Source organism: Chryseobacillus diguaensis, from assembly GCF_049220665.1.
Lineage (GTDB): Bacteria > Bacillota > Bacilli > Bacillales > Bacillaceae > Metabacillus_B.
Map to the genome: position 1 here is coordinate 346,029 of NZ_JBMKNV010000004.1, position 57,671 is coordinate 403,699.

Annotated in this window: 59 protein-coding genes (2 of these 59 cut by a window edge); 4 read left to right on the forward strand and 55 right to left on the reverse strand. The window is 43.4% G+C overall.

Annotated features, from left to right (window positions below; genetic code table 11):
• The 11 genes from ACOT8F_RS08970 to ACOT8F_RS09020 all read right to left on the reverse strand — a co-directional run.
• Window positions 1-979 carry the 5' portion of an NADH-quinone oxidoreductase subunit M gene (locus tag ACOT8F_RS08970; RefSeq protein WP_421651353.1) on the reverse strand. It extends 527 nt beyond the left edge of the window, so only the first 979 of its 1,506 coding nucleotides appear in the window; its start codon is at window positions 977-979; its stop codon lies off the left edge, out of view.
• Window positions 980-2,818, reverse strand: coding sequence for an NADH-quinone oxidoreductase subunit L (nuoL, locus tag ACOT8F_RS08975; RefSeq protein WP_421651355.1), 1,839 nt, complete (start codon window positions 2,816-2,818; stop codon window positions 980-982).
• A gap of 77 nt (window positions 2,819-2,895) precedes the next feature.
• Complete coding sequence (gene nuoK, locus ACOT8F_RS08980; RefSeq protein WP_421651356.1) at window positions 2,896-3,210, reverse strand: NADH-quinone oxidoreductase subunit NuoK; 315 nt, start codon at window positions 3,208-3,210, stop codon at window positions 2,896-2,898.
• Window positions 3,207-3,716, reverse strand: coding sequence for an NADH-quinone oxidoreductase subunit J (locus tag ACOT8F_RS08985; RefSeq protein WP_421651357.1), 510 nt, complete (start codon window positions 3,714-3,716; stop codon window positions 3,207-3,209). Before ACOT8F_RS08985 ends, nuoK begins: the two co-directional genes overlap by 4 nt.
• A gap of 2 nt (window positions 3,717-3,718) precedes the next feature.
• The gene (gene nuoI / locus ACOT8F_RS08990) at window positions 3,719-4,138 is read right to left on the reverse strand and encodes an NADH-quinone oxidoreductase subunit NuoI (RefSeq protein WP_421651358.1); all 420 of its coding nucleotides are present in this window, start codon (window positions 4,136-4,138) and stop codon (window positions 3,719-3,721) included.
• Between the two features lie 39 nt (window positions 4,139-4,177).
• Window positions 4,178-5,182 carry an NADH-quinone oxidoreductase subunit NuoH gene (gene nuoH, locus ACOT8F_RS08995; RefSeq protein WP_421651359.1) on the reverse strand — a complete coding sequence of 335 codons (1,005 nt, stop codon included), beginning with the start codon at window positions 5,180-5,182 and terminating at the stop codon, window positions 4,178-4,180.
• Complete coding sequence (locus tag ACOT8F_RS09000; protein ID WP_421651361.1) at window positions 5,182-6,282, reverse strand: NADH-quinone oxidoreductase subunit D; 1,101 nt, start codon at window positions 6,280-6,282, stop codon at window positions 5,182-5,184. Before ACOT8F_RS09000 ends, nuoH begins: the two co-directional genes overlap by 1 nt.
• A 3-nt stretch (window positions 6,283-6,285) precedes the next feature.
• Window positions 6,286-7,443 carry an NADH-quinone oxidoreductase subunit C gene (locus ACOT8F_RS09005; protein ID WP_421651362.1) on the reverse strand — a complete coding sequence of 386 codons (1,158 nt, stop codon included), beginning with the start codon at window positions 7,441-7,443 and terminating at the stop codon, window positions 6,286-6,288.
• Window positions 7,443-7,955: a NuoB/complex I 20 kDa subunit family protein gene (locus ACOT8F_RS09010; RefSeq protein WP_421651363.1), complete on the reverse strand. Its 513-nt coding sequence runs from the start codon at window positions 7,953-7,955 to the stop codon at window positions 7,443-7,445. Before ACOT8F_RS09010 ends, ACOT8F_RS09005 begins: the two co-directional genes overlap by 1 nt.
• Complete coding sequence (locus tag ACOT8F_RS09015; protein ID WP_421651365.1) at window positions 7,946-8,320, reverse strand: NADH-quinone oxidoreductase subunit A; 375 nt, start codon at window positions 8,318-8,320, stop codon at window positions 7,946-7,948. The genes ACOT8F_RS09010 and ACOT8F_RS09015 overlap by 10 nt, the downstream gene beginning before the upstream one ends.
• Window positions 8,321-8,663: 343 nt before the next feature.
• Window positions 8,664-9,011, reverse strand: a complete 348-nt coding sequence (locus ACOT8F_RS09020; protein WP_421651366.1) for a hypothetical protein — start codon at window positions 9,009-9,011, stop codon at window positions 8,664-8,666.
• A 210-nt stretch (window positions 9,012-9,221) separates the two neighbouring features.
• Here ACOT8F_RS09020 and ACOT8F_RS09025 point away from each other — a divergent pair, with 210 nt between their 5' ends.
• Window positions 9,222-9,704, forward strand: a complete 483-nt coding sequence (locus ACOT8F_RS09025; RefSeq protein WP_421651367.1) for a hypothetical protein — start codon at window positions 9,222-9,224, stop codon at window positions 9,702-9,704.
• A 79-nt stretch (window positions 9,705-9,783) separates the two neighbouring features.
• Here ACOT8F_RS09025 and ACOT8F_RS09030 read toward each other — a convergent pair whose 3' ends face one another.
• From ACOT8F_RS09030 to prfA, 23 genes are all read right to left on the reverse strand, one after another.
• Window positions 9,784-10,188 carry a F0F1 ATP synthase subunit epsilon gene (locus ACOT8F_RS09030; RefSeq protein WP_421651368.1) on the reverse strand — a complete coding sequence of 135 codons (405 nt, stop codon included), beginning with the start codon at window positions 10,186-10,188 and terminating at the stop codon, window positions 9,784-9,786.
• Window positions 10,189-10,213: 25 nt separating this feature from the next.
• Window positions 10,214-11,632, reverse strand: coding sequence for a F0F1 ATP synthase subunit beta (atpD, locus tag ACOT8F_RS09035; RefSeq protein WP_421651369.1), 1,419 nt, complete (start codon window positions 11,630-11,632; stop codon window positions 10,214-10,216).
• Between the two features lie 53 nt (window positions 11,633-11,685).
• Window positions 11,686-12,543, reverse strand: a complete 858-nt coding sequence (atpG, locus tag ACOT8F_RS09040) for an ATP synthase F1 subunit gamma (RefSeq protein WP_421651371.1) — start codon at window positions 12,541-12,543, stop codon at window positions 11,686-11,688.
• 77 nt (window positions 12,544-12,620) lie between these two features.
• Entirely contained in the window at window positions 12,621-14,132 is a 1,512-nt protein-coding gene (atpA, locus tag ACOT8F_RS09045) for a F0F1 ATP synthase subunit alpha (protein WP_421651372.1), read from the reverse strand.
• Window positions 14,133-14,147: 15 nt separating this feature from the next.
• The gene (locus ACOT8F_RS09050; RefSeq protein ID WP_421651373.1) at window positions 14,148-14,693 is read right to left on the reverse strand and encodes a F0F1 ATP synthase subunit delta; all 546 of its coding nucleotides are present in this window, start codon (window positions 14,691-14,693) and stop codon (window positions 14,148-14,150) included.
• Entirely contained in the window at window positions 14,690-15,211 is a 522-nt protein-coding gene (gene atpF, locus ACOT8F_RS09055; protein ID WP_421651375.1) for a F0F1 ATP synthase subunit B, read from the reverse strand. Before atpF ends, ACOT8F_RS09050 begins: the two co-directional genes overlap by 4 nt.
• Before the next feature lie 222 nt (window positions 15,212-15,433).
• Entirely contained in the window at window positions 15,434-15,652 is a 219-nt protein-coding gene (gene atpE / locus ACOT8F_RS09060; protein WP_421651376.1) for a F0F1 ATP synthase subunit C, read from the reverse strand.
• Between the two features lie 69 nt (window positions 15,653-15,721).
• Complete coding sequence (gene atpB / locus ACOT8F_RS09065) at window positions 15,722-16,432, reverse strand: F0F1 ATP synthase subunit A (RefSeq protein WP_421651378.1); 711 nt, start codon at window positions 16,430-16,432, stop codon at window positions 15,722-15,724.
• 21 nt (window positions 16,433-16,453) lie between these two features.
• Window positions 16,454-16,822: an ATP synthase subunit I gene (locus ACOT8F_RS09070; RefSeq protein WP_421651379.1), complete on the reverse strand. Its 369-nt coding sequence runs from the start codon at window positions 16,820-16,822 to the stop codon at window positions 16,454-16,456.
• Between the two features lie 6 nt (window positions 16,823-16,828).
• Complete coding sequence (locus ACOT8F_RS09075; protein WP_421651381.1) at window positions 16,829-17,050, reverse strand: AtpZ/AtpI family protein; 222 nt, start codon at window positions 17,048-17,050, stop codon at window positions 16,829-16,831.
• Between the two features lie 201 nt (window positions 17,051-17,251).
• A complete protein-coding gene (locus ACOT8F_RS09080) occupies window positions 17,252-19,468 on the reverse strand; it encodes a S8 family serine peptidase (protein WP_421651382.1) in 2,217 nt (738 codons plus the stop codon).
• Between the two features lie 333 nt (window positions 19,469-19,801).
• Window positions 19,802-20,431, reverse strand: a complete 630-nt coding sequence (gene upp, locus ACOT8F_RS09085) for a uracil phosphoribosyltransferase (protein ID WP_421651383.1) — start codon at window positions 20,429-20,431, stop codon at window positions 19,802-19,804.
• A 218-nt stretch (window positions 20,432-20,649) separates the two neighbouring features.
• Complete coding sequence (gene glyA / locus ACOT8F_RS09090; RefSeq protein ID WP_421651384.1) at window positions 20,650-21,885, reverse strand: serine hydroxymethyltransferase; 1,236 nt, start codon at window positions 21,883-21,885, stop codon at window positions 20,650-20,652.
• A gap of 186 nt (window positions 21,886-22,071) precedes the next feature.
• A complete protein-coding gene (locus ACOT8F_RS09095; protein WP_421651386.1) occupies window positions 22,072-22,644 on the reverse strand; it encodes a TIGR01440 family protein in 573 nt (190 codons plus the stop codon).
• Window positions 22,645-22,656: 12 nt separating this feature from the next.
• Window positions 22,657-23,103, reverse strand: coding sequence for a ribose 5-phosphate isomerase B (gene rpiB, locus ACOT8F_RS09100; protein ID WP_421651387.1), 447 nt, complete (start codon window positions 23,101-23,103; stop codon window positions 22,657-22,659).
• Window positions 23,104-23,119: 16 nt separating this feature from the next.
• Window positions 23,120-23,578 carry a low molecular weight protein arginine phosphatase gene (locus ACOT8F_RS09105; protein ID WP_421651388.1) on the reverse strand — a complete coding sequence of 153 codons (459 nt, stop codon included), beginning with the start codon at window positions 23,576-23,578 and terminating at the stop codon, window positions 23,120-23,122.
• A gap of 366 nt (window positions 23,579-23,944) precedes the next feature.
• Window positions 23,945-24,505: a manganese efflux pump MntP gene (locus ACOT8F_RS09110; RefSeq protein WP_421651390.1), complete on the reverse strand. Its 561-nt coding sequence runs from the start codon at window positions 24,503-24,505 to the stop codon at window positions 23,945-23,947.
• Between the two features lie 72 nt (window positions 24,506-24,577).
• Window positions 24,578-25,621, reverse strand: a complete 1,044-nt coding sequence (locus ACOT8F_RS09115; RefSeq protein WP_421651391.1) for an L-threonylcarbamoyladenylate synthase — start codon at window positions 25,619-25,621, stop codon at window positions 24,578-24,580.
• A gap of 210 nt (window positions 25,622-25,831) precedes the next feature.
• Window positions 25,832-26,272: a hypothetical protein gene (locus ACOT8F_RS09120; protein ID WP_421651393.1), complete on the reverse strand. Its 441-nt coding sequence runs from the start codon at window positions 26,270-26,272 to the stop codon at window positions 25,832-25,834.
• A gap of 279 nt (window positions 26,273-26,551) precedes the next feature.
• Entirely contained in the window at window positions 26,552-27,220 is a 669-nt protein-coding gene (gene spoIIR / locus ACOT8F_RS09125) for a stage II sporulation protein R (protein WP_421651394.1), read from the reverse strand.
• A 192-nt stretch (window positions 27,221-27,412) separates the two neighbouring features.
• Window positions 27,413-27,538 (reverse strand): hypothetical protein, encoded by a 126-nt coding sequence (locus tag ACOT8F_RS09130; protein WP_421651395.1) that lies wholly within the window; start codon window positions 27,536-27,538, stop codon window positions 27,413-27,415.
• 135 nt (window positions 27,539-27,673) lie between these two features.
• The gene (gene prmC, locus ACOT8F_RS09135) at window positions 27,674-28,537 is read right to left on the reverse strand and encodes a peptide chain release factor N(5)-glutamine methyltransferase (RefSeq protein WP_421651396.1); all 864 of its coding nucleotides are present in this window, start codon (window positions 28,535-28,537) and stop codon (window positions 27,674-27,676) included.
• Window positions 28,538-28,539: 2 nt separating this feature from the next.
• Entirely contained in the window at window positions 28,540-29,610 is a 1,071-nt protein-coding gene (prfA, locus tag ACOT8F_RS09140; protein ID WP_421651397.1) for a peptide chain release factor 1, read from the reverse strand.
• A 91-nt stretch (window positions 29,611-29,701) separates the two neighbouring features.
• Between prfA and gloA2 the strand changes: the two genes are divergently transcribed.
• Together gloA2 and ACOT8F_RS09150 are read left to right on the forward strand one after the other, a co-directional pair.
• Entirely contained in the window at window positions 29,702-30,085 is a 384-nt protein-coding gene (gene gloA2, locus ACOT8F_RS09145; protein WP_421651398.1) for an SMU1112c/YaeR family gloxylase I-like metalloprotein, read from the forward strand.
• 117 nt (window positions 30,086-30,202) lie between these two features.
• Window positions 30,203-30,718 (forward strand): MerR family transcriptional regulator, encoded by a 516-nt coding sequence (locus tag ACOT8F_RS09150; protein WP_421651399.1) that lies wholly within the window; start codon window positions 30,203-30,205, stop codon window positions 30,716-30,718.
• Window positions 30,719-31,066: 348 nt separating this feature from the next.
• On the opposite strand, the gene ACOT8F_RS09155 is transcribed toward ACOT8F_RS09150, so the two are convergent.
• The 8 genes from ACOT8F_RS09155 to ACOT8F_RS09190 form a co-directional block, all read right to left on the reverse strand.
• On the reverse strand, window positions 31,067-31,699 hold the full coding sequence (locus ACOT8F_RS09155; RefSeq protein WP_421651400.1) for a thymidine kinase: 633 nt from the start codon (window positions 31,697-31,699) through the stop codon (window positions 31,067-31,069).
• A gap of 177 nt (window positions 31,700-31,876) precedes the next feature.
• The gene (gene rpmE / locus ACOT8F_RS09160; protein WP_231789336.1) at window positions 31,877-32,077 is read right to left on the reverse strand and encodes a 50S ribosomal protein L31; all 201 of its coding nucleotides are present in this window, start codon (window positions 32,075-32,077) and stop codon (window positions 31,877-31,879) included.
• A 194-nt stretch (window positions 32,078-32,271) separates the two neighbouring features.
• A complete protein-coding gene (gene rho / locus ACOT8F_RS09165; protein WP_421651402.1) occupies window positions 32,272-33,555 on the reverse strand; it encodes a transcription termination factor Rho in 1,284 nt (427 codons plus the stop codon).
• 298 nt (window positions 33,556-33,853) lie between these two features.
• Window positions 33,854-34,816: a class II fructose-bisphosphatase gene (glpX, locus tag ACOT8F_RS09170; RefSeq protein ID WP_421651404.1), complete on the reverse strand. Its 963-nt coding sequence runs from the start codon at window positions 34,814-34,816 to the stop codon at window positions 33,854-33,856.
• 165 nt (window positions 34,817-34,981) lie between these two features.
• Entirely contained in the window at window positions 34,982-36,271 is a 1,290-nt protein-coding gene (gene murA, locus ACOT8F_RS09175) for a UDP-N-acetylglucosamine 1-carboxyvinyltransferase (protein ID WP_421651405.1), read from the reverse strand.
• Window positions 36,272-36,619: 348 nt separating this feature from the next.
• Complete coding sequence (gene fsa, locus ACOT8F_RS09180) at window positions 36,620-37,261, reverse strand: fructose-6-phosphate aldolase (RefSeq protein ID WP_421651406.1); 642 nt, start codon at window positions 37,259-37,261, stop codon at window positions 36,620-36,622.
• Window positions 37,262-37,369: 108 nt separating this feature from the next.
• Entirely contained in the window at window positions 37,370-38,230 is an 861-nt protein-coding gene (locus ACOT8F_RS09185; RefSeq protein ID WP_421651407.1) for a class II fructose-bisphosphate aldolase, read from the reverse strand.
• Between the two features lie 185 nt (window positions 38,231-38,415).
• Complete coding sequence (locus ACOT8F_RS09190) at window positions 38,416-38,790, reverse strand: response regulator (protein ID WP_421651408.1); 375 nt, start codon at window positions 38,788-38,790, stop codon at window positions 38,416-38,418.
• 186 nt (window positions 38,791-38,976) lie between these two features.
• Here ACOT8F_RS09190 and ACOT8F_RS09195 point away from each other — a divergent pair, with 186 nt between their 5' ends.
• The gene (locus ACOT8F_RS09195) at window positions 38,977-39,522 is read left to right on the forward strand and encodes a DUF2529 domain-containing protein (protein WP_421651409.1); all 546 of its coding nucleotides are present in this window, start codon (window positions 38,977-38,979) and stop codon (window positions 39,520-39,522) included.
• Between the two features lie 1,188 nt (window positions 39,523-40,710).
• On the opposite strand, the gene pyrG is transcribed toward ACOT8F_RS09195, so the two are convergent.
• From pyrG to ACOT8F_RS09260, 13 genes are all read right to left on the reverse strand, one after another.
• A complete protein-coding gene (pyrG, locus tag ACOT8F_RS09200; protein WP_421651410.1) occupies window positions 40,711-42,318 on the reverse strand; it encodes a CTP synthase in 1,608 nt (535 codons plus the stop codon).
• A 417-nt stretch (window positions 42,319-42,735) separates the two neighbouring features.
• The gene (gene rpoE, locus ACOT8F_RS09205) at window positions 42,736-43,293 is read right to left on the reverse strand and encodes a DNA-directed RNA polymerase subunit delta (protein WP_421651411.1); all 558 of its coding nucleotides are present in this window, start codon (window positions 43,291-43,293) and stop codon (window positions 42,736-42,738) included.
• A 454-nt stretch (window positions 43,294-43,747) separates the two neighbouring features.
• Complete coding sequence (locus ACOT8F_RS09210) at window positions 43,748-44,845, reverse strand: toxic anion resistance protein (RefSeq protein ID WP_421651412.1); 1,098 nt, start codon at window positions 44,843-44,845, stop codon at window positions 43,748-43,750.
• Between the two features lie 30 nt (window positions 44,846-44,875).
• Window positions 44,876-46,480 (reverse strand): YceG family protein, encoded by a 1,605-nt coding sequence (locus ACOT8F_RS09215; protein ID WP_421651413.1) that lies wholly within the window; start codon window positions 46,478-46,480, stop codon window positions 44,876-44,878.
• Window positions 46,481-46,823: 343 nt separating this feature from the next.
• A complete protein-coding gene (locus ACOT8F_RS09220; protein WP_421651415.1) occupies window positions 46,824-47,636 on the reverse strand; it encodes an HAD family hydrolase in 813 nt (270 codons plus the stop codon).
• A 12-nt stretch (window positions 47,637-47,648) separates the two neighbouring features.
• A complete protein-coding gene (locus tag ACOT8F_RS09225) occupies window positions 47,649-48,770 on the reverse strand; it encodes a cysteine protease StiP family protein (RefSeq protein ID WP_421651417.1) in 1,122 nt (373 codons plus the stop codon).
• A gap of 23 nt (window positions 48,771-48,793) precedes the next feature.
• Window positions 48,794-50,152: a phosphoribosyltransferase family protein gene (locus ACOT8F_RS09230; RefSeq protein WP_421651418.1), complete on the reverse strand. Its 1,359-nt coding sequence runs from the start codon at window positions 50,150-50,152 to the stop codon at window positions 48,794-48,796.
• Window positions 50,091-51,308, reverse strand: a complete 1,218-nt coding sequence (locus ACOT8F_RS09235; RefSeq protein ID WP_421651420.1) for an HpcH/HpaI aldolase/citrate lyase family protein — start codon at window positions 51,306-51,308, stop codon at window positions 50,091-50,093. Before ACOT8F_RS09235 ends, ACOT8F_RS09230 begins: the two co-directional genes overlap by 62 nt.
• 91 nt (window positions 51,309-51,399) lie before the next feature.
• A complete protein-coding gene (locus tag ACOT8F_RS09240) occupies window positions 51,400-51,978 on the reverse strand; it encodes a TerD family protein (protein ID WP_421651421.1) in 579 nt (192 codons plus the stop codon).
• 107 nt (window positions 51,979-52,085) lie between these two features.
• Window positions 52,086-52,664 (reverse strand): TerD family protein, encoded by a 579-nt coding sequence (locus tag ACOT8F_RS09245; protein ID WP_421651422.1) that lies wholly within the window; start codon window positions 52,662-52,664, stop codon window positions 52,086-52,088.
• A 222-nt stretch (window positions 52,665-52,886) separates the two neighbouring features.
• Entirely contained in the window at window positions 52,887-53,492 is a 606-nt protein-coding gene (locus ACOT8F_RS09250) for a TerD family protein (RefSeq protein ID WP_421651423.1), read from the reverse strand.
• A gap of 348 nt (window positions 53,493-53,840) precedes the next feature.
• Window positions 53,841-57,092, reverse strand: a complete 3,252-nt coding sequence (icmF, locus tag ACOT8F_RS09255) for a fused isobutyryl-CoA mutase/GTPase IcmF (RefSeq protein ID WP_421651424.1) — start codon at window positions 57,090-57,092, stop codon at window positions 53,841-53,843.
• Between the two features lie 35 nt (window positions 57,093-57,127).
• Window positions 57,128-57,671: the 3' portion of a TetR/AcrR family transcriptional regulator gene (locus tag ACOT8F_RS09260; RefSeq protein ID WP_421651426.1), read on the reverse strand. 74 nt of this gene lie beyond the right edge of the window; only the last 544 of its 618 coding nucleotides appear in the window; its start codon lies beyond the right edge, outside the window; the stop codon is at window positions 57,128-57,130.

The window sequence follows — 57,671 nt, forward strand, 5'->3', positions numbered from 1 at the left end:
CAATTCCCATATGGGAGATACTGGAATAAGCGAGGATCCTCTTAAATTCATGCTGAATAAGAGCAAGAAATGCACCATACAGGAGATTTACAAGCCCCAGAATAATCAGCAAATAGCTGACTGAGTGAAAGGCTTCTGGAAATAAACCGAGCCCAAAGCGGATCATCCCATACGCTCCAATTTTCAAAAGAATGCCTGAATGCAGCATAACGATCGACGGCGGTGCTTCCACATGCACCTTCAGCATCCATGTATGGAACGGTACAATCGGAAGCTTAATGCCAAAAGCGAGCAAAAGAGCAAGCAGAAGGCCGAGCTGAAAGCCTTGTGACAGGGCACCATCTGACGTTTGAATCAAGGCTGCAAGCTTGCTGATATTCGAAGTGCCTGTCATAGCGAAAAGAAGGATGATGACAATCAGCAAAATCGCAGAACCAACGCCGTTATAAAGCAAATAATGAAATGCAGCCTTTTCTCTGTCCAAATAGCCCCACTTGCCGATCAAAAAGAACATAGGAATCAAGGTAACTTCAAAGAAGATAAAAAAGAGAATTAAATTTTGGGCAGCAAACACACCCAGCATGCCTATTTCAAGCAGCAGAAACAGAAGAAAGTAAGCTTTTACACTTTGTTTGATATGAACGGATGCCGCCGCTGCAAGCACTGCAAGGATAGCGGTCAGCAAAAGCATTGAAAGAGAAAACCCGTCTGCCCCAAGCTCATAGTCAATCGTAAAGAGCGTCTGACCGGTAATTTTGACTGCTCCAAGAGCAATCCAGCTGTACTTTTCGCTGAAGGATACAGGATCAATTCCTAGCATGTATTGAATGAACAGTACCCCAGCTAATACTAATGCAGGAAGTGTTGCGAGAAACCCTGTCAGCTTTATCGTATTTTCCTGAACCCTCGGAATAAACAAGAGCACAGCCATGCCAAGCAAAGGGGAAAAGATCAGTGCTGATAGAATAATAGAGTTCATTTAAAAATACCCCCCTGTGACTGCATAGATAACTAAAAGAATGGCGAGTCCGAGAAAGGCAGTTGCCGCGTAAGTCTGCACCTTGCCCGTCTGAACGCCCGCTCCCCATTTTCCAAGTGAACGGATAAAAGCGGCGACTCCGCTGATGATGCCTTCAACTAGGTAGCGGTCGATAAATTTAAGAAAGATAGCAATCCAGCTCACCACTCGCAAAATGGTGATGCTGTAAAGCTCATCTATATAGTACTTGTCGTACAGAACCCGGTGAATGCCTGGTATCCGGGAGCTGAGCCAATCTCTTGGGACAGTTTTTTTCACGTACATTGCATAAGCGAGCCAAATGCCAAGAAGAGAATCAGCGGCTGCGAGGATCATGATCCACCAAGGGCTATCATGCTGTACAGAATGACCTCCGCTCAGCCAATTTCCGAGAAAAGTCCCAAACCACGGTGTATTTATGTAGCCTGCGAATATGGCAAAAAACCCGAGAACAAGCATCGGAATCTTCATAAATAGGCCTGGCTCGGCTGCATCCTGTTTAGCTTCCCCTGTAAATACGAGAAAGAAAAGCCTGAACATATAGAACGCTGTAAAAAAAGCAGCGATAACGGCAATCCAGAAAAGTCCTGCGTTCCCGCTCGTCCAAGAGGCTGAAAGGATTTCGTCTTTAGAGAAAAATCCTGAGAACAAGGGAAAGCCGCTGATGGAAAGGGCACCGATCAAAAAGAGCGGACCCGTGATCCGAAGCTTTTTCCACAACCCGCCCATCTCATGAATATCCTGTGTGTGAACGGCATGAATCACACTTCCTGCCGCCAAAAACAGCAAGGCTTTGAAAAACGCATGTGTAACAAGATGGAAGACTCCTGCTTCATACCCTCCTGTGCCAAGTGCAAGCATCATATACCCAAGCTGGCTGACGGTAGAGTATGCCAAAACCCGCTTTATATCGTTTTGAACAAGCCCGATGCTGGCTGCAAAAATAGCGGTGAAGCCACCGATTACAGCAACAACTGTAAGAGCTGCCGGACTTGCTTCAAAAAGGGGATAAACGTCAGCTACCAGGTAAACGCCTGCTGCTACCATCGTTGCTGCATGGATGAGAGCTGAAACTGGCGTTGGACCCTCCATCGCATCCGGAAGCCACGTATGAAGCGGAAACTGGCCTGATTTCCCCATCGCACCTATGAAAATCAAAATGCCAATCAGCGTCAGCATGTCAGGCGGAATGCTCCCTATTTTTGAAAAGATTTCGTCAAATTCAAAGCTTCCTGTTTGCCAGAAAAGCAGGATCATCCCGATGAAGAGCCCTACATCCCCGATCCTCGTCATAATAAAGGCTTTCTTGGCAGCTTTTTTCGCCTCATTTTTGTAAAAATAAAAACCGATTAAGAGGAAGGAACCAAGCCCGACAAGCTCCCAAAATAGGTAGAGCTGAAGAAGATTCGGCGCCATCACGAGGCCAAGCATAGCGAACGTAAACAATCCCAAGTATGAAAAGAAAACCGGATACCGCTCGTCCCCTTGCATATATTCTTTTGAATACAGATGAACAAGCAGGCTGACAAGTGAAACAACAAAAAGCATCAAGGCATTCAGCGGATTGATTTCGAAGCCCGCTGATAGCTGATAGCTTCCGATCTCAAGCCAAGGCATTTCCGCTTTAAAGCCGCCGTGCATTAAACAGTCAATAAGCACCAGCAGGGAAATGAGAAAAGCAATGAGCGAAAATCCAATCGCGATAAGCGCGCTCTTCTCCCGCCACTTTCTCCCTAATAAAAGGAGCAAAAGAAAAGAGGCCAGCGGAAAGAGCGGTATGGTAAAAGCATATGGCATCATATCGAGTCCCCTTTTTCGAGGTTGCTGAAATTTTTATGGAGCTCATTTGCAAGGATTGCTGCTCTTCGAGAAGAGCCTTAATTTTTCATAGAATCATATTCATCAATATTGACTGACTTTTTGTTGCGATAGAGAGCAAACAGAATCGCAAGGCCTACTGCTGCTTCTGCGGCAGCAATGGTTATCGTGAACAGCGAGAAAACTTGTCCGGTGATGCTTGGGTGAAGCGTGTATTTGCTGAAAGCGACAAGGTTCAGGTTCACAGCATTCAGCATGAGTTCGATGCAGATCAGGACAATGACGGTGTTGCGTTTTGTCAAAGCTCCGTACAGACCAATACAGAATAAAAACAGTGCAAGCACGAGGTAGGCGGAAAGCGGGATCGAATTCATGCTTCATCCTCCTCTTCTTTTTTAGCCAGTACGATGGCACCGACTAAGGCTACTAAAAGCAATACTGATGTAAGTTCAAATGGGATGACGTGCTTCGTGAAAAGGGCAATTCCGATTTGTTCTGTATTTTTCTCATGAAGCGCAGCAGGTGTTTTTTGCCCAAAATCAAGCTGGTAAATCCCTTTGTATACGACAAATGCAAAAGCGATGATTCCGAGAAAAACGAGAAGCTTCTTTAGCCTGCCAGGACTTTTTTCGTTTTCGTCCTGATGATTTGTCAGCATAATTCCAAACAGCATAATGATTGTAACGGCTCCTGAATAAATTAAAATTTGAACCGCTGCGACGAATTCAGCTGAAAGCAAAACATAAAGCCCGGCAATGCTCACAAACGTAAAAATAAGCGAAACGACCATATGGACAACCTTTGTCACATTCAGCATGAGGATGCCTCCTGTGACAGCTACTAATGCGAGACCGATGAATGCTGCAAATTCTCCTGTCATTTTTACACCTTGTTTTCCTTCCGGATATTCGTATCGTTCTCATCAAGCCATTCCATATCCTTAAACAGCCGGTCTCTGCTGTATTCGGCGAGTTCAAAATGATTTGTCATTACAATGGCTTCTGTCGGGCACACCTCTGTGCAAAGATCGCAAAGAATGCAGATTTCAAAGTTAATATCATACGTATCAATAATTTTTCCTTTTTTAGCGGGATCGGGATGTTTTTTTCCAGTCAGATGAATGCAATCTGTCGGACAGATATTGGCGCACTGATTGCAGACAATGCATTTTTCCGGATAAAACTTCTGAATGCCCCGAAACCGGTCCGGCAGCGGAAGCGGTTCATTCGGATAATCATAGGTTACTTTTTTCTTGGAAAGGTTTTTCAGCGTATACGTTAGTCCTTTAGCCAAGCCTTTCATCTTCCTCACTCCTTTCGTGCTGATTGAAATCAACAATTACTAATGCATATAAAAACCTTTCACAAGTGCTGTTAAAAAGATATTCGCCAGGGCAATGGGCAATAGCACCTTCCAGCCAAACTCCATCAGCTGATCGGCTCTAAGGCGCGGAAACGTTACCCGGAACCAGATTAAGGTAAAAACAACCAGGCTGAATTTCAAAGCAAACCAGATGGCGCCCGGGATAAACCCAAGAAACGGAATGGGGTGCCAGCCGCCAAGAAATAGTACAGTTGTGAGAGCTGCCATGGCAAAAAAGTAAACATACTCAGAAAGCATAAAAAACGCCCAGCGAAAGCCGGAGTACTCAACGTGATAGCCTGCTACAAGCTCTGATTCCGCCTCTGGAAGGTCAAATGGAGTCCTGTTTAGTTCAGCGACAGAAGCAATCAGGAAAATGAGAAACCCGATCGGCTGAGCAAAAATAAACCAGACGCCCGTTTGTGCATCAACGATATCATTTAAATTAAGACTTCCCGAAAGTAAGACAACTCCGATCACCGACATGACGAGCGGTATTTCATAGGAAATCATTTGGGCCGCTGCCCGCATTCCGCCAAGAAGAGCGTATTTGTTATTCGAAGCCCAGCCTCCCGTAACAACCCCAATCGTTGTCAGGCCTGAAATGGCGATATAGTAGAGAAGGCCGACTCCAATGTCTGCAAATTGAAAAGCTTTCGTAAACGGTATGGCAGCGAGTACAAGGAAGGCTGGCGCAAATGCCATAACAGGCGCCAGGATGAAAAGAGGCTTATCCGCAAGCTTTGGAATGGTATCCTCCTTCAGCAAAAGCTTCAGAACATCTGCAACCGTCTGCAAAAGCCCCCACTTACCTCCAACCTGATTCGGTCCAATCCTTCCCTGCATAAAACCCATAACCTTTCGTTCAGCGAGAATGCCGTATGTGACAAATCCTAGAACGGCAAAAAGAAACAGCACAGCCAAGAGGAAAAAGAGAAGAAAATTGGTCAGGCTTGGCGTTTGATGAAGCAAATCCTGTATCATCAGCCATCCACCTCCCCAAGGACGATATCAATCGCGCCAAGAATCGTGATCAAGTTGGCCATGTTTTCGCCTTCCAGAAGCTTCGGCAGGATTTGAAGGTTGTAGAAAGATGGCCTTCTGAATTTCAGGCGGTACGGCTCTTTTTTTCCGTTAGAAGCAATGTAGCAGCCAATTTCTCCTCTAGGCGACTCAATCCTGACGTATGTTTCCCCTTTAGGCGGTTTGATGATTTTTGGCACCTTAGCCATAATAGGTCCTTCAGGAGGAAACTGCTCAACGGCCTGTTCAATAATGTTCAGCGACTGGACAATTTCCTCCATCCTGCACTCGTATCTCGCAAAAGCGTCCCCCGTTTCCCGAACCGGCACATCAAAGTCAAAGCGGTCATAAATGCAATACGGCTCATTTTTCCGAAGATCCCATTTCACCCCGGTGCACCTGAGATTTGCGCCGCTCAAGGAATACGCGATCGCATCCTCCTTTGTATAAATGCCAACGCCTTTGACGCGGTTCAAAAAGATTTCATTTCCTGAAACGAGGTCGTGATAGCCCTTCAGCTGCTCCCTCATATATGGGACAAACTCTCTGATTTTATCCAGCCAGCCCTCAGGTGCATCCCACTTTACCCCGCCGACCCGCATATAGTTGAAGGTAAGCCTCGCGCCAGAAAGCTCTGTCAAAAGGTTAATGATCATCTCCCTTTCCCGGAATGCGTAAAGAAAAGGACTGACAGCACCGATATCAAGCAAATACGTCCCCCACCAGACAAGATGGCTTGCCACCCGACCAAGCTCCATCGCAAGAATTCTTAAATACTCGGCCCGCTCCGGCACCTCGATGCCTGCCATTGTCTCAACTGCATGGCAAATGACATAATTGTTCGTCATAGCTGATAAGTAATCCATTCTGTCTGTATATGGAATAATCTGAGTGAACTGAAGATCCTCGGCAAGCTTTTCCGTCCCTCTGTGGAGGTAGCCGATGACAGGCTCTGCTTCCTTGATCATCTCCCCGTCGATTTTGATCACGAGCCGAAACACTCCGTGAGTACTCGGATGCTGGGGCCCTACATTCAGGAGCATCTCCTCTGTCCGAATCATGAACTACACCTCCACATCATACGGTTTATAATCCTTCCGGAGCGGATGGCCTACCCATTCATCGGGCAGCATAATCCTCTTCAAATTCGGATGCCCCGTAAACACTATCCCAAGCAAATCAAAAGCTTCCCGTTCCGGCCAATCAGCCCCCTTCCAGAGCGGAACTGCAGAAGGGATCTCAGGTGACTCCCGATCAATCTCTGTTTTAAGAGCTACTGAAAGACCATGCGGATACGAATACAGCTGCAGAAACAGCTCCATATGCTTCTCATAATCCGTCCCATGAAGCTCTGACAAATAATCAAACTTCAGCTCAGGATGATTTTTCAGCTGCTCTGCCACTTGAAAATAAGATTCTTTCCTTGCTACAACGGTCGGCATCTCTTTTGACAATCGATTAATAAAGGAATCTTTTAATGCATTTTCGCCAAGCTCCTTCGATAGAATCGAGACAATGTGATCGAGGTGCGGCTGATTTTTAGATGGTGTTTCTTCTTTAGGCGGTGTTTCATTTTTGGAAGCCAGTGCTTTTGCCTTCGCTGCAGCGGCAGCCTTTGCTTTTGCAGCTGCTATGGCTTTTGCTTTCTCTTTGGCCTGATCGTCTTGGAAGGTATTTTCTGTGTTTTCGAGAGTTTTGGCTTTCTCTTTTGCAAGAGCGGCTGCTTTTGCTTTTGCTGCGGCTGCTGCCTTTTGTTTTGCCAGGTCAGTAGAGGATTCTGCGGTGTCTGTGTTTTCTGCTTTTGCTTTTTGCTTTGCGAGAGCGGTTGCTTTTGCCTTTGCTGCTGCGGCAGCCTTTTGCTTTGCCAGATCAGCAGAGGATTCTATGGTGTCTGTGTTTTCTGCTTTTGCTTTTTGTTTCGCGAGTGCGGCCGCTTTTGCTTTTGCTGCTGCGGCTGCCTTTTGCTTTGCCAGGTCAGTGGCGGTTTCTGTGGTGTCGGTGCTTTCAGCTTTGGCTTTTTGCTTTGCGAGAGCGGCTGATTTCGCTTTTGCTGCTGCGGCTGCCTTTTGTTTCGCCAGGGAGTCTGCATTATTCGCTGAAGCTTCATATTGACTAGAGGCAGATTCTTTTGCCTTTTTTTCTTCCATCTGTTTCTGCGCGGCCTCTTTTGCCTTTTGAGCCGCTTCTTTTTTTTGTTCTTCGAGGCTCTTCACATCGCTCATTAAAGTACCTTCTTCCCGGTCCTTGCCTCGTAACGGATTTTTTCCTTAAGCTTATTAATACCGTAGATTAAGGCTGCAGGATTTGGAGGACATCCTGGGATATAAACGTCAACAGGGACTATTTGATCGACCCCTTTTACGACAGCGTAGGATTTAACATAAGGACCTCCTGCGGTGGCACAAGAGCCCATCGCAATAACCCATTTTGGTTCTGGCATCTGATCATACAGCCTTTTAAGAACAGGAGCCATTTTCTTTGTCACTGTTCCGGAAACGATCATCACATCTGACTGTCTTGGAGAGGTTCTGAAAAACGATCCAAAACGATCAAGATCATAATGGGAAGCGCCTACCCCCATCATTTCGATTGCACAGCAGGCAAGTCCAAATGTCAGCGGCCAAAGGGAGTTGCTTCTTGCCCAGGCTTTCAGCTGTTCAAGAGTGGATAGAAAGACATTGCGGCGAAGCTCCGCCATGTCTTCTTCAGGGATATTCATTACTCTTAAATCCATTTCAGCACCTTCTTCTTCCATGCGTATATGAGTCCTATCAAGAGCATGACGACGAAAATCAGCATTTCAACCAATGCGAAAATGCCAAGTTTTTCGTAGGCGACTGCCCATGGATACATAAAAACAGTCTCGACATCAAACACCACAAAAAGCAGGGCAAATATGTAATAACGGACATTAAACTGGATCCTGGAGTCATGAAAAGGTTCAATCCCGCTTTCATACGTTGTCTGCTTCGCTTCAGTCGGTGCACTTGGACGAAGCAATCGCCCCATTGTTAAGGCAACGGCAGGAAGCAAAAGACCCAGCAGCAAAAAGATAAACACAACCATGTAGTTGTTGAAGTACAAATTGAAAGAACCCATACTCCCCCTCCAGTAAATTTATTTTAATTTTCCAACTGATCATAATATTCTAATAATATAATCGCTATCATTATACCAAAATTAGCCTAATGGTGTCGATAAGCCTTCCTATGGCATGGACAAACTCTTTACTCTTTACATTTATATGGCCTAAAGGCTGTAAAAATGTGCGAAAAAATCATCTTTTTTCTGATATTGATATAAATTGGGGGCATGTACCAGAGCTTTGAGAGGCAATCTATCGAAATACTGGAGAAATCTATCCAAAAAATGAGAGAATCTATCCAAAATGCAAATCAATCTATCCAAAAGAAAAAACGCTCACCCTTGATAGGATGAACGGTTAAGAAGGCAGCCTTGCTGGAGCCGGCTGTCTTTTGTAAGGCTTTCTTAGCCCGTAAACTCTTTTTTTAGAGAGAATTTTATAGAGGTCGCGCTTAATTTCGAACGGGATGGTTTCAGTATGATAGATAATAAAATAAGATTCCTTCAAAGCTGTCCAGTAGCCAGGTTTGTTTGGCACCCACCATATTCCGGACAGATCTTTCAAAAAAGCTTGAGCACTCTCATGATCCGCATTGTCTCTTAATCGGCGGATATTCAGATTGATTTTAAAGATAAAAAGGATATGCATCACGGTGGCAAAAACTGCTGCCAGTCCAACAACGGCCCCTAGCCAAAATACTGTCAACCAACTCAGCTCCTTTTCGGGAGCAATCATCCAGCTCATTTCTCCCAGGTTAAAATCATTATCTTATTCTTTCATAATACCTAATATTTTCCTATTTTTCTACACTTTTCTTCAACTAGGAAACGAATGTCATTCACCAATTTTCACCAATTTCCACCAGTTTTCATGTTATACTGAGAATCGTAGTCTTTCATGCTGGGAGGTATCAAGATGGAAGAAAAATTTGATGTTGGTGAGGAATACGGCAGAAACTTGCCTCAGTTTCCCAATGAATTTTCAGCAATTGCCTTTTATTATGATTACCGGAATGAACAGCTGGATATGCTGATCGAAATTGCAAGCCACTATGAAGTGAAGCTTAATTTTGCACCAGATAGCCTGATTAACCTGGAATCTTTATACTTTCATTTGTTCCGTACGAACGGACTGTTTGAATTTCAGCTGACTCTGGACGAGTTTGAAAGCTGCATGTCTATCTATTTTGGCGAAGTTGTTGTACGCAGCCTTCAAAATACAGACTGGGTTGTTTCAAAATACCCTTATGACGAAGAAAAATACGTAATGGGCTTGCGCCGCGGCCGTTTTACCGATTATTTCAGCAATCTGTTTGATCACCATTATCTGGATTCAAAAGATGAGCTGGAAATGAGTATTTATCAGCGCTACTTGAGATTGAAGAAGCGTGCTGGGTAAAATTCTGGCAGCTCAGCATCTTCAACAAACTTAAATCATACACCCAAAAAAAGGACCCCATCGCCTGGGGTCCTTTTTATTAGAATTTATTTTCGCTTACGTCAATCCGGTTGATGGCACGGCGCAGAGCAATTTGTGCACGGTGGTAATCAACTTGATCAGCACTTTGATTCAGGCGGCGTTCTGCGCGTTCTTTTGCTGCGCGGGCGCGTTTTAAATCAATTTCTTCTGCTGTTTCAGCTGCTTGTGCCAAAATGGTTACGTTATCCTGCCGCACTTCTATAAAGCCTCCGCTGACCGCCACAAGCTCTGTGGCGCCATCCTTCTTCAGGCGAACGGCCCCGATTTCAAGGGGAGCCACCATCGGAACATGGCCTGGTAAAATGCCAAGCTCACCGCTCTGAGCTTTTACACTTACCATTTCAACTTGCGCCTCATAAACTGGGCCATCGGGAGTAACGACATTGACTGGTACTGTCTTCATACTTTACCCTCCTAAGGACCAGAGATTAGACTTCAACACCCATGCTTTTCGCATTTTCAATTACTTCTTCAATGCGTCCAACAAGGCGGAAGGCATCTTCCGGAAGATGGTCATACTTGCCATCAAGGATTTCCTTAAAGCCTTTTACCGTTTCCTTAACAGGTACGTAAGAACCTTTTTGTCCTGTAAACTGCTCAGCTACGTGGAAGTTTTGAGATAAGAAGAATTGGATGCGGCGTGCGCGCTGTACAACCAATTTATCTTCATCTGAAAGCTCATCCATACCCAGGATTGCAATGATATCCTGCAATTCTTTGTAACGCTGAAGTGTTTGCTGAACCTGGCGGGCAACATCATAATGCTCTTCTCCGACAATTTCAGGAGAAAGCGCACGTGAAGTTGAAGCCAATGGATCAACCGCTGGGTAGATACCCATTTCAGAAAGCTTACGCTCAAGGTTTGTTGTCGCATCCAAATGGGCAAACGTTGTAGCAGGAGCCGGATCCGTATAGTCATCGGCTGGTACATAGATCGCCTGGATAGATGTTACTGAACCTACATTTGTAGATGTAATACGTTCCTGAAGCTGACCCATTTCTGTTGCTAGTGTCGGCTGGTAACCAACGGCTGATGGCATACGGCCAAGAAGGGCTGATACTTCAGAACCTGCTTGTGTGAAGCGGAAGATATTATCCATGAAGAACAAAACGTCCTGAGACTGGTCATCACGGAAATACTCAGCCATTGTAAGACCTGTCAAAGCAACACGCATACGTGCGCCAGGCGGCTCATTCATTTGTCCGAATACCATGGCTGTTTTCTTGATAACACCAGAATCTGTCATTTCATAGTAAAGGTCATTACCTTCACGTGTACGCTCACCAACACCGGCAAATACGGAGATACCCCCGTGCTCTTGAGCGATGTTGTGGATCAATTCCTGGATTAAAACGGTTTTACCTACACCGGCACCACCGAAGAGACCGATCTTACCACCTTTAATATATGGAGCAAGAAGATCGACTACTTTAATTCCAGTTTCAAGAATTTCTACTTCAGTAGAAAGGTTTTCAAATGTTGGAGCCTGTCTGTGAATCGGATCACGGCGGACATCTCCTGTAAGAGGCTCATCAAGGTCAATGTTTTCACCAAGTACGTTGAAAACACGGCCAAGAGTGATATCGCCTACCGGTACAGAAATTGGAGCTCCTGTATCAAGCACCTCTGCACCACGAGTCAGACCATCAGTAGAGGCCATAGCGATCGTACGTACAGAGTCATCACCCAAATGAAGAGCAACCTCCAAAGTCAGCTCGATTGCTACATCCTGGTCTTTGCCGGGTGCTTGTTGAATTTTAAGAGCGTTGTAGATTGCAGGCAAGTGGCCGCTTTCGAATTTTACGTCTACGACCGGGCCCATTACTTGTATAACGCGTCCTTTCATCTTCGCTTTCCCTCCTTACTGGCTATTTCAAATATTCACGTATTTTATAAATGCTATTCCAAAGCCGCTGCTCCGCCGACGATCTCAGTAATTTCCTGAGTGATCGCAGCCTGGCGCGCACGGTTGTATGAAAGCGTAAGAGAGTCAATAAGCTCTTTCGCATTATCTGTTGCACTTTTCATTGCCGTCATCCTTGCAGCATGCTCGGATGCTTTACTGTCAAGAAGTGCTCCATAAATCAGGCTTTCTGCATATTGAGGCAGAAGGACCTTCAGGATTTCATCTTCATCCGGTTCGAATTCATAGGACACTATTTTGCTGCTGTGTGAAAGATCCGTTACCGGGAGAAGTTTTTTCTCTGTTACAACCTGCTCGATTGCACTCACATAATGGTTGTAGCAAAGGTAAAGTTCATCGATTTTCTCGTCCGCAAAAAGGTTTACCGCTTCAGAGGCAATGGCTTTAATGTCAGCGAAGGTCACATCATCTCCAACTTGCGTTACTTCAGAGATGACATGGCTGCCGCGCTTCATAAAAAAGTCGCGCCCCATTCTGCCGATTGCCACAATTGCGTAATCATCTTTAGATGAATGGCGTTTTTGAATGGCTTGGAAAACGGATCTCAGTACATTACTGTTAAATCCGCCCGCAAGTCCGCGGTCTGATGTGATGACAATGTAGCCTGTCTTTTTCACAGGTCTTGTTTCAAGCATCGGATGGCTGACTCCAGAGATTCCCTGTGCCACATTTGATACGACTTCCTGCATTTTCTCCATGTAAGGAACAAATGCTTTCGCATTATTCTCTGCACGGTTTAATTTGGCAGCCGACACCATTTGCATCGCTTTTGTTATTTGGCTAGTCTTTTTTGTTGAGGTGATTCTCGATTTTATATCGCGTAAAGATGCCAAAGATTCTCACCACCTTTTCTCTAAAATCCCGTTCTATTGACATGAAAAGGAAAGGGAGAAATCATCTCCCGTTCCAATTATTTTTCTGAAGTAACAAAGGTTTTCTTGAAGCTGCTGATTGCTGTGTTGAATGCATCCTCATCAGGAAGAGTACCTGTTGTGCGAATGTGATCCATTAAATCAGTATTGTTTTGCTCAAGATAAACTTGAAGATCTGATTCAAAGCGTCGGATATCAACAACTGGAATATCATCCAGGAAGCCGCGCGTCAAAGCATAGATAATCGCTACTTGTTTTTCCACTCTTAACGGTTTGTTCAAGTCCTGTTTCAATACTTCAACTGTACGGGCACCACGGTTCAGCTTAGCTTGTGTTGCTTTATCAAGATCTGATCCGAACTGGGCAAATGCCTCTAGCTCACGATAAGATGCAAGGTCAAGACGAAGCGTACCTGCTACCTTTCTCATCGCTTTAACTTGTGCGCTTCCTCCAACACGGGATACAGACAATCCGGCATTTATCGCAGGTCTTACACCTGAGAAGAACAGGTCGGATTGAAGGAAGATCTGACCATCAGTGATAGAGATAACGTTTGTCGGGATATAAGCTGAGATGTCTCCAGCCTGTGTTTCAACAAACGGAAGGGCTGTCAGTGAACCTGCACCCTTTGCATCGCTCAATTTCGCAGCGCGCTCAAGAAGACGGGAATGCAAGTAGAATACGTCACCTGGGTATGCTTCACGACCTGGAGGACGGCGAAGCAACAGGGAAAGTTCACGGTATGCAGCAGCCTGTTTAGTAAGATCATCATATACTACAAGCACATGCTTGCCGTTATACATAAAATGCTCACCCATTGTTACGCCTGCATAAGGTGCAAGGAACAATAGCGGTGCAGGCTGGGAAGCCGCAGCTGTTACAACGATTGTGTAATCCAATGCACCATGTTTGCGAAGTGTTTCTACAACGTTACGCACTGTAGATTCTTTTTGTCCGATTGCTACATAGATACAGATCATATCCTGATCTCTTTGGTTAAGAATTGTATCGATTGCAACAGATGTTTTACCTGTTTGGCGGTCACCGATAATCAATTCACGCTGTCCGCGTCCGATCGGTACAAGAGCGTCAATCGCTTTGATACCTGTTTGAAGCGGTTCATGAACAGATTTACGGTCCATTACGCCTGGTGCAGGGCTTTCAATAGGACGTGTTACAGTCGTTTCAATTGGGCCAAGTCCGTCAACTGGCTGCCCCAATGGATTTACTACGCGGCCGATCAATGCCTCACCAACCGGAACTTCCATGATGCGTCCTGTACGGCGTACTTCGTCACCTTCGCGAATTTCTCTGTATGGTCCTAAAATAATGATACCAACGTTGCTTTCCTCGAGGTTCTGAGCCATACCCATAACACCATTTGAAAATTCAACAAGCTCTCCAGCCATGACATTGTCGAGGCCATGAGCACGAGCGATACCATCACCAACCTGGATAACCGTACCAACATCGCTTACTTCAATGTCAGATTGATAGCTTTCAATCTGTTTTTTTATCAGCGCACTAATTTCTTCTGCTTTGATGCTCATGAATTTCACCCCTATCTACGTTCTTTTTACAAGTGTTCGTTCTATACGTTCAAGTTTACCGCTAATGCTTCCGTCATAAATCCGGTTGCCCATTCTGATTTTCACTCCGCCAACTAGGCTTTGGTCAATCACATTTTCCAATCGCAGTGCTTTTTTTCCAATCTTTTTAGCGAAAGCAACGGAAAGCTCATTGAGCTCTTCATTCGATAAAATTCGTACAGAGTAGACGATTCCATCTTCTGTTCCGCTTTTTTCGTTTGAAAGTCTTGTAAATTCATCTGCCATCTCATTAATCACATCAATGCGATTACGGTCAACGAGAAGGCTGAGCGTGTTTAAAACGGCTGGGTTCAGCAGTGACGCAAAACCGCTTTGCACGAGGCTCTTTTTCTCATTAACACTGATTTTCGGATGATTAAGCATTGCTATTAATTTTGGATTACTTCTGAAAACCTGTTTGACTACTTTCAGATCCTCTTCAAATGCTTGAAGGCTCTCTTGTTCCAATGCGATTTGAAAAAGTGCTGAAGCATAGCGCTTTGCTACGATTTCATTGCTCATCGCATATCTCCTACTTCATTTATGTAGTCATTGATCAGTTTTTCTTGTTCTTCTTCATTTAATTCTTTTTCAATAACTTTTGAAGCAATCAGCACAGACAAGGAAGCAACCTGTTCACGCAATGCAGAAACTGCTTGCTCTTTTTCCTGCTGAATTTCTTTTAATGCTGCTTCTTTCAGGCGTTCACCTTCAGCACGAGCAGTTTTGATGATATCTTCTTTTTGCTGATCGCCAAGCTTCTTGGCATTTTCAACAAGACCTTGTGCTTCAACACGTGCCTGTTTCAGCAATTCACGCTGTTCTTCTACAAGCTTCTGGGCTTCCAGATTCTTTGTTTCTGCAGCGCCGATTTCATTCGCTATATAAGTTTCACGCTGCTTCATGATATTCATCACTGGACCAAGCGCAAATTTTCTAAGCAGTGCCAAGAGGACCAGGAAAATGATAAGCTGGAAAACGATATCTCCAGTATTCCAATGTACTTCAGCCAATCCAAGTGCGAGATTTGTAGTTGACATAGCTCGATTTCACTCCCTTCAAAGGTTGCAATATGCGTTTAGGCTCTGTTTCATGAGTTATCCCCCGTTCTGGAGGATAAGATTCGAGCCATTTATTAATTAGAAAAGGAATTATTTAAGGACATAAAGGAAAGGCGAAGGTTCTTTCGAATGGTCTTCCGAATGATCTTCGCCATTTCTTCTTATGAGATGGATCCCTTTAATCGGGACATCTATAAAAGATTATTTACCAATAACCATGAATGCGATAACGACGGCGATAATCGGAAGTGCCTCAACCAACGCGATACCAACGAACATTGTTGTTTGAAGAGTTCCTCTAAGTTCCGGCTGACGAGCCATACCTTCAATTGTACGTCCTACGATAAGTCCGTTACCAATACCTGCTCCAACTGCCGCCAATCCTACTGCGATCGCAGCTGCAATAACACCTAACATCATAATAAAAGTCCTCCTTTAATGTATAAAAACTGTAAGATTTTTTGTTTCACTATGGTAATGAAGTATTAATTAATGGTCTGTGCTCACTTTGTGAGACATGTAAACCATTGTTAACATTGTGAAAATGAAAGCTTGAATGGTTCCGACAAAAATACTGAAGCCTTGCCATGCCATCATCGGAAGGATTGCTCCGATTGTTCCGCCAATTCCGCTAGTTGCAAGTCCCGCTAGAAGCTGTAGAAGAATCTCACCGGCAAAAATGTTACCATAAAGCCGCAGACCCAACGTAAGTGTGTTGGCAAATTCTTCGATGATCTTGATTGGGAGCAGGAACCAGAATGGCTTTACATAATCTTTTAAATAAGAACCGGTACCTTTCATTCGGATACCATAATAGTGACTTAGCACGACAACCATGACGGCAAGCGTCAGTGTAATCACTGGGTCAGCAGTCGGTGATTTCCACCACAATTCATGTCCAACTATTACGTTGAAAGGCAATCCTAGCATATTAGAAACAAAAATATACATCAAAAGGGTAATTCCTAGTGTTAAGAAGCGCCCTCCGGTGTGCCAGTCCATCGTATTGCTGATAATATTTCTGACAAAATCAATGACCCACTCAATGAAGTTTTGTCCGCCAGTCGGTTTCAGTGCAAGAGACCGTGTTGCGATCACTGCGATAAGGAAAACGATGACACTTGCAATGGTTATCATCATAATGTTTGCCAGGTTGAAATAAAGACCCAGAAATTCTCTTACAGGTGCTTCGTGATTCAACGATATTCACCTCTCTTCCAGCTATGAACGTAAATGAATAATGAAATAATCTATCATAATGACAACATATATTGTCATTAATCCAATAACCACAGATACAATGTTGAATTGCTCAGGAAATCTAATTCCAACAAGTACAGCTATCCCTGCAGACGCCATCCTTGACAGCGTTCCAAGCGAGCGAACTTTTTTGCCTTCATCAAATGCCCGGCCAAACTGCTTCTGCTTCCGTACCATTGTCCAAAGATTATATAAACCGAAGCCTGTCCCCAGAATAAGTCCAAGGAAAATGGATTTGTACCCAGTAAATCCATAGCCTAACACAAAGAGAGCAAGCAAAAAAAATATGTATTTTAGGTATCTTTGGAACATGAGGTGTAAGTCAGACATGAGATGCTAGTCTCCTAGGAAATAGTGGTGGACAAGCTTCAGCATTCCATATATGCCTGCAGAAAGTCCAAAAAGAAGGCCAATTATCAAAAACAGCGGTGCAGAATGAACATACCCGTCTATCCATCTGCCAGCAAAAATGCCTATCAGAACTGATCCAGCCAGCTGCGATAGTATTGCATACATAATTGCCATAGATTGTAATGGATGGCGCTGTTTTTGTCGCATTCGCAATCCTCGCGATTCTAGTGAAAAAAGGATTATAAAGGGGAATTTACGAGTAATTTCCATGATTTGAAAACCTTATCATTACCCTTGTTAAGCATACAATAGGCAATAGGTGATGTCAATGCGATTCAGGCTAAAAATTCACGCACAGCAACGCCTATCACAAATTGTTCACATTTTTTCCATTCATCCCATATTGACTTAAAACCTTACTTCCAATTCGACCTCCATAACGTTTTCCTGTTTTCCTTTTTTGGCAAATATTAGCGCTTTATATGACCCTTCTTGAATTTGAAGTTCCTTTTTATGAATCACTTTTTTAAATATCCCCCTTTGAAGATGCTTTGCCCAGTCAAGATAGCCTTTAAAGGTATAGGTGACAGGATCATATAAAGCAATTCCAGCTTCATCTGCTCCGCCCGGAAGGTACATTTCATATTGCAGTGAATTTCTCTCTGGTCCACGCTTAAAGTCGAATCCCATTACACGCGGGTAATCCGGTTCATTTATGACAAATAAGTAAGGTATTTTTCTTTCTTTTCCCTCTATATAAATACTGACCCAGCCCTGATGAATGCCTTCCTTCATCTTATATGGATAAAGTTCAAGCGAGACAGATGCTTCCCTTGCCTGATGAGGAGCAATTTTTAATTTATGAGGAAACTGCCATGTCACTCCTTTTTGTTTTTTCGGATATGAAAAGGTAACAGACTTCGTTTTCTTCGATAGGTTTTCGATCGTTAAAAGTGTCTTTTTCACTGTTCTCGGAGCTTTCGAAGAATAGCTAGAGAAGGTCATGGAACCAGGAATAATGAGTTCTTCAGCATTTATTGCTGCTGGTATGTCGATTCGCCCAGCTCCCTGCTCAATCGGTTCATAAAGACTGTTTCTTTCCTTATATAATGGCTTCGCTGTTGTCATTAACGATGCTTTCACCTGCATTGGACTCCATTCCGGATGTGCCTGTTTGATTAATGCTGCCGCTCCAGCGACATGCGGTGCAGCCATGCTCGTGCCCTGAAGAGAAAGATAGCCATCTGGGACTGTACTGTTAATGGCCATACCTGGTGCCACAAGATCGGGCTTAATCTGCCAGTTTACGGTCACAGGTCCCCTTGAACTGAAATCAGCCATTTTGTCCCTGCCTTCCTGAGAGATTATCTTAATTGGAAGAAGCTTTTTGATCTGTTTTTTCAGCCATTTACCTTCATCCCTTGAAATTGCTGCGACAGGGATTCCAATCTCTTTTTCCAGACTTCCTGAGAATTGCCCTTTTTCATTGTTATAAATAATAAGACCAGAGGCACCTGCTTTTTTAGCATTGGCAGCTTTTTTTGAAAAAGGAATTCCTCCTCTCTCGACTAAAGCGATCCTCCCCTTGGCTTGTGGCGAAAACTCTGATGGCTTTCCTTTTCCGGCTAAAACGAGATCCTGATTCTGCAGAGCCTTCCACCCAGCTGAGCATTCCATTGAATCGAGCTGAACTTTTCTTTCTAATCCTTTTACATGTAAAAAATAGATTTTCATCGGCGGCGAAGAAGCGCCAACAGCAATCGATTTACCGGAGGTTCCAGGAGATCCCACCGTCCATGGTTCAGGACCGGAGTTCCCGCTTGCCGTAACAGTTACAATTCCTTTTTCTGCTGCCTTATCAAGTGCCAGACTTGTCGGCCAATCCGGTCCGTTGATACTATTTCCAAGTGATAAATTTAAAATATCCACTTTATCTTCGATGGCTTTGTCAATCGCAGCAATGACCTGCTCAGAAGTTCCGCTTCCGCCTGGACCTAGTGCGCGATAGGCAATTATGTCCGCTTCAGGTGCGACTCCTTTCAGTTTCCCATTTGCTGCAATAATTCCTGCCACATGGGTTCCATGAAGGGTAGCGGTGCTATCCTCACCCTTTGTTTCCATCGGATCCTCGTCACCATCAACCAAATCGTAGCCACCCTTAAAATTCCCTTTTAAATCAGGATGACCGTAATCGATTCCTGTATCAATGATCCCAACCTTCACTCCTTTTCCCGTCAGGCGATTATGGTTTTTATCGTAAAAGCGCCTCGCTTCATCTCCTCCTATAAATGGAACACTTTTGTCTATTTCTGTTTGGTAAATTGTAACGGGTCCTGACTGGATAACTGCAGGATCGTTCAGCAGCTTTTCTGCACTTCGTCTTTTTCCTTCTATAGAAATACCTTTGAATACATTCGTGTACGTATGTTTGATTTTAATGTCAGGGTTCTTCCCAGCCTTTTTTAGAAAGCTCCCCCATTCCTGATCTCTTACTACAATCACCATTTTCATGATGTCTGAAAGTTTTTCTTTAGGAAGGGGCGGATGCTCCGGAAATTTTACAGCAGCTGCAGACGGCTGAAAGAGAAAAAAACAACTCAGTAGGATAAAAAACGTTCGTCGCATGTGATCACCTCAGAACGTATTATTCTCTAAACTAGATGGAATTATTTAGGGGGGATTCAGGAGTCTTGTTTGATTTTTAGGGTTTTGGACATTGCGTTACTTGGATAACGCTTGTAAAAACCTGTATTCGCTTATATGGAGAGGTCATATCGCCCCTCGATACGTGCTCAATGGATGAATTCCAAAAAACAAGGCTGACCTGAATTAGCAAGTCAGCCTTGTCCATTTTATTATTTGCTGTTTAAGCAATGATTGCTGATAAGTCGTATGGGTTTAGAACACTTATATAGACAAGCTTAGTGAAAAAAAACAAAGTTTAAGAAAAGAGCCTTATTATTTCGTACCGAACATTCTGTCGCCTGCATCTCCTAGACCAGGGACGATGTATCCTTTTTCATTCAGCTTTTCATCCATGGCTGCAATATATATATCAACGTCAGGATGAGCATTTTTCACTTCTTCAACGCCTTCTGGAGCTGCGATCAGGCACATGAACTTGATGTTTTTCGCGCCGCGGTTTTTCAGGCTGTTAATCGCCTCGACAGCGGAACCCCCTGTTGCAAGCATTGGGTCAACAACGATTAGTTCACGTTCTTCTACATCAGTTGGAAGCTTCACATAATACTCGACAGGCTTTAGCGTTTTAGGATCGCGGTAAAGACCGACATGTCCGACTTTAGCAGCTGGAATCAGCTTCAAAATTCCATCTACCATACCAAGTCCTGCACGAAGGATTGGAACGATTCCCAGTTTTTTGCCTGCTAGAATTTTTGATTTTGCTGTTGTTACAGGAGTTTCGACATCTACTTCCTCTAAAGGAAGCTCTCTTGTAATTTCAAAGGCCATTAATGAAGCCACTTCATCGACAAGCTCGCGGAATTCCTTTGTACCTGTGTTCTTATCACGAATGTATGTAAGTTTGTGCTGAATCAACGGGTGATCAAAAACATAGACTTTCCCCACTCGGCTCATCTCCTTTTTGTTTACACTTCCATAGATTTTACATAAAAAGCGCTGTCGTTTCAAGGCACAATCTATGGGAAATGCCGACAAATGATCAAATTAAAGAATGTTATCGGCATTTTTCACCTTTTCCCGGGGAATAACTCGAAAAAACGAAATTTGTTTCTCTTTGGCTCAATCACAAACAAAAGGATTGGCAAATGCCAACCCCTCCTGTCTTATTGATATAAAGGAAAACGCTCTGTTAAAGCTTCCACACGATTTTTCGCTTCCTCCAGCTTTTCAGCTGATTCGTGGTTTTTCAATGCTTCTGCAATGATAGAAGCAATATTGTCCATATCTTCCAAACCGAAGCCGCGTGTCGTAACAGCTGCTGTACCGATACGGATGCCGCTTGTAACAAATGGGCTTTCAGGGTCAAATGGAATGGTGTTTTTATTAACAGTAATGCCGATATCATCCAGCACTTTTTCAGCTATTTTGCCTGTCAGGTTTAGAGAACGAACATCAAGAAGGACAAGATGATTGTCTGTTCCGCCTGATACAAGCTTCAGTCCTTCTTTTTTCAATGATTCTGCAAGACGCTGGGCATTTTCGATGATGCGCTTAGAATAATCTTTGAAGTCTTCCTGAAGGGCTTCTCCAAAAGCGACTGCTTTTGCTGCAATCACATGCATAAGCGGTCCGCCTTGAATTCCAGGGAAAATTGATTTGTCGATTTTCTTCGCAAATTCTTCTTTGCACAAAATCATGCCGCCGCGAGGGCCCCGAAGCGTTTTGTGTGTTGTTGTTGTAACAAAATCAGCATAAGGGACTGGGTTAGGATGATGTCCTGTAGCGACAAGACCTGCGATATGAGCCATATCCACCATGAAGTAAGCTCCTACCTCATCAGCAATCTCGCGGAATTTTTTGAAGTCAATTGTCCGGGAATAAGCACTTGCTCCGGCTACAATCAGCTTCGGTTTATGTAAACGAGCTTTTTCTGCTACATCTTCGTAATTGATTAAGTTTGTATCCTTGTCCACTCCGTATTCAACGAACTGGTACTGAACACCTGAGAAATTAACAGGACTGCCGTGGGTTAAGTGGCCCCCATGAGAAAGATTCATACCAAGTACTGTGTCACCATGTTCAAGGATCGTGAAATAAACCGCCATGTTAGCTTGGGCACCGGAATGCGGCTGAACGTTTACGTGCTCAGCACCGAACAATTCCTTCGCTCTGTCACGGGCAATGTCTTCTACTATATCAACATATTCGCATCCGCCGTAGTAACGCTTGCCTGGATAGCCTTCTGCATATTTGTTTGTCAGAACAGACCCTTGTGCTTCCATTACAGCCTGGCTTACAAAGTTTTCAGAGGCAATCAATTCAATCTTTGTCCGCTGGCGTTTCAATTCCTTCTGAATGGCTTCAAATACAGCTTCATCTTGCTTTGGCAAAAATTCCATTCCATCTTCCCCCTTTAATCATGTATGGTTTAAACAACTCTTTTTACATTGTACACGAATCCTGCTAGGATTGGAAAAGAAATTCGGAAGAATCCTTTTGTGAAAACGCTTTTCTGCGAATGATAGGTAGATTATCACCGATGAATGTTCGGCAAACAAAAAAGCGCGGCTCCAAAGAGCTGTGCTTCATGTGCAGGATAAATTCTCATCGCTCTGTTTATACACTGCCCGTTCGCCGCCAATGAGTTTCGGTCTTGTTTTCGCCATTGTGACATGGGCATGTCCAACTTCCAGAACAGCACTTCGAATCGGTACGGCTACATGTTTTAAATGCATGCCGATGAAGGTATCTCCAATATCAATGCCGGCATCTGCTTTGACAAATTCCACAACTACCGGATCCTCCATGTGTCCATATGCAAAAGTCGCCATAGCCCCGCCGGCTCTTCGGACAGGAATTACGGCAACCTGTTCCAGCCCTCTTGCTTGAGCTGATTTGCTTTCCATCACAATGGCACGGTTAAGATGCTCGCAGCATTGAAAGGCAAGTTCAATCTGGTTTCTTTCCCTAAAATCGTTTAAGGCGCTAAAAATCATTTCTGCAATTTCTTTTGTTCCTGCTGTTCCTATTTTTTTACCGATGACTTCACTTGTGCTGCATCCAACAATAACGAGTTCGGAAGGCTTTAAAGAAGCTTGGCTTTCCAAATCAGTCAAAACGATCTGAAGATCTTTTTTCCATGCTTGTATTTCAGACATTTCCCATCATCCTTATTGGCTTGATTTTTCAAAACCCTCAATCTTTTCAATTCGCCGTGCATGTCTTCCGCCTTGGAATTCCGTTTCCAGCCACGTTTTAGCAATTTCTCTCGCTAAGCCCGGGCCGATGACTCTTTCACCCATGGCGAGAACGTTGCTGTCGTTATGCTCGCGGGTTAGACGGGCGCTGTATACATCATGAACAAGCGCACAGCGAATGCCGGTAACCTTATTTGCTGCAATGCTCATTCCGATTCCTGTTCCGCAGATCAGAATTCCTCTGTCCGCTTCCCCGTTCACTACTTTCTCAGCAACAGGAACAGCATAATCCGGATAATCGACCGAATCAGCTGTCTCACAGCCAAGATCTGTATACTCTATTCCAAGCTCATCCATGAGCTGTTTGATTTCACTTCGTATATTCATTCCGCCATGGTCACTTGCAATGGCAACCTTCATTTTCCGCACCCTTCCTTTATCTTTCTTTTGTTTCCAGTTTTTTTAACACCCGTTCAATTAACTGTTCCAGCTCATCCCTTGTTTTCCGGTACGTTTCAATCGTACTGCCGTAAGGGTCGATCACATCGGCTTGGGCTCCGCCGTTTTCAGACGCAAATTCGGCGAGCGACCAGGTTTTTCTTCCTGCTTCCGGAAAACGGTCTACAATCAGCTGCTTATGGGAAGAAGTCATGCTCAGAATGTGAGTTGCCCACTCGATATGTTCTTTTGTTAAAAGGGCTGCAGAGTGATTCGGTTCAATCCCTTTTTCTTGAAGGACTTCAATAGCCAGGCGGGATGCTTCACTGCCGTCCATGGCATACACGCCTGCCGATTTTACATTGATGTCCCCAGTGGCTTTCAAATGTCTTAATAAGGCTGCAGCCATTGGACTGCGGCACGTATTCCCTGTGCACACAAAAAGGATATTCGTCATGTTCTTCCCTCCCAGTATCTCCACTTCTATTATAATGCAATTTGAGCACAAACGACAGGCTGGCACTTTTCCGGTTCAATTAAAGGCTCTATTCTTAAACTTTGTTGTTTCTCACCTATATAAATGAATTTCAAGCAATTATACAACTGATCATTTTAAGAAAAGATGCCACGAAGCTTATCTTAAATGCGTTTTCTAAACATATACGAGCAGCAACAACAATCTTTGCGAAAACAGCTTTTTAAAAACAACACTCTTTAGCAAGTCAAAATGCGTAATAAAAGTTTTTTCGACCAGCAGCAATCTCTGCAAAAACTGCCAAATAAAAAAAGAAGATCGCTCTTCTTTAATGGTACTGCATGATGATCAAAACGGTAAAAACAATTTGATTCCAAGCGCAAACAAAATGGTTCCGCCTATCGCTTCTCCGTAGCTCCCAATCCATCCTTTTACTCTTTTTCCGATCAGCAGCCCGAGCCAGGTCAGAAGCATACTGACGACGCCAAAAATCAGAAGGGCAAGATAGGTTTTGCCGCCGTATATACCAAGACTTAAGCCAACAGAAAAACTGTCGAGGCTGACGCTTGTCGCAAAAATAAAAAGACCAAATCCAACTGGGGTTATTAAAGGAGAGTCCTCCTTTTTAAATGAAGACAAGATCATCTGCAGACCAAGGAGCATTAACAGTACAGCTCCTCCATAGGTTGCAATGACTCCAAGCTTGTCGGACAAAAGCTTTCCGATAATCATACCGGCGAGAGGCATCCATATATGAAAAAAGCCGATGGTAAGGCCTATGTAAAAGATCTGTCTGAGCCTAAGCTGAATCATTCCCATTCCAAGCCCGACAGAGAAAGCATCCATTCCTAAAGCAAAAGCCATCAAAAACAATGTCAGAAGTTCACCAATATATGCTTCTAAGCTCATTCTTTACCCTCCCGGACATGCCTGCTTTTAGCCTATGCATGTCCACGAGGGAATAGAACAAATCCGTATTTGCTATTCAGTTATTACACGCTGGCCGGCAGCCTTTAAAAGACGGTTCATAATGGCTAGGCCCACTCCTTCTTCAGAAAAATGTTCACTGTAAATAATCTGAAGGTTTTCCACTTCGTCAAATTGGCGAAGCACATCGTAAAGCTTCGCCGCAATAGTTTCAGGATGCTTTCTGCTCCCGCATGCTAAAACAGCATCTGCTCTATATGTATTTTGATTTTCTATTGTGGTTAAAACACCTGCTTTTTTGCCATCGTTTTTCGCTTTATCCACAAGCTCCTGGATAAAACCGCTGCTGCCTTTCACAACGATCAGTTCAGCTTTCGGTGCATAGTGGGTATATTTCATCCCCGGAGATTTTGGTGTTTCTCCTTCTTTTAAAAGAGCACGATCCACTTGTACTGCTCCGGCAGCTTCTTCAATTTGTTCTTTTGTGATGCCTCCCGGGCGTAAAATAACCGGCACCTCACCTGTGCAATCAAGAACTGTTGACTCTACCCCTACTCCAGTAGGACCTCCATCCACAATACCGGCAATTCTGCCATCTAAGTCATGCGCCACATGCCGGGCAAGGGTCGGACTGGGTTTACCCGAAAGGTTTGCACTTGGTGCTGCAATCGGCAGTCCCGCCTCTTTTATTAATGCCAGGGCCAGCGGATGATCAGGCATCCGTACACCAACCGTTTCAAGTCCAGCTGTTACAAGGGAGGAAAGCCCTTCTTTTTTCGGGAGCACGAGTGTCAGCGGTCCCGGCCAAAATGTGTCGATCAATTTTTCCGCAAGAGGCGGAATTGAGCTTGCAACATCCATTACCTGTTCCTTTGAAGCGACATGCACAATTAATGGATTGTCGCTTGGTCTTCCTTTTGCTTTATAGATCTTTTCCACAGCTTCATCCGATGCAGCATTCGCTCCAAGCCCATAAACCGTCTCGGTTGGAAAAGCCACCAGTTCGTTTTTCTTTAATAACAGTGCTGCCTGTGAGATTTGTGGATAACTTTTGGATAAATCATCTTTACTATCCACAGTCCAGCTAAAAGTTTTCATATTTCTCAATCTCCTTGTTTCCTTCATTTTCTCCTATTTACCACGCTAATCCTCATGAAAGTATAAAAGAGAACCTTAAAGAAAACAAGCTTTATCCACATTTTGTGGATAAAGCTGTGTGATTCGTGGATAACTTTGTTGATAATTGAATTTTTAGAATGATTTTTCAAGTGACCGATCAGTGTTATTCACATTTTTCATAAAAAGCTGTTAAGAATTTTTCGCCATTAAGGTTGCGCCCTTTTTGCTCATCGAAAGCCGGACATGCTCAGATTTCATTAAATGCTCAGGGACGCTTCCGTCAAATGCTTCAAATCCGGCAAATCTCAAAAAATCCATTGAAGACTGCTTATTCGTAATCAGGAATAGCTTAGTGACAGCAAGCTTTTTCCCAAGAGCCCCTGCACTTTTAAACAGAGAGAGAATATGAGCCTGATCAAGCTTTTCCGAAACAACGAGAGCACGCAGCAAACCGTCCTCCTGAAATCTCTCCAATCCTAGGGAAGCAACAATATCTTCTTTATCATCTTCCATAATCATAAAACAATCCACAGTTTCATCCACACCCGCAGTTATGACGCCCGCTTTCTCCATAAATGCCTTCAGCTTGTTCAAATCTTTCATTTCCGCCATTCTTAATTGATAAAACATTCTTCCACCCCGTTTTATTCTTGATACTCCCAATCTATGAGGCGAATCTTTTTTTATTCCTTTATTAATAGAAATCGAATTTTGCTGTGAACAGAAAACAGCCTAAAGGAAAGGCTGTTTAGGAAAGGATGTTTTCGCAAAGATTGTTGCTATTCGCAAGAGATTTTATCACGCACCTGAGACTCTCTTCGGGACATCTTTTCTTAAAGTTCCTGCCAAATTTAAGGCCGTGTAAAAGAAATTTAGAGCGAGAAGCAACAAAGTTTAAGAAAAAGAACCTTAAGAAAACAGATTTTGAAACCACTCTACTAAAAAGAATTTCACTTCTACTTTTTCTCCTTTTTCGCTGCTGTCTGTATGAACAGACCCTTTGCCGTCTTGCTTCACCTCCGCTGCCTGAGCCACAGGTGCACCTGTTTCCTTACTCGGATCCTTTACGGCTTCACCGTTTGAAAAATCCAGAAAACATAATGGAGGAAACAGAACACACCACCAATTTGCACCTTCGCCCTGTCCAAGAGTAATAAGAATCGCTTCATACTTCCCAGCAGGATAAATATAATTTCCGTAAAGCTTTGTCGGGAAATCTACCTTCTTACTGAACTCTACCTTAATGGACTGATTAGAATGCTCTTTTTTCAGCACTCCTTCAGCAATGGCTTTAATATGCGGCAGGCGGCTTCTGATCAGCTTGCGGGCTTCATCAATGCTTGTCAGGTCTTTGACCCATTTTGTAATTTCCTTGTTCACTTCATCTCTGATTTCACGCTTTAATACCTGGTCCGCATCAGCATTGCTATTGGCCAAAATCCGAAGTCTGATCGCTTCATCAGGTATAACAACTGGAGCCTGTTCAGCATGCGCCTTCAATGGTTCCCTATACGTACTAAGCAAAGCACCCGCTATTAATAGAAAGATATATATAATGGCAATCACTTGTTTTTTCATTTTCTCCACCATCCCCTCGTTAAAAATAGTATGGGCAGGATGAGAATCTTTTAAACATGGGGGTAATGGAAAAACTTTCAATCTAGTAAACTAAAGCGAAAAAAAGACCAATTATGTTTGGTCTTTTTCCTTTTATTCCATAGCTGCAACATTTCTGAATTGTATTTAAGCCAAGCGTTCAAATCTGTTTTGTTAAAGTATTGTCAGTGATTTTCTGAAAAATTGGTATTCCTGTAAGTGCCGCTGATGGTCTTCCTCTGTCCAGCCTCGTGCTGCAAGCTTTTTCAGTGCCTCTTTTGAGTAAGATTGTTTCGCCAAATCCCTCATCGTTATGCGGGCTGCCTTTGTGAGATAGTTATCGACCACTCCGGTTGGAGGTTCAATTGGAAACTCTATATCCAGCTGCCAATATCATAGAAGCAGATTATTATCCAAATGAAAAAGAGCCCTTCATCAGAGGGCTTCAATTTCTGCATAGACCATACGATCTTTTCCGTTAATATCAAGGACAACTTCTGTATTAGCATTTGGAAAGGCTGCTTTTAAAAGGGCTGCTACATCTTCTCCTTGTCCTGCACCAATTTCGAAAGCTATTAGAGCTTTCTCACCGATAATAAGCGGAATTTCATCACAAAGACGTCTGTAAAAATCAAGGCCGTCCTCGCCTCCTGCAAGTGCACGAATCGGCTCGTGGTCTTTCACTACTGAAGAGAGACCGATAATATCTGCATCCGGTATATAAGGAGGATTCGAAACAATAATGTCTGCCTGTTTTCTGCATGTTATAAAAGGATTGAGCAGATCTCCTTCATAAAAAGCGACGTCCGCATTCAGCTGCTTTGCATTTTTTCTCGCAACCTCGAGCGACTCAGGGGCAATATCGATAGCAGACACATGGAATTGCTTGTTTTCCAATGCAAGACTGATTGCGATGGCACCGCTCCCTGTTCCTACATCAACTAATTCAAGCCGGGCTTCTTTTCCGTATAGTTTTTCCGCTCTTTTTAACACGCCTTCCACCAATTCTTCTGTTTCAGGCCTCGGAATCAGAACCTCTTCATTAACATGAAACGTTCTTCCGTAAAATTCTTCATAGCCAGTCAAATGCTGAACAGGAATGCCTGCTGCATGCTTCTCTACATCTTTTTTAAAAGAATCCAGTTTCTCTTTATTTACATCCATTCGCAGGTTCGCCAAAAGCGTGGAACGGTTCATGTCCAGATGGTGTCTCAGCAAGAGTTCACCGGCATTTTCATCTCTTCCCGCAGAGACTAAAAAAGAAGAAGCCCATTTGAGGGCTTCAAATACCGTTTTCATCTTTATTCTGTCGCCTGCTCAAGCTTGTTGGCCTGATCTTCCATGATAAGAGCATCGATCACGTCGTCAAGCTTCCCTTCAAGGATCTGATCAAGTTTTTGAATGGTTAAGCCGATCCTGTGGTCTGTCACACGGTTTTGCGGGAAATTGTACGTGCGAATCCGTTCAGAACGGTCACCTGTTCCAACAGCAAGCTTTCGGTTTTGGTCATATTCAGCCTGTGCTTCACGCTGGAATTTATCATAGACGCGGGCACGAAGAACTTTCATCGCTTTTTCTTTGTTTTTGATCTGTGATTTTTCGTCCTGACAGGACACCACAACGCCTGTAGGCAAATGCGTCAAACGAACGGCTGACATTGTCGTATTAACACTTTGTCCTCCGGGACCGCTTGAAGCAAAGGTATCCACACGGATATCTTTTTCATGAATGTCCACTTCAACTTCTTCTGCTTCCGGAAGACAAGCCACTGTAGCAGTAGAAGTATGAATCCGTCCGCCAGATTCTGTTTCTGGCACACGCTGAACCCTGTGGGCTCCATTTTCAAACTTCATTTTAGAATAAGCGCCTTTTCCTGAGATCATGAAAATGATCTCTTTGTAGCCGCCGACACCTGTTGAGTTTGCTTCCATTACTTCCGTTTTCCAGCCCTGCATCTCTGCATACCGGCTGTACATCCGGTATAAATCACCAGCAAAAAGGGCCGCTTCATCTCCGCCTGCTGCCCCGCGAACCTCCATGATTACGTTCTTGTCATCATTCGGGTCTTTTGGCAGCAATAGCACTTTCAAGCGTTCAGAAAGCTCTGTTTCCCGCTCATTCAGCTCGGAAAGCTCCTCCTTGACCATTTCTTTCATATCCGCGTCAAGCTTGTCATCAAGCATTGCTTTCGCATCTTTAATTTGTTCTGCAACATCTTTATATTCACGATAGGCTTCAACTGTATCCTGTATATCAGATTGTTCTTTAGAATATTCACGAAGTTTCTTCGGATCTCCGATAATATCCGGATCCATTAGGAGCTGATTGAGTTTCTCGTAACGATTCTCAACCGCCTGTAAACGATCTAACACGTTCTTCACCTCTATTTTTGTCCGTAACGTTATAATTATAGTATAGGTTAGTACAACAATCAAAAGCAAATTGAAAAGGAGATTTAACGAGATGCTCAAACGAATCCACCACGTTGCCATCATCAGTTCTGATTACCAGGTATCAAAAGCTTTTTACACTGAGAAATTGGGTCTGGAAATTGCAGAAGAAACCTTTAGAGAAGAAAGAAACTCTTACAAGCTCGATCTTAAGGTTGGAGACTCCTATCAAATTGAACTCTTCTCCTTTCCAAATCCCCCTGAACGGCCAAATAAGCCTGAAGCAAGAGGCTTAAGGCACCTTGCCTTTGAAGTGGACAATATCGGGGAAGCTGTTGAAATGCTGAACTCTAAAGGCATTGAAACTGAACCTGTCCGGGTTGATGAGCTCACAGGAAAAGCATTCACCTTTTTTAAGGATCCAGACGGTCTTCCACTTGAGTTATACGAGCGCTAATTTCGACAGCAAAAGCTGAAATAGCACTTCCTTTGCCGAAACAATACTTGTTTTGTCACACTGAAAGGAGATTGGCTCCGGATGGCGAACACCCCAAAGTAAAAGGGGGAATGGACGATGAATACAAGTATGGCTGCCAAGCATTTAGGTGTCTCATCGAAAACGATTCAGCGCTGGGTCAAGCAGCTGGATTTGCCCATGGAACGAAACGAACTTGGCCACTACCTGTTTGAGGAAAAGGACATCGAAACACTCAAAAAAGTTCAAGAACAGCTGAACAGCGGAATCCTGCTGCAGGACATTGCGATCGAAAAGAAACAAGCCGTCCGCAAAGGGACCGCCTCCCTTTCCATGCCGCCTGAGGAAATAACAGATATCATGGAGCGGCTAAAACGGCTGGAAAAGAAAATGAATGACAAAGCGGATGCTGTCGTCTCTTATCAGCTGCTGCAGCACCGAAGAGAAATGGAAGAACTGACAAACAGGGTAAAAAAGATAGAGCAAAACCTTGAGCAGCTCAGCTCTGTACTGAGTGGTACAAGCCACGATGAAAACCCATTTAACTTGGACATTATGAAGGACAAAGAGAAATCTGAAAAAAAGGGCATTTGGAAGGCTATTTTCAGTTTTTGATTTAAGGGCTGCACTGCTTACGGGGTGCAGCTTTTTTGTAGATTTTTAGAGAGAAAAGGTTATTTATCGTACTCTTTGCAATGGGTTTAGTGGCTGGCTCTTCCATTCTTCATTTTTGAACCTTGAAAAGGCAATTTTAAAAGAGCCGGTTACGGGTTACTGGACGAATTCACGATCTTACATGCCGATTCACGGATTTTACTGTCCAAAACTGCTTTCTAACGAGCCGAACTCCTCTTCTTACTGTCCGAATATCCCATTTGACCGTCACGCCCATTTCCAAGCTCCCATCTCAAAATCCCAGAACAGCACAAAAAAGCATGATCCCAGTGACCATGCCCTCATTTATTAGAATTTTTGCTCGTCTTTTATGCTGTTTTCGGCTCTTGCAATGCGGCTCAGCTGTTTTCCGGGCACCTCGTGATGGTGGCGGCAGCGCGGCTCATATGATTCTGAGGCTCCCACTAGGATGATCGGATCATCATAGGTTGCGGGTTTTCCATTAATCAATCGCTGTGTTCTGCTTGCTGGCGATCCGCAAACGGAGCATACAGCCTGGAGCTTTGTGACCGTTTCAGCTATTGCCATAAGGCTTGGAACGATTCCGAATGGTTCCCCGCGAAAATCCTGATCAAGGCCTGCAACGATGACACGGTGTCCGCGATCGGCAAGCATGGAGGCAACCTCGACGATATCTTCATCAAAAAATTGCACTTCATCAATGGCAACGAGATCGGTTTCGTCCGTCACATTAGCCAGTATATCGCTGGAATGAGAAAGCGGCAGACAGACAATGGTTGTCCCATTGTGCGACACAACTTCTTCCTCGCTGTAGCGATTATCAATCATGGGTTTAAATACTTTCACGTTTTGCTTCGCATATTGTGCTCTGCGCACCCTTCTGATCAGCTCTTCTGATTTTCCGGAAAACATGCTTCCGCAAATGACTTCGAGCCATCCGCTTTGTTTCATTACGTACATATTAAACGGGCTCTCCCTTCGTCGTCATTGCTTTTTGAGTTGATTGACCGCATCAATCATCTGATTTATTTCGATTATTTACAGGCCGAAAGTACTAACTTTTACCTTTTCCCCTGCTTCTGTTCGTAAAAAAAACAGGCAAGAATCGTACTTGCCTGTTTTCTGTACAGCTTCTTATTACTTAATGCCGTATTTTTTATTGAATCGGTCAACACGTCCGCCAGCTTCAGCGAATTTTTGACGTCCAGTATAGAATGGATGGCATTCAGAGCAAGTCTCAACGCGCACCTCGTCTTTAACAGAACCTGTTTCAAATTCGTTTCCACAAGAACATTTCACCATGACTTTTTTGTAGTTTGGATGAATTGCTGCTTTCATTTGTTTCATCTCCTTCCGCCCTGAATCATGTAGAAACAGAGTTGTCTATTCTGGAAAAGCGATGGAATATCACTAACGAATCTCCAGAATGCATATGAAAAAATTATAACAACTGTCACTCCCAATTGCAAGAGGGAGAATTTTGAAAAGGGAAGTTTTAAAAAATTCCTCTTACATTAAAGAGCTTCAAAAATTTATCTCTTCGCTCCAGCTAAACCAGCTGGCTTAGACTCTACTGCAAGCAGATCAAAGAATTCATCATTTGTTTTGGACTGCCTTAATTTTTTCAGGAATTTTTCTGCGAAATCAGGCGTATCGGACATCGCTTTGCGGATGGCCCAAAGCTTTTCGAGATTTTCCTTTGGAATTAGCAATTCTTCTTTACGCGTACCGGAACGGCGAATGTCGATTGCCGGGAAGATCCGTTTTTCAGCAAGAGAACGGTCAAGATGAAGTTCCATGTTTCCAGTTCCCTTGAATTCTTCGTAGATGACATCATCCATGCGGGATCCTGTATCTACAAGAGCGGTAGCAAGGATCGTTAAGCTTCCGCCTTCTTCCAGGTTCCTGGCAGCTCCGAAGAACCGTTTAGGACGATGGAAAGCGGCCGGGTCAATACCGCCGGACAGCGTTCTTCCGCTTGGAGGAATGACAAGGTTATAGGCTCTTGCAAGACGCGTGATGCTGTCCATCAGAATAATAACATCCTTCTTGTGCTCGACAAGGCGCATCGCGCGCTCAAGTACAAGCTCTGCCACTTTAATGTGATTTTCAGGCACTTCATCGAATGTCGAGCTGACTACATCACCTGCTACTGATCTTTCAATGTCTGTAACCTCTTCCGGACGCTCATCAATTAAAAGAACGATTAGTTCTGCTTCAGGATGGTTCGTTGTTACGCTGTTCGCAATCTCTTTTAAAAGCATCGTTTTACCGGCTTTTGGAGGAGCAACGATCAGTCCGCGCTGTCCAAATCCGACTGGCGCAATGACATCCATGATACGGGTGGAAAGGTGCTGCGGCTGAGTTTCAAGCACAATCTGCCTTTCCGGATAAAGCGGTGTCAAAGCAGGAAAGTGAACACGTTCTTTAGCCGTTTCAGGATCATCGCCATTAACTGCTTCGACATGAAGAAGACCGTAGTAGCGTTCGTTTTCCTTAGGAGGGCGAACCTTACCGGAAACTTTATCACCGTTTCTTAAATCGAATCTTCTAATTTGGGAAGCTGAAATATAAATATCTTCAGAGCTTGGAGAATAGTTGATCGGACGAAGAAATCCGAATCCTTCCGATGGAATGATCTCCAAGACGCCTTCCATGAAAAGAAGGTCTTCCTGCTCAGCATTCGCTTTTAAAATGGAAAAAATCAATTCTTTTTTCGTTAACTTGCTGTAATAGGACACTTTATAATGTCTTGCAAGCTCGTACAACTCTTTAAGTTTCATATGTTCAAGACTTGAAATAGAAACTTCACTCATATAAACACCACTCTTTAGTTATAGGAATTCTTTATTAATGTTGTTCTTTCACCCAGTTTAGGGATAGTAGTTAGAGAAGGAAAAGAAGATGAGCTGAAGTAGATAAAAGCAGCATGTTTTTTCTTTTTGCAGCACTCTTTATTTTTACCTTATTTCACTAGATTAATCAATCATTTTCAAGACTCGTAACGGATTTGAAATAAAGCTGGAGGTTCTTTACAATAAGGTTTGCAGGAGGAAGCCAAAACGATATGATTTTTAAAAGAAAGCAGGCATGCTGCCCGCTTTCCAATACTCTTTATTTCATCACAAGATTTGGTTTCATTTTCAGACTGTGCCTGCCGTCAATAAAACGGACAGTACCAGATTTAGCACGCATAACAACGGATTGAGTTGTCCCACTCGCAGCTTTAAACTGGACACCTTTTAACAGTTCGCCGTCTGTAACGCCAGTTGCTGCAAAAATTGCGTCATCGCCTTTCACAAGGTCTTCCATGCGCAAAACTTTTTCAACGTTCAAACCCATTTTGATGCAGCGTTCGAGTTCTTTGTCATGCTGAGGAAGCAGTTTGCCCTGAATTTCGCCGCCTAGACATTTTAACGCTACAGCTGCAAGCACCCCTTCCGGAGCTCCGCCTGAGCCGAATAGTATATCTACACCAGTATGGTCAAAAGCTGTATTAATGGCACCTGCTACATCTCCGTCATTAATGAGCTTAATGCGGGCGCCTGCCTCACGCAATTCATTTATGATATGAGCATGGCGTTCACGGTTGAGAACTGTTGCAACCACGTCTTCAATATCTTTATTTTTTGCCTTTGCGACAGCTTTAAGATTATCAAGAATCGGTGCTTCAATATCGATGCAGCCTACTGCTTCAGGACCGACTGCGATTTTATCCATGTACATATCAGGAGCATGAAGCATGTTTCCATGATCTGCCACCGCGATAACAGCCAGAGCGTTCCAGCCGCCATGTGCCACAATGTTGGTGCCTTCAAGAGGATCAACGGCTACGTCTACCCTTGGACCGTATCCGTTCCCTAGCTTCTCACCGATATAAAGCATCGGTGCTTCGTCCATTTCCCCTTCGCCGATCACAACAGTGCCTTTCATCGGTACGGTATCAAATACATCTCTCATTGCTGATGTTGCTGCGTCATCTGCTTCATCTTTTTTGCCTCTTCCCATCCATCTTGCAGAGGCTAACGCTGCTGCTTCAGTGACGCGTACCAGTTCCATTGACAAGCTTCTTTCCATTGTTTGTACTCCTCCCCTTTGAAAACCTTGCTGTAATTTTTGCAGAAATTAAAAAAGGCTTTACTTTAGTGATTGTAACAAACTAAGTTAGCTGTTGCGATAAATTGTCCAAAGAAAAAGTTTCCAAAAGAGCTTTTTCCAAGGGATGTTAACGCTCTTTTCAGGTCAGGAATTTTGGAGCTGCTCAATTTCCTGGTCTGTCATTCTTTCCCGCCAGATGGTTGCTCCCATGTTCGTCAGCTTCTCTTCAAGCTTACTGTATCCGCGTTCGATATGCTCAAGTCCTGTGATTTCCGTGACTCCATCTGCCAGCAGTCCCGCTGCAACTAGAGCTGCGCCAGCACGCAGATCGCTTGCTTTTACTTTCGCTCCCTGCAGCTTGCTAGGACCTGATACAATGGCAGAACGGCCTTCCACTTTTATACTGGCATCCATTCTTCTAAGCTCATCAATATGCTTAAAGCGGGCTGAATAAATCGTATCGGTTACTACGCTTGTCCCGATTGCCTTCGTCAAAAGAGACGTAAACGGCTGCTGCAGATCGGTTGGGAATCCAGGGTAAACAAGAGTTTTAATATCAACAGGCTTAAGATCCTTCTGGCCTCCTACGATCCAGATCTGATCGTTGCTTGTTTCCACATGAATGCCCATTTCCCTTAGTTTTGCGATAAGCGACTCAAGATGAAGCGGGATCACATTATCAATCAGCACCTCCTTGCCCATTGCTGCACCGATAATCATGTAGGTGCCTGCTTCAATCCGGTCAGGAATAATGGTGTGGCGGCAGCCATGAAGCTCTTCCACTCCATCAATACGGATGACATCCGTACCAGCCCCCTTGATTCTTGCGCCCATACTTGACAAGAGTGTTGCCACATCGACAATTTCCGGTTCTTTTGCAGCATTCTCAATAACTGTCTGCCCTTTTGCTAGAACAGCAGCAAGCATAATATTAATGGTTGCTCCTACACTGACAACATCCAAATAGATTCTTGCACCTTTTAATTCGTCAGCGCGCAGATAAATGGCACCCTGCTCATTCGTAACCTGTGCACCAAGCGCTTCGAATCCTTTAATGTGCTGGTCTATCGGGCGAGGGCCTAAATGGCAGCCTCCTGGAAGGCCAATAACCGCTTTCTTAAAACGTCCGAGCATAGCACCCATTAAGTAATAAGAGGCGCGCAATTTTTTCACTTTTCCGCTTGGAAGCGGCATGGAGATCATCTCTTCTGGATTAACGATGATTTCACCATTTTCCAAAGCAGCTTTTCCTCCAATTTCCTCTAAAAGATCTTTCAGAATATGGACATCTGAAATATCAGGCAATCCTTCAATTGTTACTTGTGAATTTGCAAGGATTGTAGCTGGTATAAGCGCGACTGCACTATTTTTGGCACCGCTAATGTTGACGGATCCTTTTAACAGCTCACTGCCCGCTATTTTTAACTTTTCCATGGTGGTTCCCCTTCCCAAGAAGTTGATCATTGAACGACAGGTGATTTGGAATGGTTAAAAAATATCCCTTTTCAACAAATATTTTCCATAATCCGGAAAAAGAATACAAGTTAATTTATATTTTAGAAGCTGTTAAGCGAAGATTGTTTTACTTGAGGGCTTTTTGACGTTTTAGCTAACAGCTTTCATAAAAAGTTCCCAGTATCTTCGCTTCTGGTTTCAGGTTTACATTTCGAATACCTTTTTCTATTGTAAGACACTTTTCACTGAACCTCAAACGATCCATCTGCCAAAAGCAGGAACCAAACGATCTAAATGGCAAGCCGAAGCTTGCCATTTCAGAAAGATTCAGGACCGTTTGTTCCAGTCTGCCAGAAACTTTTCAATTCCCTGATCTGTCAGAGGATGATTAAAAAGCTGCTGGATGACTTTCAGCGGCATGGTAGCGATATGCGCACCCCTTATCGCTGCTTCCGTCACATGCATGGGATGCCTGATGGAGGCAGCAATGATTTCCGTTTCAATTCCGTGAATATCAAAAATTTGTGCAATCGTTGAGATGAGTTCAAGCCCATCTTGTCCAATATCGTCAAGCCGCCCAAGAAATGGCGAAACATAGGTAGCACCTGCTCTCGCAGCAAGCAGCGCCTGATTCGCATTGAAAATAAGGGTTACATTTGTTTTGATCCCAAGCTCTGAAAATACCTTTACTGCTTTAAGCCCTTCAGGTGTCATAGGGACTTTAACGGTAATGTTTGGTGCGATTTCTGCGAGTTCCCTTCCCTCTTCAATCATCTCCTGAGACTTCAGTGAAACGACTTCTGCACTGACAGAACCTTTTACAAGGTTCGTAATTTCTTTTAACCGATCATGAAATGATATATTTTCCTTGGCTACTAAACTAGGATTTGTTGTGACACCAGAAAGTACTCCCAAAGCCTCTGCTTCCCTGATTTCGTCAATATTTGCCGTATCAATGAAAAAAAGCATTTGTTTGTTCCTCCTAAGGTTTCTGAATTATATGCCTTTTGGTATCGCTTACTTCACTTCATGATGAGAAACCGCCCGTTCAAAAGGCGGCTTCTTCACTTTTATGGATTAGTTCGCTTTTCCAGCAGAACCAAATTCGCGCATTTTGGCTTTAACAGTTTCCTTGATTGCATCGCGTGCAGGTCCAAGGTATTTACGCGGATCGTATTCTTCGGGTTTTGCAGAAAGTGTTTCACGAACTGCTTTGGCAGAAGAAATTTGGTTTTCTGTGTTAACGTTGATTTTAGCAGTTCCGAAAGAGATTGCTTTTTGGATATCTTTCGTCGGAATTCCTGTACCGCCGTGAAGCACTAGAGGAAGACCTGTAGCTGCGCCAATCTCTTCCATTTCTTTGAATCCAAGATTCGGTTCGCCTTTGTAAGGACCATGAACAGAACCAAGGGCTGGAGCTAATGTGTCGATGCCAGTACGCTCAACAAGCTCTTGGCACTCTTTAGGATCAGCATAGATTACACCTTCAGCGATTACATCGTCTTCCTGTCCGCCAACTGTACCAAGCTCAGCTTCAACAGAAATACCGTGGAAATGAGCAAGCTCAACCACTTTGGAAGTGATTTCGATGTTTTCTTCGAACGGATGGTGAGAAGCATCGATCATTACAGATGTGAAACCTGCATGAATGGCTTTTGCACAAGATTCGTAGCTTGAACCGTGGTCAAGGTGAATCGCTACAGGAACAGTCACTTTGTACTCTTCCATAAGAGCTCCAACCATTGCTACAACTGTTTTGAATCCGCCCATGTAACGGCCTGCGCCTTCAGAAACCCCAAGAATAACTGGTGAGTTTTCTTCCTGTGCAGCTTGCAGAATCGCTTGAGTGAACTCAAGGTTGTTCAGGTTAAATTGTCCAACAGCGTAGCCTTCGCTTTTCGCTTTGTTGAGCATTTCTGTCATTGATACTAAAGGCATATCGAAAATCCTCCTTGTTTTGGGCTTGCATTCTACCCTTTTGCATAGCAGACAAAGAATAGAATAACCAAATAATCCTTTTTATGTAGCACAAGAATGATACATTTCTTTATTCAACATAAGCATACCAAGTTCTAGCAGAATCAGCAACATTTCGACAGTTGTCAGAATATTTAAAAGAAACGTCAGTTAGAGCGGATTGGAAGATACTTTTTGACAGCAGCACGGATCTCGTCAATATCAAATGGCTTGGCGAAATGCGTAAGCGCCCCAAGGTCCTTCGCTTCCTGAATCATATCAAGTTCCCCATAAGCAGTCATTATAATAACTCGGATGTCCGCATCAATTACTTTCATCCTTTTAAGGATTTCTATTCCATCCATTCCAGGAATTTTCATATCAAGAAGAACAAGGTCGGGTGAATGCTGTTCTACTATTTCTAGCGCCTGAAATCCGCTTGCAGCCTGAAAAGTCTGATACCCTTCCTTGTGAAAAACTTCATTCAACAAAATTCTGATTCCATATTGATCATCAACAATTAAAATTTTCTCATTCAGCATAATCGACACCTCTTCGCGTATTTTCCAATGGCTCTCCAGTTATCTATCCTAATTATTCTTTTTGGCATGACCAATTTCCTGCACAAACGGCGACAACTTCTTCGACAATTTCTGCATTACTTTTCTTCAATACCGCTTTTTCGTATAATAGAGGATACCATTTCAGATAGATAAAGGAGAAAGCCCGTGCTTAAAATCTTTACAACACAGCTGACCGGACACTTTAACCGAATAGCCCAACAAGAAGAATTAACGATAGAAGACGGCGCTCGCCTTTTGGCTCAGGCTGCCGTTGGCGATGGTACCATCTACCTTCATGGGTTTGATGAATTAAAAGCCGTGCTGGCAGAAGCCTTACTAAGCCAAGAGCCTATTCCCAACGGCAAACCTCTTTTCAATGAGGAAGGAAAAATGGCAGAGTTAACTGACGCCGACCGCATCCTGATCTTTTCCCGTTTTTCCAATGATAAAAAAGCTCTTTCTCTAGCAAAAAAGCTGCAGACAAAGCAAATTCCTTTTGTCGCCGTTTCTGCATTCATGAAAGAAGCAGAGGAAAACACCAGCGACTATGCCGATGTTTATATTGATTCCAAATTAAAAAAGCCTCTTATCCCAGCAGAGGATGGAAGCAGATACGGTTTTCCTGCAATTATGACAGCATTGTATGCTTACTATGCCTTGAGACTTACTTTGAAGGAAATTCTGGATGAGTATGATGAGGATGAACTCTAGTCCTATTTTGATATGGAATTTTGAAAGAGGATTTTTGTTAATAGCTCTTTTCGCTTCGATTAATGCGATTCGTATAAGTTTTGCAAACGAATGAGACTCTCTTCGGTGCATCTTTTCTTGAAATTCCTGCCTAATTGACAAGTATTTTCAAGTTATAGAGACGATAAAGCAACAAAGTTTAGGAAAAGAGACTTGTCAACTTGGCTGGTTTTTGATATGGGATTGGGGTTAGAAAGGGAGTTTGAGCAGCTAAATAGGCGGCTGATGAGAATTTTCATGTGCTTTTGATAGAGAATTTCGGCTTTATGAGCTGATACAGCGGTTTATGAGCGCGTACAGGAGTTTATGAGCGCTCACGAGTTTTTTATGAGCGGACACACAGATTTAAGAGCGCGTACGGTAATTTTTGAGCCCTCTCGCAAATTTAAGAGCGTTCAGCTGCTTTTATGAGCGAACTTCCAAATTTATGAGCGCTCTGAAACCTTTAAGAGGGAACTCTCAGTTTTTTGATCGCCCAACCGTTCAAAAGCGAACTCTCAGGTTTTTGAGCGCCAAGCCCTGCTAAAAAGCACACTCTCAGGTTTTATGAGTACTACCCGCTCCCACCCACATCGTATCCCATCAAAAAAATCCCTGGGGTTCAATCGAGGCCACTGAAAAAGTCTTTAAAGGATAACCTTTGTTAAATTGGCCGGTTGATTTCCTTTACAGGAGGCTTCGCTTTCCGCGGGGCGTGCAGTAAGCCTCCTAAGCCTCCGCAGCGCTAATGCGCCTGCGGGGTCTCACCTGTCCCGCTGATCCCGCAGTAGTCTCGCACCTTCCGTTTCAATCAGCCTAGTGCTATGAAACCAATAAACTTTAACCAGACTGCTAGAGGTCAAATCCCTTACTTTTAAAGGGATCTGGCTTTTTTATAATAGAGATAATCTATTCGAGTAGGGGTGGTTCCAATGATGGGGTCTGATTGGCATGGAAATGCAAGGAGCCATGGCCATATTTACCGTCTATCTAAAAAGAGTACTGAAGCTGGCGGGGGAAAAATAGGGTAAAAAAGAGAATTGAAAACATGAAAAAAGCCGTATTTATTCCAAATATATGGAATAAATACGGCTTTTTTGTATTTAGGCCTACCAGGAAATCAAAATCGGCAGATTTTCAGTGGCCTTGTTCAATCGCAGGGATTTTTCCTTACAATTTTTCAGCTGTTTTAAGAGAAGCGTGAATGAATTCACGGAATAGCGGCTGCGGACGAGTTGGTCTTGATGTGAATTCCGGGTGAAATTGGGAAGCCACAAACCAAGGGTGGTCCTTCAGCTCGATAATTTCAACGAGTCTTCCGTCAGGGCTTGTACCAGAGAAGATAAACCCGGCATCTTCCATTTGCTGGCGGAACTCGTTGTTGAATTCATAACGATGACGGTGGCGCTCATAGATGACTTCATCCTGATAAGCTTCGTAAGCTTTTGAGTTCTCATCAAGCTTACATGGGTAAAGACCAAGACGAAGAGTTCCTCCTAGGTCTTCTACATCCTTTTGTTCAGGCAGAAGATCGATAACCGGATACGGAGAAGCCGGGTCAATCTCTGAAGAGTGAGCACCTTTAAGCCCGAGAACATTGCGGGCATATTCAATGGAAGCCACTTGCATGCCGAGGCAGATTCCAAGGAATGGCACTTTGTGTTCACGCGCATATTTAACCGCGATGATTTTACCTTCGATACCGCGGTCACCGAAACCGCCAGGAATCAGAATGCCGTCAGTATCAGCAAGCATCGTTTGAACGTTATCGTCAGTTACATGCTCAGCATTGATCCATTTGATATCAATGTCAGCATCGTAAGCATAACCTGCATGTCGCAATGCTTCGACAACAGAGATATACGCATCCTGGAGTTCAACATATTTTCCGACCATGGCAATGCGAGTTGTAGAAGAAAGGTTTGTCACTTTATGAACAAGCTCTTTCCATTCTGTCATGTCTGCTTCAGGGCAATCCAGCTTCAAGTGCTCGCATACGATTTGATCGAATGATTGAGCTTGAAGAGCAAGCGGTACAGAGTAGAGGGTATCAGCATCTGTTGCTTCAATAACGGCACGTTCATCTATATCACAGAATAAGGCAATTTTGTCTTTCATATCCTGTGAAATGGGCGCTTCTGTACGTACAACGATGACGTTTGGCTGAATGCCGAGGCTTCTCAATTCTTTTACACTATGCTGGGTTGGTTTGGTTTTCATTTCTCCAGCAGCTTTCAGGTAAGGAACAAGTGTACAGTGGATGTACATAACATTGTCTCTGCCGATATCACTTTTGATTTGGCGGATTGCTTCAAGGAAAGGAAGGGATTCGATGTCCCCTACTGTTCCGCCGATTTCTGTGATAACGACATCAGCGTTTGTTTCTCTTCCAGAACGGAAAACGCGTTCTTTGATTTCGTTTGTGATGTGGGGAATGACTTGAACCGTTCCGCCAAGGTAGTCTCCGCGGCGTTCTTTTTTCAGTACTGTGGAATAAATTTTTCCTGTCGTGACATTGCTCAATTTTGTTAAATTGATGTCAATGAATCGTTCGTAGTGGCCTAAATCCAGATCCGTTTCCGCGCCGTCGCCTGTAACGAACACTTCACCGTGCTGGTATGGGCTCATGGTTCCCGGGTCAACGTTAATGTATGGATCAAATTTCTGAATGGTGACGCTTAAGCCTCTGTTTTTCAGCAAACGGCCTAGAGAGGCTGCTGTGATGCCTTTTCCGAGCGATGAAACCACACCGCCGGTTACGAAAATATACTTTGTCATTTGATGCTTTTCCCCCTCGAATTTATGGATGTATATATTGTGCGCCAAAGCGTAATAAAACATTTTCCGCCAAAAAAGAAAGGTTTTATACTGCGGCATAATAGATAGTATGGATGCACTCTTATGGATTGTAGTTCAGCATGAAAACTGCTATTTCAGCAGAAAAAATAAAAAAAGCAATAAATAAGAAAGCTCCCTTCCAAATCAATTCAGAAGGGAGCTGATAATTATTCATGAAAGAACAATGTCTCAATTAAAGAGCCCAAATAAAATACTACCTACTGTCCTTCAGAAAGTCAAGCTGATTTTCATGATTAGAAGAAACAGTCCTGAAGACCGATATTCATCTAAAAAAGGTGCCTTATTGCATAAAAAGGCACCTCATTCACAAACTTGCGAACCAGGTGCCCTGTTGAATTATTTAGATTTCTCATCTTCATCGAGGTCTTCATCATCTTCCTCGTCGTCATCCGTGTCTAGATCTTCGTCAAGATCGAATTCTTCTTCTGCAAGATCCTCATCTTCTTCATCTGCATCATCAGCGTCAATGTCATCTTCGGCTTCTTCTTCAGCATCATCATCGAAGTCATCAAGTTCATCGAAGTCAAGATCTTCTTCCACTTCATCGAAATCTTCTTCGTCAAGTTCCTCTTTAGCAGCTGCTTTTTTGCCTTTTTTCTTCTTAGGCTTTACAGTCGGGGCAATATCTTCTTCGATTTGGTCATATGGATACCATTTGCGAAGACCCCACATAGCATCTTGAAGGGCAAGGAATCTGCCGTCAATGTTTAGATCAGTATAAAACTGAGCAATTTTTTCTTCAACCTGCTTGTCAGTTAACTCAAGCATACTTTTAATTTCTTCCAAAAGCTCCTTGAATGTTACAGGCTGCTTTTTTTCTGTTAATAAATCAAAAGCCAATTCTACCATTGCCATCTCTTTTATTTGTTCAGGCGAGTATTTTGTCAGGCTCACACCAGGCACTCCCTTTCAATAATCTTTCATGATCTGAAACCTTGCACAATTGCTCAAGCCGTATTGGCTAAAACCTTATGTATAAAGGCTCTTTCACTTTATGTTTGGCTGTTTTTCTTATTAGTTCATAAAATGCAGTCAGACTAGCTTCTGGGATCTTCTCTTAATAAGAAAATATACCTTTTAGAAGCCAGAAATGAGAGCAAATATCAACAAGGTTTGAGAAAAGAGCCTTATGTTTTCACGGAATAAGATTGCTAGAGCTTAGAGGGCATGCTTATCCCTATATTTAATAACCTGCAGTCATACCATTCATTATAAACAATTTCCAGCACTTTATGCTACCATATTTTTTCGGGTAAACCAACTGTTCCATTATGTTTGCCTTTTCGATGGAAGAAAAAGCAGCGCCAGCGTATTGCCGGCGCCTCACTTTCTACTAATCACTATATTATTACCCGCGGTTCGATTTGATTTTGTCGAAATTGTTTTGAAGCTGTTCGAGGCGGACCCGGCCTTCATCTCTGATCCGTTTGTTATCATCCTCGATTGCTTTTGTTTCCTGCATGCCTTTTAAAATAATATTCCATGTTTCTTCAATAGTCTCAATTTTAATGCTCGGGCTGCCGGCCATTCTCGCAATATCAACGCTTTGCTGAGAAATGTTTTGCGCATTCCGGATAAGCATTTCATTCGTCCGTTTTTCTAGCTCATTCATAGAATCAGCGACAAGCTTCTGTCTTTTGGCTGCAATGGCATTGATTAAGCCTGTTTTAAAAATCGGAATGGTCGTCACAAATGCCGAATTGATTTTACCGATAAGCTTTGTGTTCCCCCGCTGCAAAAGACGGATTTGCGGTGCAGACTGATACGCAACCTGTTTTGCAAGTTCAAGGTCATAGACCCGCTGTTCCAAGAGCTCTGTTGCATTTTTGAGAGAGTCAAGCTCCATGTTTTTCAGCTGATCGCCGTTTGCTGCCTGGCTTTCTATAACCGGAATTTTAGACTTCAATTCCTCGAGTTTCAGTTCACCCGCGACAACATGCTTTTCAAGCTCCAAATAGTATTGAAAGTTTTGTTCATACAGCTGTTCAAGCGTGTTGGTTGACCTCTTCATTTCATCTTCGTACTTTACAATTTCCACATACACTTTATCTATTTCAGAACCCATCGTCTGGTATTTGGACATTAACTTTTCAACAAGCTTTTGGCCTTTATTAAACCATTTGGACATAAACCCTTTTTGCTCCGTGAAATCTTTCGGATCGAAGCGGTCCATGATTTTTCCAAGATGCTTCAGCAAAGCACTCGATTCTTCCATGCTGCTCGATTTGATCGTATCGAGAATTCGCCCTGAAAAAGCAGAAATTTCGTTAGCCGGTTCTCTTCCGTATTCTAAGATAGCTACCTGATCTCTGTGGTCTATTTTTTCTGCCAGCTGCTGAACATTGGGCTCTTTTTTAAGTCTTTCTTTAAGATCAGACCGCCCTCTTTCCAGTATTTCTTCTGCTTGGTCAGGCTGAACGTTATTTAATGCTGTGAGATTGTTCATTTCCTGGTCCCTCCCTATATGGTTAGCTGATTAAAATATTCTTCTGATAAATTTCTGCAAAAGTGTCGGTTCTCTGTAAAGCTCGCTGTGATTCATCTCATCGAGCCAATGGATATCAAAGGATTTTTCATCAATAAATTCTTCAATGTCCATATAGCCTGCTGGATTAAATATAACGATATCCAGCCCCAATTCGTTCAGCAAAAGCAGCATAGCTGAATCTGATCTCGACAGTTTGCCGCTGTTTTCATTGTTGTAAAGAATGATTCTAGGCACATACTGTGCATAATCAAAATTCTGGAGCAAATTAATGATAGACTGCGGTATTTCCATTGCATGATTAAACAGAAAATAATGCAGCCCTTTTTCGCTTTCCCCATCCAGCCGTTTCAGCCGCGGATTGGCAATATAATTTGAAATGGCCGAAGCAATAGTATGCTGAAGACCCGAAGGCAGCATTCTATATTTCCACCAGCTGCTAGCCATCATTTTTTCAGGATCAAGCCGATTTTCCTTGTTTAAGGCGTCTTTGAAATGAAATTGAGGATTCCCTTTTACTGGCCTTGTAAAAGGAAAATGGCGAATCACAAGAGAGAGCTCAAATTCTCTCAGTTCCTCAAGTTTTGCCCAATAGGCTTTTCTATTTTTTGAAATACCCATGATTTTCGAAAAAATCGCTGGAATATGAACCGTTTTGTTGCTCACTTCAAAATTCGGCCGCAGGAAGGCTTGTTCTTTTATTAGCAGAAAAAGCTCATCATATGTTGTTTTCAGTGTTATTGAAGTGGTGCTATAGTTCCTGAACTGCCATGGCTTGTACAGCATGGAGTCATCGGAATGCAGGACCTGTTCCATTTCTTTCGTTGCTTTATAGGCAACCGTTGATTTCCTTTTTGGCCGCTCCTTAGGAAATGGGATCAGCTCATGCGTTCCGGGAAACCGGATAGCTGAACCCGCCTTTTGTTCCGGATCTGCTTCAGGCAAAACATCATCTCCTTCCGGATGGATAAGGATCAGATCACAGCCGAAAACAAACAGCAAGTAGAGAAAGTACTGCTCACTTACCGAGGCAGAACCGTACCACATGACTCTCGGAATTTCGCCATTATCTTTAGCAATCCAGCCATAAAGATGATTCCATGTCCATTTTACCAAATCCACTATAACTCTTCGAAACTGGTTATTCGAAAGGCCATCTGGATGGGAAGAAGCAAAATGATTCAGCACGCTGATAAAAGAAGAGCGAAGATGGCGGTTTAAGCCTGGATCTTCTAGGGCCGGCAGTAAAGAATCCCGATCCATAAAAGCAACAAACCGATTAATGGAGAGCTTTTCCTTACCATGTATCAGAAGCAAATTCTGGATTGCCTGGAATTTTTCCTGCTGAATTTCTTTATTCAAAATTTCGCTTAATGGGTAGATTGCCGGCTGCTCCTGATGAGCCATATCATAAAGCATTTGAAAATATTCATCTTCCGCATATGGAACGCCCAAAAGCCTGACTGCCGTATGCGGAATGACGATTTCAGCTGAGTTTGAAATATACCCTTCTCTCGCAGTTAAAGGTGTATTAATGAAGCTCGCCCAATTCGTTTCTTCAACTGTTACAGGCTTTGTTTTCAATTCCGGATGCATCGGCAGCCCTCCTCTTAAGTGTATTGTCTATGTCTTATGACCCAGGCTGTTTCCGCGAAAAATTAGAAAGCTTTGTAAATCGGCGAGACGGAAAAAAAGCCTTTTAAATACTATCAGAATTTATATCATTTTTAACTCAGTTTTGCCCACTGAATCTAGCTCAAGACGCCTTGCGCTTTGCTTAAAAGAAAAGAAGTATGAATTTCTAGTTTGATTTTTCCAGCTCCAGCGCCTAGCCCGATCTGAGGTCATAAACCGTTCATCCAAAGAGGGAAAACCGCCTTTCTCCGGTTGACCGTCTTATGCTTGCCTTAGGCTGAACAAGGCGCTTGCGCATTTTTTATTAAGCCAGCAGCCCTGTTTTACTTAATTTCAACACGGATTCGAGGATTTCCTCCGAAGCCAGTATGCCATTTTTTTCTGTCTTCATAATGTGACCCTGCAAAGGAACTTCGCCAGTCCCAAGTTCTCCGTGCAGCGGACAAAACGCATGATGTGCCCCTTCAAGCATGCATAAATCAAGCAGGGAATCTCCTGCTGTTATCACTTTTTCACTATTCAGCCGTTCGCATACATGAAGGAGAGCATTCCACTTGTTCACAGGCCTTGGCACAAAGTAAAGTTTTCTTCCCTGAAGAGAATATGTCCACCCCTGTTTCTCAAGCCATGAAGTGAATTTAGCCAGCTCTTTCGGAGGAATCTTGCTCCGTTCAATGATATAGTAGAGAAACAGCGATTCTGCATTGCGTTTTTTTATCACCCATTCTTCTGATGCCAGTTTATCAAACCCTGCTGCTATTTCTTCGATCGGAGCACATTGAGTGTCCATAAGATCCTTTAATTTTCTGTTCCACTCTTCATCAGCTCTGCCGTTTTCAAGAATGTTCCCGCCGTTGCTCGTGATGGCAAATCGGGGAATAATGGTTTCCTGAAAGATTGATATCCTCTGATATTGCTCAACGGTCCGTGTTGTAACAGGCACAAATACGAAAGATGCGGCAACCTCCTTCAGAAGATTGATTGCTTTATTAGTCATAAAAGAAATTTCTTTGCCCTCAAGCGTTTCAATCAGCTGGATGTCCGTTTCAGCAATCTCACCCCTGAAGGATTTTCTTGAATAAATAAGGGTCTGATCCAAGTCACTTGCAAAAAGCATGTTGAAATCCTCCTATTTTAAGGGCTTAATCAAGCCGCAGCACGTATAAGACATATCAGGATATTCCTCGACAGGGACCTCTTTTTCTTTTGCCAAAAGCAGGACATGAGCAAGCTCAGGATTAGAAACATCCTTCACAAGAACCTTCCACGGCACTCTTCTCAAAAGAACCCTCGTCGTCTCTCCCACACCCGGTTTAATGTGGTGCATGTTTTCAATCCCAAATTCCTTCTGCATTCTTTCTATTTCTCTAATGCCGCGAAAGTCAGGCTTTTCCTCAACAGATTTTGCTGATTCAAGCTTTCTCGCAATCTCTTCGCCAGCTTTCTGAAACTGCTGGGTAATCCGGTCAATGAAATGGTTGGAAACATCTTCATCTATTAATTCATTATAATACTTTGCTCCATGGAAATCATTGGGTTTGATCCATTTTTCATTCAAAACCGTTCTGCTGACAAGACCCGAAACGGTAGAATTCAGGCAGGCACTCGGAATAAGAAAATCCTCGTGCGTTCCGAGAATAGAGCAGCAGTAGCCCGGATCAGCAAGGACGGCAAGCGAATCGTCAATCGCTGTTTGATAGGTTTGGTTAAAGCCTTCAACAGCTTCCTTTAGTTCGCGGGTAATGGCCCCTTTTCCTGTCCATCCGTCAATAAACTGGATGCCATATCCCTCATGATTGGCAAGGATGTATTTCATTGCTATTTCATCAATTCCCTTGCCTCTAATAATGGAAATGCTGTAATGAGGAAGGTTCAGCCTGTATTTATGTAAAATGTATCTTTTGATTAATATGCCTATTGGCGTGCCTGCTCGTGCCAGCGAAACAAGGACGGTCTTTTCACCCTTGTGCTCCAATATTTTCTCCGCTACAAAGCCGACTGCGACTGCCAGCTTCAGTTTGTATTTTTCAAGAGACTGATAATAAAGCTGCAAATATTCTTCGGAAGGCTTATACTCAACAGGAAGCATTTCAGAATAATGGCCGCCGGATTGAACGGCAATTTCCCGCTCCATTGTTGACTTCTCCAGTTCCTCTACATGGCTTAAATCTTTCAAAAGAAAAATCACGTCATCTTTCGAGTAACTCCCGAGCTTCCCAGGCTGCGGTAAGTGTTCCAATGTCATTTCCATCGATCGCACCGCCTTCATTTTGATTAAATAAGTTTAGTAGCTTTTTTGCTATTAAAAAAAACAAGATGGATTACCGGAAAGACTTTTTTCAGCTGCTGCAGCATTGGCCTAAGGCTTTCTTCAGCTGCCTCTCTTTCAAAAAACACAAAGACCTCATCGTATTGTCCAAGCTCGACGTTATAAAAGTGATGGAGGATGCTTTCGTCTTCAGGATTCGCGAACGGAAATGATGATTTCACCGCATAGCCCTCCAGATTAACAGGATGAATTGGACTTCTCGTCGTCGACTGATAGAATACTCCGTCGCCCATCTTTTGAGCTATTTTCATCGGCAAATACATGAATTCCCCTGTTCCAAGGCAAAGAGTCCGCATGCCTGTCCTGAAATCAGAAAGTTTTGCCCCTGCTTCAAAAGCTTTTCGTTCAGCCACAATCTGGTGATGGTCTCTCATTCCGAAGCGTCCCGTATAAAACAAGTACTCCTTTGCACCTTGAATCGCTTCATCGGAAAAATGCTCAAGAAAATGTTTATTTATCTCAGAGTCAAAGGCAAATGGATTTCCTTCTTCACAATGCAGATCCGTTACAGGCTGCCCTTCTAATTCCATCGTTCCTTGCAGAAGGGAAACGGTGTGAATCCTTATGCCAAGCCTTTGCTCTGCCTGGCGGAATTTCTCCTGGTTTTCTTCAGAACGCCAATCAAGGATCGAGATGACGGTATATTCTTTTCTTGGGTATGTATGCTGGATCGACTCAATAATATTCAGGGCTGTTTTACCTGTTGTCACTTCGTCATCAACTAATACAACCGGCTGCCCGGCATTAATGATTTCATCCTTTATATAGCATCTATGGGAAGTGGCATGGGAATGCTCTTCTTCAAAGTGGATAATCGACTCTACCCCTTCAATTTGTTCCCTTGTAGTGTGGAAAAAAGTGGCGTTTTGGAAGTTTTCAAACACAGCATGTCCGAGAGCTGTTGCTGTTTCAGCAAATCCGATAAAAACCGTTTCTTCCGGAAGGCGAATTTGAGAGGGCTTTATTTTCGGAAGTGCCATCCCGCTGTGCAAATTTTCCAGATTTTCATCCTTCTCAGGGCTGCTCATGCTATGGACAACTTCCATATAACGAAGAGCCAAAGCCTTTCCTGTTAGCAAAGCCCGTCCTGGGTCAACCGGAAGATGTTTACCCAGAATTTTGCTCACAAATAAAAAAGCTCTTTTTTTATTCATTCTGGCTGCCATTGAAAATAGGGTTTCAAGCGGAATAAAATAAGGGTTTTCGTTTACTTGAATACGAACCGAAAGATCCTCAAGAATATTAAATGTATGCGTGTTCTGCTGCTGTTTCACTGATGAGTTCAATAAATGATTGATTCTCATGGAACACCCCGTAAATTTTTGATTTCAGCATGATTTTTCTTGCCCAGTTATAGTGAGGCTTTATCTCATTCATCTTATTGGAAAATTCGCTTTTAATCACACCGTTGTAGGTATCTGCTTCTGCGAGAATGGAGGATGCATCCAAGTATTCTTCCATCGATATGCTGCCTAGAGCATTTACTAGCTTAATATGAGATGGATGAATAATGGTTTTCCCAACAAGGCCATTTGCATTGTCTAAAAGAATTTCATGAATAAGCCCATCATCATAGCGATGGATTAAATCCTTTCTCAAACGCAAGCCTTCATCTCCTGAAGCCTGCTGAAAAGGGGTCTGACGAAGCTGCGGTTTTAAAAAACGCGTGCGGCCGCCAAAGTATTCCCAGACTGGTCCTGAAATGACATATTCGTTATCGCTTCTGCCAAAAATATTGATGATATCCGTGATGCAGTCTCTAATGACAGAAATGTCATAAATGGTCGTTCCCCTGCTTCTTCGTATGCCGTATAGCCCTGAAAAATCTGTACCTCCGAGCCGGACATTGAGGACGAATTTCCGGTATTCATCAAGAACATATTTAATTTCAAGCAATTCCTCAAGCCTTGTTTCCCTGTAAATAACCTGGGAGGTTTCAAGGATTGGCATGCCATATAAGACCATTTCATTCTCATCAGCAATCGACCGTAATGCGAAAAAATAATCCCTCACATTGTACCTGTCCACCTTAGGGAAAATAAATCCCGTCAGCAATGAAAGATGCGGTCCGAATTTTTCTGCCAATCTTTTCATTTGGACAGGCTCCCTGACCCGCACAAAAATCAGCGGAAGATCATATTCGCTGAAACGGCCTCTTGTTATCTGTTCGTACAATTCGGTTAAATTGGCCGCAATATTGTTCTCTGCATCCAGCACTTCCCCGTCGCCAATGGAATCCTCCAGGCAAATAACCATTGACGTGAGGCCCTCATGCTTTCCATTCAGATATTTTCCTGATAGCACGTCTTTTGCGATCGTTTGCCTGCTTCCAGGCATATACAGGGCTGCACCCAAAGCATAGGAAAGCAGCTCTTTATCTGTCTCTTTGAAAAATTCAGCCGGTTCCAGAAAAAAGATTTCCTTGCGTTTTTTATTCGGCAGATAATGAAAATGTTTCACTCTTTATATCCCCCAATCCCCAAAATTCGTTTACGGTCATGCTTTCCTTAAAAATGGAAAATCGAGGTCTTTTTCCCTAAAAAAAGAATATTTAAACGTCCAGCCCATAATTTCTGCAAAGAGCAGCCAGCCCGCCAGAAAATCCGCTTCCAATTGCATTGAATTTCCAGTCTCCGTTATGCTTATAAAGCTCACATACAACAACGGCCGTTTCAATGGAAAAATCCTCCCCAAGGTCAAAACGAAGCACTTCTTCATCGTTATCCGCATTGACAATCCTTACGAATGCATTGGAAACCTGTCCGAAATTTTGTTTGCGCTGTTCAGCATCATGAATCGTTACAGTGATGCCGATTTTTTCAACATGAGCAGGAACGAGTTTAAAATCAATGATGATCTGTTCATCATCACCTTCTCCTTCACCTGTCCGGTTGTCACCTGTGTGTTCTACAGCACCAGTTGGGCTTTTCAAATTATTGTAGAAAATAAATTCCTCGTCATTTTGCACTTTTCCGTTCTTATCAGCAAGAAATGCAGAAGCATCCAAGTCAAAATCGAATCCTCCTGAATAAAGATTTGTATCCCAGCCAAGCCCTACAACAACTTTTGTCAGTCCCGGATTTGATTTTGTCAGATCAAGACGCTGCCCTTTAGATAATGTAATACCCATTTCTCCACCCCGTTTGCATAATTTTAATTAAATCGATTCGTGAAAATTCTTTTCTATCAGAAAAAGGTGCGCCATAATCAACGCACCTTCCATTTTCAGTTTTACGATTAAGCATTTAGGCCGTAGTCATTTACCAGGGACGCAAGACCGCCCTGGTAGCCGCTGCCGATTGCATTGAATTTCCATTCAGTGCCGTGGCGGTACAATTCCCCTACTACTACTGCTGTTTCAATGGAGAAGTCTTCTCCAAGGTCATAACGGATTAATTCTTCATTGCTTTCCTGGTTCAAGATGCGCACGTAAGCATTGGAAACCTGACCAAAGTTTTGGCTGCGGGCTTCTGCATCATGAATCGTAATAGCAAAAGAGATTTTTTGAATGTTTTGAGGAACGTCTTGAAGGTTTACAAGGACTTGTTCATCATCGCCTTCGCCTTCTCCAGTTCTGTTATCGCCGGTATGCTCTACAGAGCCATTTCCGCCCTTTAGGTTATTGTAGAAAACAAACTCAGCTTCTGTTGGGCATTTGCCGTTTTCATCAAGCAAAAATACAGAAGAATCAAGGTCGAAATCATTTCCTCCGTCATATTTATTTGTGTCCCATCCAAGTCCGACAGTTACTTTTGTTAATCCAGGATTACCTTTTGTTAAATCAACTTTTTGTCCTTTAGTTAGAGAAATAGCCATGCTTTATCGACTCCTTTTTATTTTAGGCTGTTTTCGCAGAGATTGTTGCTATCCGTAAAAGCTGTTATCACGCAATTAGTCTAGCTTCGGGGCATCTTTTCTTAAAATTCTTGCCTTATAGATATGGTTTGTTGAACTAAATATAGGGTCATGAGCAACAAAGTTTAAGAAAAGAGCCTTATTTTAATTGCTATCTATTATTTAGTTATCATTTTCTGCTAATTAAGCGTAGCGGCCTGCGATATCCCCGATCGAAGCATCAGAAGTGCCCTGGCCTACCGCTGCAAACTTCCACTCGTTGCCGTATCGGTAAATTTCCCCGGGAAATAGAGAGGTTAAACCTGAATAGTTATCTGTTAAATTAAAATGGGCCATCTCCATATTAGTGGAAGCATCCACTACACGGATAAATGCATTTTTAATCATACCGAAGTGCTGCTTTCTTTGAACTGCCTGGTAGATGTTCACCACGAATACCAGCTTATGTACATTTGCAGGCACTTTTTGAAGATCAACGCGGATTTGTTCATCGTCCCCTTCGCCCTGGCCAGTAAGGTTATCTCCTGAATGTCTTACACTGCCGCAGTGGCTTTGAAGGTTACCAAAATAAATAACACTTTTCTTATCCAGCAGACGGTCATTTTCATCAAGCATTAACACAGAAGCATCACAGTCAACATTCGAAGATTTTCCGCCAAGCAGTCCGCCAAGAAATCCTCCGCCGCCCTGCTGAACAGGATCCCAGCCGAGACCGACCATGATGGAATTCAGACTGCTGTTCCCCTTGGTCAAATCAATTTTCTGTCCTTTTTGCAATGAAATTGCCATTTGTTCACGCTCCTTTGCTTGTGATCGGGTTATGTACCAATTTCATAGTTCCTGTTTTTTGTCATTCCATTGGCCTGCCCATAAAATGCAAAAAATCTGACTATATAACTAATACTAACAACTATTCTGCAAAACTCAACTAATTCCTATCTGATCTCCCAAAAATCAGCAAATCTCTCTTTTTTTGCTGACCATGTCGATACTATACGTTTTTTGGCAGAAAAGGTTTCATTGTGCTCACAGATTTATTTTATTATCAAAGGCTGGTCACACGGTACACTGCAATGAGGAATAGGAACATACAAGGCAAAAAACCGGCCCATTCAAAAATGGACCGGTTTTTCACTATTACATATTTCGGCGGTACTGCCCGCCGACCTCATACAGGGCACCTGTAATTTGGCCAAGGCTTGCAAATCTGACCGTTTCCATTAATTCCTCAAAAAGATTGCCGTTTTGTCTGGCAGTCTGTTTCAGGCGGTGAAGTGCACTCGTCACCTCATTTTCATTCCGCTTCTGGAATTCTCTCAAATTGCGAATCTGTGTTTCTTTTTCTTCCTTTGAAGCACGGGCAATTTCCATGCTGTCCAGCTCTTCCTCTGATGGCGGATTCGGATTCAAGTACGTATTCACACCAATGATCGGTAGCTCTCCCGAGTGCTTTTTCATTTCATAGAACATGCTTTCATCCTGGATTTTTCCGCGCTGATACTGCGTTTCCATTGCACCGAGAACTCCTCCGCGCTCATTGATGCGGTCGAATTCCTGAAGCACGGCTTCTTCCACAAGATCAGTCAGTTCTTCAACGATGAAGGATCCTTGAAGCGAATTCTCATTTTTTGCCAAACCAAGTTCTTTTGTAATAATCATCTGAATGGCCATTGCTCTCCGCACAGACTCCTCTGTAGGTGTTGTGATGGCTTCATCATAAGCATTTGTATGAAGAGAGTTACAATTGTCCTGAAGCGCCATAAGCGCCTGCAGGGTCGTCCTGATATCATTAAAATCGATTTCCTGAGCATGCAGGGATCGTCCTGAAGTCTGGACATGATATTTCAGCTTCTGGCTTCGTTCATTTGCCCCATACTTATCCCTCATCACCGTTGCCCAGATTCTTCTTGCAACACGGCCAATCACCGTATATTCCGCATCAAGTCCGTTTGAGAAGAAGAAGGAAAGGTTAGGAGCGAATTCATCGATTTTCATGCCTCTGCTTAAGTAATATTCCACGTAAGTGAAGCCGTTTGCGAGCGTAAAAGCAAGCTGTGAAATCGGGTTGGCTCCCGCTTCTGCAATATGATAGCCTGATATCGAAACAGAATAATAGTTTCGAACCTTATTATTAATAAAATATTCCTGTATGTCTCCCATAAGCTTCAGTGCAAATTCAGTAGAGAAGATGCAAGTGTTCTGTCCCTGATCCTCTTTCAGAATATCTGCCTGAACCGTTCCGCGTACGGACTGCAGGGTGCCATATTTGACATTTGTCAATTCTTCTTCTGTCAGCTCGCGGCCAAGCTCTTCTGTTTTCTTTTGAATTTGCTGTGAAATTGCTGTGTTCAGGAACATTGCGAGAATAATCGGCGCAGGCCCATTGATTGTCATTGATACAGAGGTGGACGGAGCACAAAGATCAAAGCCGCTGTATAGCTTTTTCATATCATCAAGTGTACAGATGCTTACGCCGCTTTCTCCGATCTTCCCATAAATATCAGGTCTGTAAGCTGGATCTTCTCCATAAAGGGTGACAGAATCAAATGCCGTACTAAGGCGTTTGGCTTCATCATCCTTAGACAGGTAATGAAAGCGCCTGTTCGTTCTTTCAGGCGTACCTTCTCCCGCAAATTGGCGTTTCGGATCTTCTCCTTCCCTTTTAAAAGGGAAAACACCAGCTGTATATGGAAAGTTTCCAGGGACATTTTCTTTATAAACCCAGCGGAGAATCTCGCCGTAATCTTTGAAATTCGGCAGTGCTACTTTAGGGATATCAAGACCTGAAAGAGTCTTGCTTTTAAGCTTTGTGACAAGTTCACGGTCTCTGACCTTTGTGACAAACTGATCTGAACGATACATTTCCTTTTGTTCTTCCCAATTTCTCAGTATGCCGCGCGACTCAGGCGTCAGCTCTTCCTCTGCCTTGTTTCTAAGCTTTTCAACGGCTTCAATGACACTCTCCTCATTGTCCTCCTTCAGTGCCTCAAGGACTCCTTCAGCCTGGAAAAGCTTTCTCGCAGACGCTGCCTGCATTTCTGCTTTTTTATGATACTGGCGGACTGTTTCGCTCAGCTCCCGCAGATAATATCTTCTGTCAGTCGGAATGATCACATTTTGTTTTTTCACATCGGTGACCGTCTCAAGCTCCGACTGCCAGTCCTTCCCTGTCTTCGTTCGAATGGTTTCTAAAAGGGCATTAAAAAGGGTGTTTGTGCCCGGATCATTGAACTGGCTTGCGATCGTCCCATAAACTGGCATTTCATCAAGCTCTTTCTCAAAAAGCATGCGGCTGCGCTGGAACTGTTTTTGCACCTGCCGTTTTGCATCTTCAGAGCCTTTTCGTTCAAATTTATTAATAACGATCAAATCTGCATAGTCAATCATATCGATCTTCTCAAGCTGTGTCGGAGCTCCGAATTCACTTGTCATGACATACATAGACAAATCGCAGATTTCCGTGATCCCGGCGTCACCCTGCCCGATTCCGCTTGTCTCAACGACAACAAGGTCATATCCCGCTGCCTTTACAATGGAAATAGCATCTTGAATCGCAAGGGATAATTCAGATCTGGATTGTCTTGTTGCAAGACTCCTCATATAAACGCGCGGATTAAAAATGGCGTTCATGCGGATTCTGTCGCCTAATAAGGCTCCGCCCGTTTTTTGTTTCGTCGGATCTACTGACAAAATCGCGAGTTTCAGTTCAGGAAGTTCATGAAGAAAACGGCGGATCAGTTCATCGGTTAACGAGCTTTTTCCTGCTCCTCCAGTTCCCGTTATCCCGATCACCGGTGCACATGAGCCGATCTTTTGTATTTCATCAATGATCTGTTCAGCAGCTGCAGCCGTTTCCATTTGCTGCTGGGCTCTTTGCTCAGCAAGAGTAATGAGTTTCGCAATGGCATTTATGCTGCCTGTTTTCAGCTCTTCCGCTTCATTTTTGATTTCCGTTGCTGTCGGATAATCACATTCCTCCAGCATTTTATTGATCATGCCCTGCAAGCCGTATTTCCGGCCGTCCTCAGGAGAAAAGATCCATGCAATGCCGTAATCGTGAAGCTCTTTTATTTCCCTAGGAATGATGACGCCGCCCCCGCCGCCATAGATGCGGATGTGAGACGCGCCTTTTTCCTTCAAAAGATCATACATGTATTTAAAATATTCCACATGACCGCCCTGGTAAGAGGAGATCGCAATCCCTTGTGCATCCTCCTGAACAGCGGCATTGACCACTTCTTCAACAGAGCGGTTGTGGCCAAGGTGAATGACCTCAGCGCCGCTCCCCTGAAGAATTCTTCGCATAATATTGATAGATGCATCATGCCCGTCAAATAAACTGGAAGCCGTCACAAAGCGCACGGCATTCTTAGGCCTGTAAATATGCATGTTCCATTTCCCCCTTTGCTAAGTAAATTTCTCCCTTACTTGATCCCTTTTAAAATCAGGCTCGTCTGGCATTCAATAAACTCTTCCAATGTATATAGCTTTTGAAGCGCCCATCTTCTGAAGCCCCACATTTGCCCCTGAACAAATATATTGTGGGCGAGGAGCCTTTTTTCTGTTTCAGAAAGCAGGCAGACCCCGTTTTGAATGCAGCCTTCGATCACCGTTTCAAACATGGCAACCATTTCGATTTCCTTCTGCAAGACGTACGGCAAAGCATCCTTTGAAAGCGACTTTGCTTCCTGGTACATCACGAGAACTTCGTCCTGCATTTCATCAATCACCCTGAAATAGTTGGCAATGGCAAGCTCCAGGCTTTCAATGGTTCCCTGTTTCATGTCTATATTCTGTTCAAGCCTCTCCCGAACCTCATCATATATGGTGTCGCACACGAGGTAGAGAACATCTTCCTTCTGGCGGATGTACTCATAAAGCGTTCCGATGCTGAAGCCGGCAGACTTGGCGATCTCCCTTGTCGTTGTGCGGTGAAAGCCTTTTTCTTTAAAAAGACTGACAGCACCC

Bases quoted from the DNA above. Each gene is read 5' to 3' on its own strand.
- ACOT8F_RS09105 (WP_421651388.1), bottom strand. From the start codon at position 23,578: ATGACGAATATCCTTTTTGTGTGCACAGGGAATACGTGCCGCAGTCCA.
- ACOT8F_RS09070 (WP_421651379.1), bottom strand. From the start codon at position 16,822: ATGTCTGACTTACACCTCATGTTCCAAAGATACCTAAAATACATATTT.
- ACOT8F_RS09245 (WP_421651422.1), bottom strand. From the start codon at position 52,664: ATGGCTATTTCTCTAACTAAAGGACAAAAAGTTGATTTAACAAAAGGT.
- glyA (WP_421651384.1), bottom strand. From the start codon at position 21,885: ATGGAATTTTTGCCAAAGCAAGATGAAGCTGTATTTGAAGCCATTCAG.
- ACOT8F_RS09155 (WP_421651400.1), bottom strand. From the start codon at position 31,699: ATGTACGTAATGAAACAAAGCGGATGGCTCGAAGTCATTTGCGGAAGC.
- spoIIR (WP_421651394.1), bottom strand. From the start codon at position 27,220: ATGAAAAAACAAGTGATTGCCATTATATATATCTTTCTATTAATAGCG.
- atpD (WP_421651369.1), bottom strand. From the start codon at position 11,632: ATGAAAGGACGCGTTATACAAGTAATGGGCCCGGTCGTAGACGTAAAA.
- ACOT8F_RS08985 (WP_421651357.1), bottom strand. From the start codon at position 3,716: ATGACAGGAGAATTTGCAGCATTCATCGGTCTCGCATTAGTAGCTGTC.
- nuoI (WP_421651358.1), bottom strand. From the start codon at position 4,138: ATGAAAGGCTTGGCTAAAGGACTAACGTATACGCTGAAAAACCTTTCC.
- fsa (WP_421651406.1), bottom strand. From the start codon at position 37,261: ATGCTTTTTTTCATTGATACGGCAAATATTGACGAAATCAGGGAAGCA.
- glpX (WP_421651404.1), bottom strand. From the start codon at position 34,816: ATGGAAAGAAGCTTGTCAATGGAACTGGTACGCGTCACTGAAGCAGCA.
- ACOT8F_RS09075 (WP_421651381.1), bottom strand. From the start codon at position 17,050: ATGCGACAAAAACAGCGCCATCCATTACAATCTATGGCAATTATGTAT.
- ACOT8F_RS09185 (WP_421651407.1), bottom strand. From the start codon at position 38,230: ATGCCTTTAGTATCAATGACAGAAATGCTCAACAAAGCGAAAAGCGAA.
- icmF (WP_421651424.1), bottom strand. From the start codon at position 57,092: ATGCATATTTACAGGCCTAAGAATGCCGTGCGCTTTGTGACGGCTTCC.
- gloA2 (WP_421651398.1), top strand. From the start codon at position 29,702: ATGCTCAAACGAATCCACCACGTTGCCATCATCAGTTCTGATTACCAG.
- atpF (WP_421651375.1), bottom strand. From the start codon at position 15,211: ATGTCAACTACAAATCTCGCACTTGGATTGGCTGAAGTACATTGGAAT.
- atpA (WP_421651372.1), bottom strand. From the start codon at position 14,132: ATGAGCATCAAAGCAGAAGAAATTAGTGCGCTGATAAAAAAACAGATT.
- ACOT8F_RS09115 (WP_421651391.1), bottom strand. From the start codon at position 25,621: ATGAAAACTTTTAGCTGGACTGTGGATAGTAAAGATGATTTATCCAAA.
- ACOT8F_RS09210 (WP_421651412.1), bottom strand. From the start codon at position 44,845: ATGAACAATCTCACAGCATTAAATAACGTTCAGCCTGACCAAGCAGAA.
- ACOT8F_RS09250 (WP_421651423.1), bottom strand. From the start codon at position 53,492: ATGGCAATTTCATTGCAAAAAGGACAGAAAATTGATTTGACCAAGGGG.
- rpiB (WP_421651387.1), bottom strand. From the start codon at position 23,103: ATGAAGGTTGCCATTGCAAGTGACCATGGCGGAATGAATATACGAAGT.
- nuoK (WP_421651356.1), bottom strand. From the start codon at position 3,210: ATGAATTCGATCCCGCTTTCCGCCTACCTCGTGCTTGCACTGTTTTTA.
- ACOT8F_RS09050 (WP_421651373.1), bottom strand. From the start codon at position 14,693: ATGAGCAATGAAATCGTAGCAAAGCGCTATGCTTCAGCACTTTTTCAA.
- murA (WP_421651405.1), bottom strand. From the start codon at position 36,271: ATGGAAAAGTTAAAAATAGCGGGCAGTGAGCTGTTAAAAGGATCCGTC.
- nuoL (WP_421651355.1), bottom strand. From the start codon at position 2,818: ATGATGCCATATGCTTTTACCATACCGCTCTTTCCGCTGGCCTCTTTT.
- ACOT8F_RS09110 (WP_421651390.1), bottom strand. From the start codon at position 24,505: ATGAGCTTAGAAGCATATATTGGTGAACTTCTGACATTGTTTTTGATG.
- ACOT8F_RS09220 (WP_421651415.1), bottom strand. From the start codon at position 47,636: ATGCTTTTTGCAAGTGACTTGGATCAGACCCTTATTTATTCAAGAAAA.
- atpE (WP_421651376.1), bottom strand. From the start codon at position 15,652: ATGATGTTAGGTGTTATTGCAGCTGCGATCGCAGTAGGATTGGCGGCA.
- ACOT8F_RS09030 (WP_421651368.1), bottom strand. From the start codon at position 10,188: ATGAAGACAGTACCAGTCAATGTCGTTACTCCCGATGGCCCAGTTTAT.
- ACOT8F_RS09025 (WP_421651367.1), top strand. From the start codon at position 9,222: ATGGAAGAAAAATTTGATGTTGGTGAGGAATACGGCAGAAACTTGCCT.
- ACOT8F_RS09240 (WP_421651421.1), bottom strand. From the start codon at position 51,978: ATGGGTATTACATTATCTAAAGGGCAGCGTCTTGATCTGACAAAATCA.
- ACOT8F_RS09000 (WP_421651361.1), bottom strand. From the start codon at position 6,282: ATGATTCGGACAGAGGAGATGCTCCTGAATGTAGGGCCCCAGCATCCG.
- prmC (WP_421651396.1), bottom strand. From the start codon at position 28,537: ATGAAAACGGTATTTGAAGCCCTCAAATGGGCTTCTTCTTTTTTAGTC.
- rpmE (WP_231789336.1), bottom strand. From the start codon at position 32,077: ATGAAAGCAGCAATTCATCCAAACTACAAAAAAGTCATGGTGAAATGT.
- rho (WP_421651402.1), bottom strand. From the start codon at position 33,555: ATGAGTGAAGTTTCTATTTCAAGTCTTGAACATATGAAACTTAAAGAG.
- ACOT8F_RS09015 (WP_421651365.1), bottom strand. From the start codon at position 8,320: ATGGGTTCTTTCAATTTGTACTTCAACAACTACATGGTTGTGTTTATC.
- ACOT8F_RS09080 (WP_421651382.1), bottom strand. From the start codon at position 19,468: ATGCGACGAACGTTTTTTATCCTACTGAGTTGTTTTTTTCTCTTTCAG.
- ACOT8F_RS09095 (WP_421651386.1), bottom strand. From the start codon at position 22,644: ATGTCTGAAATACAAGCATGGAAAAAAGATCTTCAGATCGTTTTGACT.
- ACOT8F_RS09010 (WP_421651363.1), bottom strand. From the start codon at position 7,955: ATGGATTTAAGAGTAATGAATATCCCTGAAGAAGACATGGCGGAGCTT.
- ACOT8F_RS09150 (WP_421651399.1), top strand. From the start codon at position 30,203: ATGAATACAAGTATGGCTGCCAAGCATTTAGGTGTCTCATCGAAAACG.
- ACOT8F_RS09005 (WP_421651362.1), bottom strand. From the start codon at position 7,443: ATGAGCGATGTGAAGAGCCTCGAAGAACAAAAAAAAGAAGCGGCTCAA.
- ACOT8F_RS09120 (WP_421651393.1), bottom strand. From the start codon at position 26,272: ATGTTTTATCAATTAAGAATGGCGGAAATGAAAGATTTGAACAAGCTG.
- ACOT8F_RS09190 (WP_421651408.1), bottom strand. From the start codon at position 38,790: ATGCTGAATGAGAAAATTTTAATTGTTGATGATCAATATGGAATCAGA.
- ACOT8F_RS09225 (WP_421651417.1), bottom strand. From the start codon at position 48,770: ATGGAAATGACATTGGAACACTTACCGCAGCCTGGGAAGCTCGGGAGT.
- pyrG (WP_421651410.1), bottom strand. From the start codon at position 42,318: ATGACAAAGTATATTTTCGTAACCGGCGGTGTGGTTTCATCGCTCGGA.
- ACOT8F_RS09215 (WP_421651413.1), bottom strand. From the start codon at position 46,480: ATGCATCCGGAATTGAAAACAAAGCCTGTAACAGTTGAAGAAACGAAT.
- nuoH (WP_421651359.1), bottom strand. From the start codon at position 5,182: ATGATACAGGATTTGCTTCATCAAACGCCAAGCCTGACCAATTTTCTT.
- ACOT8F_RS09230 (WP_421651418.1), bottom strand. From the start codon at position 50,152: ATGAGAATCAATCATTTATTGAACTCATCAGTGAAACAGCAGCAGAAC.